The sequence below is a fragment of the Kluyvera genomosp. 2 genome (assembly GCF_036759865.1).
GTDB classification, from domain to species: Bacteria; Pseudomonadota; Gammaproteobacteria; order Enterobacterales; family Enterobacteriaceae; genus Kluyvera; species Kluyvera ascorbata_B.
In genome coordinates this window covers 118193-162465 of the sequence record NZ_JAPKIA010000015.1, presented here as the reverse complement: position 1 = coordinate 162465, position 44273 = coordinate 118193, and the positions used below count along the sequence as shown (strand labels likewise).

At 54.2% G+C, this 44273-nt stretch carries 40 protein-coding genes and 1 pseudogene (1 of these 41 cut by a window edge); 10 read left to right on the top strand and 31 right to left on the bottom strand.

Annotated elements, in window-relative coordinates; genetic code table 11:
* Positions 1 to 119: 119 nt before the first annotated feature.
* The 6 genes from V6942_RS17145 to V6942_RS17120 all read right to left on the bottom strand — a co-directional run bounded on the left by V6942_RS17145 (position 120) and on the right by V6942_RS17120 (position 4502).
* Entirely contained in the window at positions 120 to 737 is a 618-nt protein-coding gene (locus V6942_RS17145; protein ID WP_333501546.1) for a DUF3164 family protein, read from the bottom strand.
* 13 nt (positions 738 to 750) lie between these two features.
* Complete coding sequence (locus V6942_RS17140) at positions 751 to 1008, bottom strand: host nuclease inhibitor protein (protein ID WP_333501545.1); 258 nt, start codon at positions 1006 to 1008, stop codon at positions 751 to 753.
* 2 nt (positions 1009 to 1010) lie between these two features.
* Positions 1011 to 1250, bottom strand: coding sequence for a hypothetical protein (locus V6942_RS17135; protein WP_333501544.1), 240 nt, complete (start codon positions 1248 to 1250; stop codon positions 1011 to 1013).
* A 4-nt stretch (positions 1251 to 1254) separates the two neighbouring features.
* Positions 1255 to 2193: an AAA family ATPase gene (locus tag V6942_RS17130; RefSeq protein WP_333501543.1), complete on the bottom strand. Its 939-nt coding sequence runs from the start codon at positions 2191 to 2193 to the stop codon at positions 1255 to 1257.
* Positions 2194 to 2272: 79 nt separating this feature from the next.
* The gene (locus tag V6942_RS17125; RefSeq protein WP_333501542.1) at positions 2273 to 4255 is read right to left on the bottom strand and encodes a transposase domain-containing protein; all 1983 of its coding nucleotides are present in this window, start codon (positions 4253 to 4255) and stop codon (positions 2273 to 2275) included.
* 1 nt (position 4256) lies between these two features.
* Entirely contained in the window at positions 4257 to 4502 is a 246-nt protein-coding gene (locus tag V6942_RS17120; RefSeq protein ID WP_234507888.1) for a helix-turn-helix domain-containing protein, read from the bottom strand.
* A 162-nt stretch (positions 4503 to 4664) separates the two neighbouring features.
* On the opposite strand from V6942_RS17120, the gene V6942_RS17115 reads away from it, so the two are divergent.
* Complete coding sequence (locus V6942_RS17115; protein ID WP_333501541.1) at positions 4665 to 5273, top strand: hypothetical protein; 609 nt, start codon at positions 4665 to 4667, stop codon at positions 5271 to 5273.
* Between the two features lie 538 nt (positions 5274 to 5811).
* Here the strand turns inward: V6942_RS17115 and V6942_RS17110 are convergent.
* Positions 5812 to 6699 (bottom strand): LysR family transcriptional regulator, encoded by an 888-nt coding sequence (locus V6942_RS17110; RefSeq protein WP_182930274.1) that lies wholly within the window; start codon positions 6697 to 6699, stop codon positions 5812 to 5814.
* A 164-nt stretch (positions 6700 to 6863) separates the two neighbouring features.
* Between V6942_RS17110 and V6942_RS17105 the strand changes: the two genes are divergently transcribed.
* Positions 6864 to 7715 (top strand): Vmh family MBL fold metallo-hydrolase, encoded by an 852-nt coding sequence (locus V6942_RS17105; protein ID WP_333501540.1) that lies wholly within the window; start codon positions 6864 to 6866, stop codon positions 7713 to 7715.
* A gap of 101 nt (positions 7716 to 7816) precedes the next feature.
* On the opposite strand, the gene V6942_RS17100 is transcribed toward V6942_RS17105, so the two are convergent.
* Positions 7817 to 8992: an MFS transporter gene (locus tag V6942_RS17100; RefSeq protein ID WP_333501539.1), complete on the bottom strand. Its 1176-nt coding sequence runs from the start codon at positions 8990 to 8992 to the stop codon at positions 7817 to 7819.
* 81 nt (positions 8993 to 9073) lie between these two features.
* On the opposite strand from V6942_RS17100, the gene V6942_RS17095 reads away from it, so the two are divergent.
* Positions 9074 to 9574 carry an Lrp/AsnC family transcriptional regulator gene (locus V6942_RS17095; RefSeq protein ID WP_106924317.1) on the top strand — a complete coding sequence of 167 codons (501 nt, stop codon included), beginning with the start codon at positions 9074 to 9076 and terminating at the stop codon, positions 9572 to 9574.
* A gap of 463 nt (positions 9575 to 10037) precedes the next feature.
* Here the strand turns inward: V6942_RS17095 and V6942_RS17090 are convergent, their stop codons facing one another.
* Genes V6942_RS17090 through V6942_RS17070 form a run of 5 tightly spaced genes read right to left on the bottom strand, consistent with a single transcriptional unit; the run spans position 10038 to position 15566 of the window.
* Positions 10038 to 11015, bottom strand: coding sequence for an ABC transporter ATP-binding protein (locus tag V6942_RS17090; RefSeq protein WP_182930271.1), 978 nt, complete (start codon positions 11013 to 11015; stop codon positions 10038 to 10040).
* Complete coding sequence (locus tag V6942_RS17085; protein ID WP_106924315.1) at positions 11012 to 11992, bottom strand: ABC transporter ATP-binding protein; 981 nt, start codon at positions 11990 to 11992, stop codon at positions 11012 to 11014. The genes V6942_RS17090 and V6942_RS17085 overlap by 4 nt, the downstream gene beginning before the upstream one ends.
* Positions 11989 to 12936, bottom strand: a complete 948-nt coding sequence (gene opp4C / locus V6942_RS17080; RefSeq protein ID WP_333501538.1) for an oligopeptide ABC transporter permease — start codon at positions 12934 to 12936, stop codon at positions 11989 to 11991. Before opp4C ends, V6942_RS17085 begins: the two co-directional genes overlap by 4 nt.
* The gene (locus V6942_RS17075; protein WP_182930269.1) at positions 12936 to 13895 is read right to left on the bottom strand and encodes an ABC transporter permease; all 960 of its coding nucleotides are present in this window, start codon (positions 13893 to 13895) and stop codon (positions 12936 to 12938) included. The genes opp4C and V6942_RS17075 overlap by 1 nt, the downstream gene beginning before the upstream one ends.
* A 45-nt stretch (positions 13896 to 13940) precedes the next feature.
* Positions 13941 to 15566 carry an ABC transporter substrate-binding protein gene (locus tag V6942_RS17070; protein WP_227674218.1) on the bottom strand — a complete coding sequence of 542 codons (1626 nt, stop codon included), beginning with the start codon at positions 15564 to 15566 and terminating at the stop codon, positions 13941 to 13943.
* Positions 15567 to 16291: 725 nt separating this feature from the next.
* Between V6942_RS17070 and V6942_RS17065 the strand changes: the two genes are divergently transcribed.
* The 3 genes from V6942_RS17065 to V6942_RS17050 all read left to right on the top strand — a co-directional run bounded on the left by V6942_RS17065 (position 16292) and on the right by V6942_RS17050 (position 20648).
* Positions 16292 to 17557 carry a RelA/SpoT domain-containing protein gene (locus V6942_RS17065; protein WP_333501537.1) on the top strand — a complete coding sequence of 422 codons (1266 nt, stop codon included), beginning with the start codon at positions 16292 to 16294 and terminating at the stop codon, positions 17555 to 17557.
* Between the two features lie 1307 nt (positions 17558 to 18864).
* Positions 18865 to 19569: a response regulator gene (locus V6942_RS17055; protein WP_182967420.1), complete on the top strand. Its 705-nt coding sequence runs from the start codon at positions 18865 to 18867 to the stop codon at positions 19567 to 19569.
* Positions 19566 to 20648 carry an ATP-binding protein gene (locus V6942_RS17050; RefSeq protein ID WP_333501536.1) on the top strand — a complete coding sequence of 361 codons (1083 nt, stop codon included), beginning with the start codon at positions 19566 to 19568 and terminating at the stop codon, positions 20646 to 20648. The genes V6942_RS17055 and V6942_RS17050 overlap by 4 nt, the downstream gene beginning before the upstream one ends.
* Here V6942_RS17050 and V6942_RS17045 read toward each other — a convergent pair.
* Both V6942_RS17045 and V6942_RS17040 read right to left on the bottom strand, forming a co-directional pair.
* Positions 20610 to 21555, bottom strand: a pseudogene (locus tag V6942_RS17045) (ATP-grasp fold amidoligase family protein). The gene V6942_RS17050 and the pseudogene V6942_RS17045 sit on opposite strands and share 39 nt — an antisense overlap.
* Before the next feature lie 163 nt (positions 21556 to 21718).
* The gene (locus V6942_RS17040; RefSeq protein WP_227674183.1) at positions 21719 to 22681 is read right to left on the bottom strand and encodes a LysR family transcriptional regulator; all 963 of its coding nucleotides are present in this window, start codon (positions 22679 to 22681) and stop codon (positions 21719 to 21721) included.
* Between the two features lie 52 nt (positions 22682 to 22733).
* On the opposite strand from V6942_RS17040, the gene V6942_RS17035 reads away from it, so the two are divergent.
* On the top strand, positions 22734 to 23483 hold the full coding sequence (locus tag V6942_RS17035; RefSeq protein ID WP_333501535.1) for a pirin family protein: 750 nt from the start codon (positions 22734 to 22736) through the stop codon (positions 23481 to 23483).
* Between the two features lie 85 nt (positions 23484 to 23568).
* Here the strand turns inward: V6942_RS17035 and V6942_RS17030 are convergent, their stop codons facing one another.
* The 11 genes from V6942_RS17030 to V6942_RS16980 form a co-directional block, all read right to left on the bottom strand.
* Positions 23569 to 24528 (bottom strand): DUF523 and DUF1722 domain-containing protein, encoded by a 960-nt coding sequence (locus tag V6942_RS17030; protein WP_333501534.1) that lies wholly within the window; start codon positions 24526 to 24528, stop codon positions 23569 to 23571.
* Between the two features lie 13 nt (positions 24529 to 24541).
* Positions 24542 to 25072, bottom strand: a complete 531-nt coding sequence (locus V6942_RS17025; protein ID WP_106924299.1) for a DUF3833 domain-containing protein — start codon at positions 25070 to 25072, stop codon at positions 24542 to 24544.
* Positions 25069 to 25593, bottom strand: a complete 525-nt coding sequence (locus tag V6942_RS17020; RefSeq protein WP_333501533.1) for a hypothetical protein — start codon at positions 25591 to 25593, stop codon at positions 25069 to 25071. Before V6942_RS17020 ends, V6942_RS17025 begins: the two co-directional genes overlap by 4 nt.
* Positions 25590 to 26075: a DUF2878 domain-containing protein gene (locus V6942_RS17015; RefSeq protein WP_106924297.1), complete on the bottom strand. Its 486-nt coding sequence runs from the start codon at positions 26073 to 26075 to the stop codon at positions 25590 to 25592. The genes V6942_RS17020 and V6942_RS17015 overlap by 4 nt, the downstream gene beginning before the upstream one ends.
* Positions 26072 to 27292: an SAM-dependent methyltransferase gene (locus V6942_RS17010; protein WP_106924296.1), complete on the bottom strand. Its 1221-nt coding sequence runs from the start codon at positions 27290 to 27292 to the stop codon at positions 26072 to 26074. Before V6942_RS17010 ends, V6942_RS17015 begins: the two co-directional genes overlap by 4 nt.
* Positions 27289 to 28011: a DUF1365 domain-containing protein gene (locus V6942_RS17005; RefSeq protein ID WP_106924295.1), complete on the bottom strand. Its 723-nt coding sequence runs from the start codon at positions 28009 to 28011 to the stop codon at positions 27289 to 27291. The genes V6942_RS17010 and V6942_RS17005 overlap by 4 nt, the downstream gene beginning before the upstream one ends.
* On the bottom strand, positions 28011 to 29267 hold the full coding sequence (locus tag V6942_RS17000) for an NAD(P)/FAD-dependent oxidoreductase (RefSeq protein WP_333501532.1): 1257 nt from the start codon (positions 29265 to 29267) through the stop codon (positions 28011 to 28013). Before V6942_RS17000 ends, V6942_RS17005 begins: the two co-directional genes overlap by 1 nt.
* Positions 29264 to 29983: an SDR family NAD(P)-dependent oxidoreductase gene (locus V6942_RS16995; RefSeq protein ID WP_106924293.1), complete on the bottom strand. Its 720-nt coding sequence runs from the start codon at positions 29981 to 29983 to the stop codon at positions 29264 to 29266. Before V6942_RS16995 ends, V6942_RS17000 begins: the two co-directional genes overlap by 4 nt.
* Positions 29980 to 30414, bottom strand: a complete 435-nt coding sequence (locus V6942_RS16990) for a nuclear transport factor 2 family protein (RefSeq protein ID WP_106924292.1) — start codon at positions 30412 to 30414, stop codon at positions 29980 to 29982. Before V6942_RS16990 ends, V6942_RS16995 begins: the two co-directional genes overlap by 4 nt.
* A gap of 210 nt (positions 30415 to 30624) precedes the next feature.
* Positions 30625 to 31353: a MerR family transcriptional regulator gene (locus tag V6942_RS16985; protein WP_333501531.1), complete on the bottom strand. Its 729-nt coding sequence runs from the start codon at positions 31351 to 31353 to the stop codon at positions 30625 to 30627.
* A 102-nt stretch (positions 31354 to 31455) separates the two neighbouring features.
* Positions 31456 to 31887, bottom strand: coding sequence for an organic hydroperoxide resistance protein (locus V6942_RS16980; protein WP_106924290.1), 432 nt, complete (start codon positions 31885 to 31887; stop codon positions 31456 to 31458).
* A gap of 140 nt (positions 31888 to 32027) precedes the next feature.
* Here V6942_RS16980 and V6942_RS16975 point away from each other — a divergent pair, with 140 nt between their 5' ends.
* Positions 32028 to 32507 carry a MarR family winged helix-turn-helix transcriptional regulator gene (locus V6942_RS16975; RefSeq protein ID WP_106924289.1) on the top strand — a complete coding sequence of 160 codons (480 nt, stop codon included), beginning with the start codon at positions 32028 to 32030 and terminating at the stop codon, positions 32505 to 32507.
* A gap of 42 nt (positions 32508 to 32549) precedes the next feature.
* Here the strand turns inward: V6942_RS16975 and V6942_RS16970 are convergent, their stop codons facing one another.
* The 4 genes from V6942_RS16970 to V6942_RS16955 all read right to left on the bottom strand — a co-directional run bounded on the left by V6942_RS16970 (position 32550) and on the right by V6942_RS16955 (position 41677).
* Positions 32550 to 37082 carry an AIDA repeat-containing protein gene (locus V6942_RS16970; protein WP_333501530.1) on the bottom strand — a complete coding sequence of 1511 codons (4533 nt, stop codon included), beginning with the start codon at positions 37080 to 37082 and terminating at the stop codon, positions 32550 to 32552.
* Positions 37083 to 37102: 20 nt separating this feature from the next.
* On the bottom strand, positions 37103 to 38389 hold the full coding sequence (locus V6942_RS16965; protein ID WP_333501529.1) for an autotransporter strand-loop-strand O-heptosyltransferase: 1287 nt from the start codon (positions 38387 to 38389) through the stop codon (positions 37103 to 37105).
* Between the two features lie 278 nt (positions 38390 to 38667).
* Positions 38668 to 40452 carry a diguanylate cyclase gene (locus V6942_RS16960; protein WP_333501528.1) on the bottom strand — a complete coding sequence of 595 codons (1785 nt, stop codon included), beginning with the start codon at positions 40450 to 40452 and terminating at the stop codon, positions 38668 to 38670.
* 115 nt (positions 40453 to 40567) lie between these two features.
* Positions 40568 to 41677, bottom strand: a complete 1110-nt coding sequence (locus tag V6942_RS16955; protein ID WP_333501527.1) for an AI-2E family transporter — start codon at positions 41675 to 41677, stop codon at positions 40568 to 40570.
* 229 nt (positions 41678 to 41906) lie between these two features.
* On the opposite strand from V6942_RS16955, the gene V6942_RS16950 reads away from it, so the two are divergent.
* Together V6942_RS16950 and V6942_RS16945 are read left to right on the top strand one after the other, a co-directional pair.
* Positions 41907 to 42878: a DUF1852 domain-containing protein gene (locus tag V6942_RS16950; RefSeq protein WP_106924285.1), complete on the top strand. Its 972-nt coding sequence runs from the start codon at positions 41907 to 41909 to the stop codon at positions 42876 to 42878.
* Between the two features lie 27 nt (positions 42879 to 42905).
* A complete protein-coding gene (locus V6942_RS16945) occupies positions 42906 to 43937 on the top strand; it encodes a methionine synthase (protein ID WP_106924284.1) in 1032 nt (343 codons plus the stop codon).
* 48 nt (positions 43938 to 43985) lie between these two features.
* Here V6942_RS16945 and V6942_RS16940 read toward each other — a convergent pair whose 3' ends face one another.
* Positions 43986 to 44273 carry the 3' portion of a VOC family protein gene (locus V6942_RS16940; RefSeq protein ID WP_333501526.1) on the bottom strand. Its footprint extends 108 nt past the window's final position, so 288 of the gene's 396 nt are visible here — the last part of the coding sequence; its start codon lies off the right edge, out of view — the gene reads right to left on this strand; it ends in the stop codon at positions 43986 to 43988.

Sequence of the window (44273 nt, the reverse complement as noted above, 5' to 3'; positions counted from 1 at the left end):
CCGGATGAATATGATGATCTCATATCAGGAACTTGTTCGCACCTTCCTTAGCTGTATTCGGCGCGAACGAATCCCTGACGCAAGCGCCGTTTTCAATTTGAAGTTTTATTTACAAGTATTTAAAGCTTGGCTAAATCCAGCGAGATTTGCTGATAGCAGCCGTCCGCTTGACGCTCATAAATACGTAAATACTGACTGGTGCCGGTCACCTGGATAGCATCAGCAATGGCATCCATTGCCTCATTCCATTTGGTATCGTCAATATTCAGCTGACGCAGACTCAATACCTGGTTGATGTCGATTTTGCCCTGTTTGTTGACGCGAAACGCATGGTCAATCATTGCCATAATCTTCTCATTAACGCCGACAGACCACTCACCAATACAGTCATCAATAAGCTTTTTTGCAGCCTGAATACGTTCATCAAACACACGATGCTCACCAACTGCGCGAATAAGCTTATAACGGCCGTCAAAACTGACCAGAGTCACATTGCCTTTCGTGCCGCCGTACTCCACGCCATATTCCGACGCCGAAAGGTCTGTGAAGTCGGCGATTCTCTGCATCGACTCCAGTTTGAACGCTGCCAGCAACTGACGCTGCTGACGTGCTGCGCCGACGATCATCATCACGACTTCATCACGCAGTTTATCAACGGGCTTAACCTGAGACTCAGGGATTAAATGCCCCTGAGCATTAGTGCGGTAACCCGCAGGTACGCTATTTTGATTATTCATCTTTAATCCTCGGTTATTTTTCTAAATATTCAGTAGTGATTGTCTCAGTAAACTTTATTAATGCCGTGCAAGCATCATGCTGGTTATTTGCTTCCGGCACACCGGGAACCAGCAACTGTTCGCTTATTCTTGAATGACGAGCATGCACATCAATAAGCTCTCTTATACGCAATTCACTCCCTGAGATAATGGGTAAAGCACCATCCGGAACTTTATGGCCGAACTCAATCAGGCCGGATGCCCATGCATAGGCGGTAATTTTTTCCTTCATCGTCATCTCCAGATAATCCGGCAACCATTGAAACTGGCTACCCATACAGAGCGGGAGCCGCTGTTATTACGCTCGACAATACGTACGGCACGGTTGAGCAGCTCAGCAGGAGGACATGACACCTCCAGAACCGGGCGGGTGCGAGACTGGCGAAATACAGTCACCCAGCAACCTTTCTGATTGAGCATGGCCTCTGTGGCCTTCGCCTGCTGCACATGGGTCGAAATCAGTTCAGGAAACATGAAGTTACTCCTCTACGATTTCAGCATGCCCCAGCTCAAGCATTGCTGAATGAATATGGCCAGAGTTAACCGGCTCGCTTTTACCACTGGCGTAGATATGGGCCAGCGGCAGGATGTGGGAGAGAGAGCGCAGAGCACCAGGGCGTTTAGCAATGGCACGTAAAAGCTTACGTTCGTCGCGGCCGTCAACCTTCCATGCATCGCAGAACGCATCAACATCAGCGGCCAGCACGTTGTTGATAACAATTTTCTTGGCCACGCGAGAGAACAAACGAGCAAAATCGACGGTACGACTACCACCAGTCAGGCGGTCATAGACTTTATGGTTGCCGATAAACGCCAGCCCGATGCCGCATTCCTCCTGCAGAATTCGCAATTCTTCAATAGCGTCGTAGTTCAGCCAGTCCGCTTCATCAATGATGACTAAGGCATTTGTGTCGCGCAGACGGCGACGCAGTAGGCGAGATAACGCGCCGCGCTGATATGGCGCATCTGAAATACCCATTTCCAGCGCCAGCTCATACATGGTTTCCAGCTCGTTCGTGCGGGACTTGCTCGCGGTAAGACGCCAGACGTTGTTGCCAGTTTGAGTGAATTGCTTCAGCGCTTCCGTCTTACCCACGCCGGGATTGCCGTAAACGAGCGCGATGGTGTGGGTCAACTGGGCATACATCAGCGCGGCCGTGATTTTTTCCGATGTCGGCGTCACAACATAGTCAGGGATTTCCGGCAGCGCACTCTGGGCCGTCTTACGGGATTCAAGCCACGTGCTGATTGATGCCGCCACAGCATCATTGTCGCCCTTATATTTACCGTTAATAAACTGAGAAAGAGCAGATGAAGACACCCCAGTTTCACGCGACAGCGCAGCACCGGAAATCGTTTTGTCATCAATCAGACCTTTTACGGTATTACGAATTACATCATGGTTAATTTGCGTCATCGTTTTTAATCCTGTATTTTTCCATTGTTAATACGGTTTTAAACACTTCTCAAAAGCGGCGGCTCAAACGTCGCTTTTTTTATTTCTTCGCTTTACTGACTCTTTTCATCAGCGTCTGGAAAATCACATCGTTCTCGTTCTGATGCTCCTGGACTTCCTGAACTTTTTTCAGCGCATTGCCCTGAGCAAAGACACGTTCAACAACATGCCGCTGCGGTGGTTCCGGTGGTGCGACTTTTGGCAGCAGATCGTTAACCTCGATTGCCGTCATGCGGCGCTGAGCTTTGGCGGCGCGTTTGGTATGGGTCATCATCTGCTTACGCTGGCGGCTATGTTCGCGACCTGTCTCGGTATCGCCGAACGCGACAGCTGAGCGACATTCAGCCATGCAGAGGAAGCGGCCATCGAGGTCGTAACACGCCACTTCGCTGTGGAGGTTGCGAGGGTCAAAACGCACTGTAATTTTGCGCTGGCGGATATTGGCCAGAAGCGGATTCCAGTAGCTGTTTTTGCGGCCATACAGAGAGCCACCACACTGCAGGAAGAATTCACCCGTGGTTTTCACCGTTACGGCTTCCGCTGGCAGCATCAGCTGGCGGATCTGTTCTTCACTGAGGCGCGTGACAACCGCATTGCTGTAACTGCGCTCAAATGCCTGGTCGAAGGACAGCTCACCCTGGCACATCTCAGTTTCGCGGCCGACGCGAGCGTTATAGAGGGCGATCCCCTCATTTACAGCAGAAATAAATATCTCAACATCAACAACCCGGTCACCGTAATTATCCGGTTTATTCTGGGTGTTCGGGCCAGTGTATGCCCCGGCCAGAGAAGGATGTTTATCGATGTAATCACCCAGGCCACCGATACCAAAGGCACGTTCAATCGGTTTTGCCTGACCCCAGCCTTTACCGCCTATCACGCTCGTCCAGTGAACCTGAATACCGAGCATCGGCAGAATACCCATCGGATCATCTGGCTTAACCTTAAAGCGATAACGGTTAGGTACACCACCTGACAGCCATTTGTTGGCCGCTGCGCGGGTGTTATCGATAGTGACATGGTCAGGCTTGCCGAATTCTGAAATGGCATCCATCAGAGACAGGCGAATGCTGTCGCTGTTTTCAGAGACATCAGTACGCCAGCCAATAATTTTGCGGCTGTGGACGTCCTGCCATACCCACGTTTTAGGACGAATGACTTCGCCGTTATACCAGCGCACGAAGACGTTATGCTGGTAACCGTCACCATTGATCCATTCCATTGCATGCAGTTGCGCGACTGTGCGCTGCTGGCTCGGGAACATACGCGCCAGCGCGTTATCACCTTTGCGAGTGGCCACAATGACACGTGGATCTATCTCACGTTCTACACGGCGACGCAGAGTGCGCTCTGATGGAATTTCCCAGCCGTACTCACGGGCAGCGACCTGAAGAAGTTCATACGACTTTGTGAAGCATGGCTCTTCCGGGCGCAGATAATCGCCGAGGAAGAACTGCCAGGCATCTTCACTGATTGGCGCTTCACGGTTGGTTTTGCACTTCTCACGCAGACGGCGGTCAAGCAGAACGGGTGCCCAGACATCACGACTGCGGTTCTGTACGCGGTAATACAGGTTACGCAGAGAACCTTCGCTCATATGCAGTTTCATCGCTGCTGTTCTCAGGGCCAGACGCAAAGACAGACCTGAATCGACCAGCTCAGCCACAAGAGACACTGCGGTTGTGCGTTGCTCAGCACGCTGGCGCTGTTCGTTGGTCGCACCTTCCCAGTGTTTCCACAACTGCTGACGCTCAAAATTTTCGACGGTGTCGGCATTTTTACTGGTCCGCTCAGGCAGGGAAATGACACCAGATGATGTTTCTACCAGACCTTTTGCAGTCAGCAGCTCAGCACGTACCTCAGGAGGAAGCACGGAAATGTGGTATTCAAACGCTTTACCACCAGCGCGTTTACGCACTTTATCTTCTGCACCAGCCGAATAGCGCGTTAGTGCCTCGCGAATTCCTTTTACCGTTTTAGGTAAACCAGGTGCGCCGACCAATTCCTTTGCAACAACAAACATGTCACACCGCCTTATTCATGTAGCTATGAGCGGCGTAGCGGCTCGGCCAGATGGTTTCAGGGGGAACGCCAAGCGCATCAGCAACAATCTGCTGATACGGCCGGCACGGAGTACGTAATACGCTCTTTAAAGAGTCTTTTTTATAGCCCGCCTGAACCGATAAAGAGCGGAAAGATAAACCACGCTTGTGGATTTCCGCCTTAATCGTCTCAGGGTGCCAATCAGTCAGATCTTCATTTCGGTTCATGATTCATCTATCCTAAAAAGTTATCCGCGCGGATAACTGCGCGGGTATCCGTATGGATAAAGATTAGGACTCAAAAGAGTGGTTTGCAAGGTGTTTTTGAGCCCCAAATCAGATTTCCAATAAAAGACATTAATATCAATTAGATAAAAAGGATTCATTGAGATGAGTAATGATAATACGAAAGGTTCTTTTGAGAGCAGTCAAAAAGAACCCTTTTGTGAAAGGTTGAACCTACTACTGAAAGGTCGTTCTTTGTACAGAGCGGCGAAAGATTGGGATATCAATTTCAGTACACTCAAGAACTATTACGCCAGACCTGAATCATCACCAAGAATTGAGGTAGTACGTAAAATAGCAAGTATCGAAGGCGTGACTATTGGATGGCTTCTTGGGCAGAGCCCAGACGAGAATGACGCTATGCTGGAACGCTGGATTGATGACGCTGTCATCACTGTTGAACCCAGGAAGGATAAACATAAGGAATCCCGCAATACTTTGGTTCACGTGAGCTATGAAACAACCCTCGTTTCCATTTTAAGCATCCTCAATGAGCACGAGATAAAATCATTGTTTGAGTTGATTGCACGAAAAGGGGTCGATACTGTTTTAAAACTGAAGGATGAGAGAAACCTCCAGCTCATACAATGCTCCGATTATGAGAAGGAACGCCTGCTTACTTTCCTTGAGTCCACAGTCAAAAAAGGGTCATCTGCGGCTGGTGCAGATGTAGCCTCACCAGGCCCTTTGGGTGATAGCAAAAAGGCCGGTTAAAGTGTTCATCAGAACAACTTAACCGGCCTGTAGGATTGTGAGAGTTGACTCTAATCAAGCTGTGTTTTAACTCGATCAAAGCAGTACCAACTGATTACAAAAAGCGTCAAAGTGCCACAAGGCAAGTTACACAGTTAAAGATATTTAAACGCTGTATGAATCCATTAAACAATGCGTATTAACGTTACATTTTTATGTGTCAGAAGTATGCAAGCGCTCGGCGGTGATCTAATTTTGACAATGAACAATCCGTCTTAGCACGCGAGCGAGCATATTGCCGCCAAGCCTTAATCTGCCTGAGTTTGTCCCACCAGATCCCGCTTTCTTTCACCTGTTCCCGGATTCGTTCCGATGTTCACTACATAACTGTCACCTAACAGCCAAAGGTAAGATGCATAAACTGGCGACCCGAGTCTGTTCATTTGATGACGTTCCGCAGGCGCACCAATGGCTGGACAACGCGCGGGAACCCAGCAAAATTGTGGTGGTCCTGTAGCCAACGGCGCGTGTCGCCCCAATAGATGCGGTAACCGCGCGTCTATTGGGGTGGCAGCCCCAGGCTTTGCTTCACGGCGTCCAGAAACAGCCCAAGCGCAGCGTGCTGATGATCGCGGGACTGATAGAGCCCATAAATCCCCAGCGGCTGCGGTTCAAACTGCGCCAGCACCTGCACCAGCCTTCCACTTTGCAGCCCCGCTCGCGCTTCAATTTCAGGCACCATCGCCAGCCCTACGTCCGCAGCTGCCATATCACACAGCAGTGATGAGATACCGGCGCTGAAGTTGCCCCCCACCGCCACCGACATCACGCCGTTTTGCCGATCGCGAAAGGACCAGGACTGCCCGGAAAAACGGCTGTAGTGCAGGCAATTATGCTGGGCAAGATCGCCTGGCGTGGCGGGGATACCGTTGTTAGCCAGGTATGCCGGTGAGGCACACAAGACGGACCGGCAGGCCCCCAGATAGCGCGCAATCGCACCGGGTTCAGGCTGATTGGTTATCCGAATAGCCAGATCGATGCGCTCGCCCACCAGGCTGACGGGATGGTTATTGATATCCACCTCGATACGCAGCGCGGGATACTGACGCAGAAAAGGCGGAATCACCGGCCCCAGCAAATGCGTCGCCGTAAAGTGGGCGCAGGCGATGCGCAGCGTGCCCGACGGCGTGACGCGCGTCGCGTCACCTTCAATCCCCTGAGACAGCTGCACCAGCTGGCGCGTTTTCTCCAGCGTTTTCTCCCCTGCCGGGGTAATGGACAGCCGCCGGGTTGAGCGGTGAATCAGCCGCGCACCGGCCCACTTTTCCATCTCGTCAAGATAGCGGCTGACCATCGGGCGGGAGATGCCCAACGAACGCGCGGCCGCGCTCAGGCTACCAAGCTCGCAAATACGATTGTAGGTGATTGCTGCCATGATCCTGTCCATTGCATCTCCATTTGATCGTTTTATGAAACTCAGCATGTATTGTTTCAGGAATTCTTAGTGAAGTACAAATCCGTAGAATGAAGCACAGCATTTCGTGCCAGGCTTGACTGAATGATTCCGGTTCAGCCAGCCCGTAACCTTCGGATAAGACACTAAGGATCACCATGAATATCAAGCCTCTCTCACTCATTATCTCGCTGGCCGCCGCGCCGGCCTTTGCCGCCCCGCTGCACCTTGATGTCTATAACCCGCAGGAAAAAGGCATTTTCCCGGTGTCGTCCACGCTGGTTTCCGGTCCAAAAGAAGCGGTGCTGTTTGATGCTCAGTTCAGCGTCAAAGACGGTGAAAAACTGGTGAAAATGATCAAAGGCAGCGGCAAAACGCTCAAAGAGATCGTGATTACCTCCGGCGATCCGGATTTTTATTTTGGCCTTGAGCCGCTGGTGAAGGCGTTCCCGCAGGCCAAAGTGGTGGCATCACCGGCGGTGGTGGAACATATCAAAGCGACGAAGGACGCTAAGCTGGCGTTCTGGGGGCCGCAGATGAAAGACGGCAAGCCGGACAGCATTATCGTGCCGCAGGCCACCCACGCCACGCGCTTCACCGTAGACGGTGAGCCGCTGGAGCTGAAACACGCGGGCGAGTATGCCGCGTACGTCTGGATCCCGGCGAACAAAGCCATTCTGGGCGGTACCGGTATTGCCTCCGGCATTCATGTGTGGACGGCGGATACCCAGACGAAGGCGATTCGCCAGGGCTGGATGCAGGTGCTGAGCGAAATGCAGGCGCTAAAGCCGCAACAGGTGATTCCGGGGCATTATCTGGGCGAGCGCCCGGCAAACGATGGGGCCATTACCTTTACCCAACGCTACCTGCAAACCTTTGAGCAGGCGCTGAAAGACCACAAAGGATCGGCCGAGGTGATTGCGGCCATGAAGGCGGCGTATCCGAACCTTGCCGATGAGAGCTCGCTTGAGCTGAGCGCGAAGGTCAATACGCACGAAATGAAGTGGTAAGGTAAGCCACGACCTTCTCTCTCACCGCCGCGACGGATGCGCGGCGGTGATTTGTGGTGCGCATCCTCCTCAGTGTACTGAGCGACGATGCCTCCATGTGGTTAACATGATTCTGCCTTCAGCGAATAGGGTTTACGCGCGCACTGCCAGGCCAGCAGCGCCAGACCCAGCGCAATAAAGGACAGTATCGCCCCCGCCCAGTTCGGTGAGACGAGGCCAAATCCGGCGGCAATGGTCGCACCACCGGCCCACGCGCCCAACGCATTGCCCAGATTAAACATGCCGATATTGACAGAGGCCGCCATCGTTGGCGCCCCAGCGTGGCTGGCACGGTCCATGACCAGTTTCTGAATCGGAGAAACGGTAGCAAAACCAAATGCCGCCATCAGGAACACGCAAACACCGGCAACCAGCGGGTTCTCAACGCCAGCCCAGAAGACCAGCAGAACGCCCCCTTGTGCGGCCAGCGTGATAAAAAGCGTGCCAAACAGCGAGCGATCGGCAAAGCGCCCCCCCAGCCAGTTTCCCACGGCCAGGCCAAGCCCAAAGAGCACCATCAGCCCCGCGACGCCAGCGGCTGATAACCCAGCGACTTCGATCATCATCGGAGCAATATAGGTAATAGAGGTAAAGAAGGCCGCGGGCCCGAAAACGGTAATCCCCATGACCAGCAGAACCTGGGGATCAACAAACGCTCGCAGTTCAGCCTTCAGCGCAATACCCGGCCCTTTTTTTATGTCGGGCACAAACAGCGCGATGCTGGCTATCGTTAACAGACCAATTCCCGCAATTCCCCAGAATACCATTCGCCAGCTAAAGGCCTGAGCAAGCCAGGTGCCAGCGGGCACGCCAAGCAGATGCGCGAGGGTTAACCCGGAAAACATCAAGGCAATTGCGCTGGCCTGGCGCCCGGGCGCAACCAGCGAGGCCGCGATAATCGACCCAATGCCAAAAAAGGCGCCGTGGTTGAAGGAGGTAATGACGCGCCCGACGACGGCCACCGACAGCGTAGGTGCCATAGCGGTGATGATGTTACCAAGAGTGAAAATGACCGCCAGCGCTATCAGCATGGTCTTACGCGGTACGCGAGACCCCACCACTGTCATAAGCGGTGCCCCGATAAAAACGCCAAGTGCATAAGACGTTGCCATTAATCCAGCCGAAGGGATGCTGACGTCGAAGCCGCGGGCAATCTGAGGGAGAATGCCGGCAATCACGAATTCCGTCAGACCAATCCCGAAGGCCCCCACGGCGAGGGCAAAAAGTGCGATAGGCATTGCAACTCCATTACTGATCATTGATTAATAAAATTAGGTAAAGGAAAGTATATTCATAGTTTTATTCTGAGAGTTAACCAAATGAACGAACCGGATAAAGAAAAAAATGGTATCAGGCAGACACGGCATAAACCGGCCGATCTAGATAATATTGACCGAAAAATATTAGGTGCGCTGGCAGAAGATGCCGGGCGTAGCTACACCGAGCTCAGCGAAATCGTGAACCTTTCCGCCCCTGCGGTACACGATCGCGTGAAGAAGTTAAAACGTGATGGCGTGATAAAAGGCACGGTGGCGGTACTGGATGGCTGCAAGCTGGGCCGCACGCTATTAACGTTTCTGGTGATTGATACCAGCAGCTATGAAGCCACGCGCGCACTTTTGCAGTTCACCCATCGGCATGAAGTTGAGGAGTTGCACACTGTCGCAGGTGACGGATGCGTGCTGATGAAAATACGCGCAGCAGATACCGAATCGCTGGAGACTTTCCTGATTGAAGTTCAGAGCGTAGAAGGCGTGCGTTCCGTCCGCAGCTATATCGCCCTCTCCACGTTTCTGGAACGCGGCCCATCGCCTGACTAAAACTGAGGGCAGGAAGGAATGTCGCCTGCTTGAGGTGGTCAGCGACCGTTTGCTCACCGTCGAATCAGCTTTTTACAAGGCAGGAGCCCGGAGGACTGAGGATGTCTATTTCCGAAAGCAAGATAATTTAATGCTTTCCATCAAACCTGAGTGGGCGACAGAGAAGCGCAAAGAAGTGACAGAAATCCTTAATGCTTAGATTCACAAATGTCATTTAGTTTTCCGAGTCGCCTTTATCGGCAATCTTATTCGTATACCACTCCATCACCAACATCAAAGCATAAGACGCCTGGCGAGGTCTGGAGCAAGGACCGCAGTAGCCTTTGTTCAGTGATTCTTTTAGGTGATTCTTTACACCAGGATTGGAATCCTATACTTAACTGTCCACCTGTACAGATGGACGTCTACGTTACCAGCACTGAGCTGACGGCTACATACGGCGCCGGGTTTACGCTTACCTGTTTTATTGCATCGACGCCACCCAGTGGCACGCCACCTGATGGCCAGGGTGCACTTCACGCAGTGCCGGAATTTCAGTGCGGCAGCGTTCCGTTGCCTGCGGGCAGCGGGAAGAGAAACGGCAACCGGAGGGCGGGCGTGACGGATCGGGAATTTCCCCCTGCACCACCGCCACGGGTTCGCTTTCAGGATCGAGCGTTGGCACCGCCGCGAGCAGCGCCTGGGTATAGGGGTGCAGCGGCTGACTGAACAGCGCATCGCGACTGGCAGTTTCCACCAGTTTCCCCAGGTACATCACCGCTACGTCATCACACAAATGCTCCACGACACCGAGATCGTGGGAGATAAACAGGAAGGTGACGCCATAGTCATCGCGCAAGTCGGAGAACAGATTAATGATTTGCGCCTGAATGGAGACATCCAGCGCCGAGATCGGTTCGTCGGCGATAATAAAATCCGGGTTGAGGATCAGGGCGCGGGCAATGCCGATGCGCTGGCGCTGGCCACCGGAGAACTCATGGGGAAAACGATGGTAATGTTGCGGCGCCAGGCCACAGATTTTCATTACCTTCAGCACGTTATCGCGTAGTTCCGCTTTGCTGCACAGCTTGTGTTCCAGCATCGCTTCGCCAATCGCATCGCCAATGCGAATACGCGGGTTCAGCGAGCTGTACGGATCCTGAAACACCAGTTGGATTTTCGGGCGCAGCGCGCGCATTTGTTTCGGCGTCAGATCCTGCAACACTTGACCGCGATACTTCACACTACCCGCCGTTTTGTCATACAGCCCCAGCAGCGTGCGTCCGACGGTGGTTTTACCGCTGCCGGATTCTCCTACCAGGCCAAAAATAGTGCCGGGTCGAATATTAAAACTGATACCGTCCACGGCGCGCAGTTGACCGGTTTCCTGACCAAACAGCCCGTCGCGCAGCGGGAAATACTTTTTCAGACCATCCACTTCAATCACATATTGTTGGCTCATGCGACCGACTCCGCTAACTCACTGTGAATACATGCGGCTTGCCGCGTTTGACCGATCAACGACGGAATGCCTGCGCGGCACTGCGACGTGGCACGTTCACAGCGATCGTAGAACGCACAGTACGGCGGCAGTTCGGCCAGATCCGGCACCTGGCCGGGAATCGAATAGAGGCGTCGTCGGCGCTCGCCGGGAACAGGACGCGACGCGATCAGCCCTTTGGTGTAAGGGTGCAGCGGGTTACGCAGCACATCAGCAGTCGGGCCTTGCTCAACGATGCGCCCGGCGTACATCACGACAATGTGTTCCGCCATCTGCGCGATAACGCCCAAATCGTGGGTGATCAGCATCAGCGCCATCTGCTGCGCCCGTGCCTGGTCGCGCAGTAAGCGCAGGATTTGCGCCTGCACGGTCACATCCAGCGCCGTAGTGGGCTCGTCGGCAATCAGCAGTTTCGGCTGACAGCTTAGCGCCATGGCAATCATGATGCGCTGCAACATGCCGCCGGAAAGCTGATGCGGATAGCAGTTCATCAGGCTCTCCGCTCGCGCCAACCCGACATCGGCAATCCTTTGCGTCGCGTGCTCCCAGGCCGCTTTGGGGGTTTCGCCACGATGGCGAATCAGCGGTTCGCAAAGCTGCTCGCCGATGGTCAGCACCGGATTGAGCGCGGTCATCGGCTCCTGAAAGATCATCGCTAACTGGTTACCGCGCAGATCGGCCATTTTCGACGGCTTCAGGCGCAGCAGATCGGTGCCCTGAAAGCGGATTTCTCCGCCGTCGATCCGCGCAACCTGCGGCGGTAACAGCCCCATCAGCGACATGGCGGTAACGCTTTTGCCGCAGCCAGATTCCCCCACCACGCCGATGGTTTGCCCAGCCTGAATGGCAAAGGAGACATCCTGTACCGCGCGCACACGCCCCTGCTCGCTGGCGAAGGAGATGGATACGTTGTTAAAGGTCATTAGCGGTTCGCTCATTTCAGACTCCGTTTCATCTTTGGATCCAACGCATCGCGCAGGCCATCACCTAGCACGTTAATGGCGATGACGGTCAGAAAAATGGCGATACCCGGCGGCATCCATAGCCACGGACGACGCTGAAAGTCAATCAGGCTATTGGCCGCGTCCATCATGTTGCCCCATGAGGGCGTTGGCGGTACGACGCCAAGGCCGAGGTAGCTGAGCGCAGACTCCATCAGAATGGCGTTGGCCACCGCCATCGTCGCCATCACCACCAGAATGGGAATGGTGTTCGGCAACAGATGACCGAACAGGCGTCGGCGCGAAGAGAGGCCCAACACCTGCGTCGCCAGCATAAAATCGCGTTCGCGCAGCGAGAGAATTTGCCCGCGCACCAGCCGCGCCAACTTCGGCCACTCCAGCAGACTGAGCATGACCACCACCATGTAGATGCGTGAATCGGACGAGAAATCGAGCTCTGACAACATCGCTCCGGCGACAATCAGCAGCGGCAGGCTGGGAATCGTCATCACCAGATCCGCGAGGCGCATAATCAGTTTGTCCGTCCAGCCGCCGACATAACCGGATACCGCGCCCAACAGGTAGCCCAGCGCCACCGAAAGCAGCATGGTCAGAAGACCAATAATCAGCGAGATACGCCCGGCCAGCAGCAAGCGGGTATAAATATCGCGGCCAAGAAAATCGGTACCCAGCCAGTGCGCTGCGCCCGGCGGTTTGTTGATCATCAGTGCATCCGTGACATCATCTTTCCACGGCGACCACAGCGGCCCGAGTACGCACCAGAGGGTCATGACCCCCAGCAGAACCAGGCACAGCATCGTCAGATGATTGTGGCGCAGCGCTTTCCACGCCTGGCGCCAAGGAGACGGCGTGGCCTGCGCCAGCGCCGGGATTTCCGCCTTGCGCAGACGGCGATTCGTTGAGAAAAGGGAGCCTAACATCACGACCTCACGCGAATGCGCGGGTCGGCCCACGCGTACAGCACATCGGCAATCAGGTTGCCAATAATGGTTAATACCGCCAGAAACAGGGTAAACCCCATCAGCACCGGATAATCTCGGGCGGCCAGCGAATCAATATGAATATGCCCCGCGCCCGGCCAGTTAAACACCTTTTCAGTGATGAGCGCGCCGGAAAATAGCCCAGGCAGCTCAAAACCGAGCAAGGTGATGATCGGCAGCAGCGCATTACGCAGCGCGTGTTTGAAGATCACGGTTCGTTCGCGCAGCCCTTTAGCGCGCGCGGTGCGGATAAAATCCATCTTCACCACGTCCAGCATACTGGCGCGGATGTAGCGAGTCAGGCTACCCGCCTGCAACATCACCAGCGCCATGACCGGCAACACCAGGTGCGCCGCAACCTGCATAACCCACGCCCAGCCGCTATCATCGCTGCCGGTGTTGGTCATGCCGCCTACTGGCAACCAGTGCAGATCGACCGCGAACCACTTAATCAGCAACAGGCAGAGGAAGAAAGTCGGGAAAGACATGGCGGCGAACACCGCCACGCTCACCAGATGATCGAACAGCGAATTGGGTTTCAGCGCCGAAGCAATGCCCACCGCCAGACCAATGCCCCAGTAAAACACCAGCGCAACGCTTGCCAGCAGGAACGAGTTCCAGATGTACTGGTTAAGTAGCTGGCTCACCGGGATTTGGTATTGCAGCGAGAACCCCAAATCGCCGCGCAGCAGCTGGCCGAGCCAGTGCAGATAGCGGGTGAAGAGCGGTTGATCGAGTCCATAGATAGCTTTCAGTTCGGCGGCGCGGGCGACGGTGAGGGTAATGTTACCGTCAATAAAATCGCCCGGCGTTTTCGCGAACAGCATAAAAATAATCAGTGATGCGAGCAGCAGCATTGGCAGAGTTTGCAGCAGTCGCCTGAGGATAAAATTTCGCATAGCTTTCTCATGACAACTGCCGTGGCTTCCCGGCAGTTGTGGGTGTTACTTGACGACTTTCACATCCGGCAGACTACCGGTCAGGCCGTTGTAGATATCTGGCTTAAAGCCGGTGACGCGCGCGCTGCTGGCCGACAAAATCGCGCGGTTACCCAGCAGAATCGCCGGTGGATCGTCCGCCAGCACTTTATACAGCTGGTGATAAATCGGTTTGCGTTTTTCCACATCCAGCACCGCATTGCCTTCGTTGATCAGCTTATCAACCTGCGGATTGTTATAGCCGGACTCTTTCGCTTCCGTGCTGTAGTAGTCCCATACGCCATCATGCGGATCGTTGAGCGTGCTGGTGCTGAAAGAGGCCAGATCATAGTTGCCTGCTTTACGCTGAGCCATCAGGGCGTTGAAATCCACCACCTGCGGTTTCAGCAGCACGCCAATCTGCTGCCAGTTCTCTTTGGCGATAGGGATCAGCGCATCGTTCAGCACTTTCTTGCTCACCAGCAGCGTCAGCTCCAGACGTTTACCCTCCTTCACCCGGATGCCATCCGGCCCCGGTTTCCAGCCTGCCTCATCAAGCAGTTTCTTCGCCTGCGCCGGGTCGAATTTGTATGGATTCACGCCGTCGGTGTTATACGCCCATGAAATCGGGGCAATCGGTTCAATCGCCACTTTGCCGTAACCCTGATAAACCACATCAATCAGCTTCTGGCGGTCAAGGCCATAAATCAGCGCCTGGCGGACTTTCACGTCCTGCAACGCCGGGCGATGCACGTTGAATTCTACTTTGCTGTAGTCGCTGGAGCCGTACAGGTTGATATTGGCAAAGCCCAGCAGTTTCAGTTGTTCAATATCATCCGGGCGCGAAGTAAACGCGTCATAATCGGTTTCGCCGGTCTGGAACAACTGGAAGTTGGTGGATGGGTTGGTTACGCGGTAGATAAAGCGCGGCGTCGGCGGCGTACCCCGGTAGAAATGAGTGTTGGCGTGGAAACGAATCTCCTGGCCAGGAATGTATTTTTCATAGACATACGGCCCGTTACCCAGCGGTTTGCCGTGCAATGTGCGCAGATAATCGAGGTTGCCGCGCTGATACTCTTTCCCGTAATACGCTTTCGACAGTATCGGGCCGCCGATTTTCGCCAGGGTTGTCGCGCCAGGCTGCGTGGTGGTGACCTGCACGGTCAGCGGGTCGATCGCTTTCAGGCCGCTGACGCTGTCGGCTGTCCCGGCTTTATATTCCGCGCCGCCCACAATGTTGGCGAGGGTGATGTCGGTATCACCATCATATTTCGGGTCATACAGCACGGTCAGGGTAAACACCACGTCTTCGGCGGTCAGCGGCGAGCCGTCGCTGAAGGTCAGATTCGGGCGTAGCTTAATGGTATAGACCTTGTTGTCCGGGCTGACCTTCCAGCTTTCCGCCAGGCCGGGCACCAGATTGCCGTGGCTGTCCCAGTCGATCAGGCGTGAGAAAATCACGTTGGTGACGTTTTCATCCCAACCGTTCACGAAGAAATAGGGGTTAAAAATCCCCTGCGGTTCAGAGATACCCGCCACTACCGTGTCTTTACGCAGCTTTGCCGCCGCCGGGATCTGGCTGGCGTCTGTCGCTGGCGTAATCCCTTCTTTTAAGACTGCCTCGGCAAACGAGGCAGAAGAGAAAGCCACCATGCTGCTAAGAAGGGCAATTTTGAGGGCAAGGGTAAAGCGTGTGGGTTTTGTTTTTAGGCGGGTCAGTACGCTGGACAAAATCGCTACCTCATCAAATGATTGCGTGAAATTTACAAATCATGACGAACGATAAGAGCCGCACCTCGCCCTGTCTAACAATGAAAATGCATGGCTTATAACGAATCATCCTTAGCTAATTTATGGTAAATCAATGCGTAATTTCAGCTAAGGAAGATGAGGCATCACACGGGGGTCAGGGTCAACAAATCGACATGGCTCACTGGGCGTTGTGTCGAATACTGAGGGCCGGGCAATAAGTTTAGTTAAGGCACGCTAAGTGAGCTGAAGGTCCGCTGTGAGCGAGGAGCGGACATCTTAAGCCCTCTAATTAAAGAGTATTGAAAGATGACTAAATAACTTCTCAAAGTAGTAAATCACTGGATAGGCAAACAATCCCACTCTGGAGGCTTCTACCCTCCACGGCCAATACTTACCAAGTGCCCGTTTGAGGGTAAAAAGCGTTAACTTCTTGTGCTACTGGACTCTCGCAGAGTGTAGCAGCACTATGAAAAGTTATTTCACTTCTACTTTCACTACATAAACCACCTTAGTATTGATAGTTGATGTTTGCCAAAACTCTTAAGCAGAATTATCATTCAATAAATTTCTTTCAATCAAAAAATGCTTTAAAGTAGTTGAACATACTGATGAATAGGATGCTTTAAATGAGTTTATCAAAAACGAAAATTGATAAAGCGGGCATTGCCTTATCAAAAGGACAGGCTGACGATATAATTAAATTCATAGAGTTCGAGGATGCTTTTGACGAGTACAGAAAAAATCATCTCCAACCGCTGTCTGAAACCACAGTTGAGCTTCAAAATATTCTTAATGATTATAATGGTGACTATTATATAGCTCAGCGATTAAAGCGCAAACCGCAAATACTTAGAAAATTAAGAAGATTTAGTGTTCGTCTTTCACAACTGCAAGATATAGGAGGGTTTAGAATAATCGTCCACCGAAATTCTGACGTAGACAGTCTGATCCAATTTATAAAAGAACGAACGTCCGGTACGGAAGATTATAGCATTGAGAAAATCACAGACTATAGAGAAAAAGGACGAGATGATACTGGCTATCGGGCCGTTCATATAATAATAAAGAAAAATTCTTACTTCTTGGAGTTACAAATAAGAAGTAGAATCCAACATTATTGGGCCGAGGGAATTGAGCGAACATCTGTTATATATGGCTATCATTTAAAAGAAAAAGAAGGAGCACCAGAAGTAATTGCATATTTTAAAGAGTTGTCAAATGCTTTTTATGAGATAGAATCAGGCAGACAACCCGATAGCAACCATAAAATTATGATTGAGAAACTTCGACTAGCGTGTGAGAGCATCATTAAAGAATCAGAGAAGTTTAAAGTATTTGATAGTTTTGTAAACCTTGATGTTATAAAAGCACTTAAAGAGGTTGAGGGTAACTCAAAAGAATTAAACAATTGGATATTAGTCTTTGATTGGAATCAAGGAAATTTCACTAGTTGGGATAAAGTATCGCTAGATCCAGAAGAAGCTGTTAAAAAATATGTTGATTATGAAAATAGTTTTCCTGCAGAGGATGGATTCGAGGTTGTTTTGATTGGCTCAACAAATGTTGAAACTGTTAGCAAAACGCATAGCCACTACTTCGGGATAGAGTCTTACGAGCATGTTTTAGAAAATTTAGACTCATCGATAGTTGGTTTTTCAAGAAAAATAGACATTGATATAGGTGCTGTGCAAATATTAGCTACTCTTCATAGACGGCATTTCTGGGGCAAGAAAACGGTAACACTTGATACAATCAAAAATCATTTTTGTAAAGGAGTGCTTTCGGTTGATTCATCCATGCAAGATTTAATTGAAAAGGATTTAGTAATTTATAAAAATGGCGTTTATTCATTGAACATACAAAAGAAAAAAATAATTGAACAATACATTTAATGAATATCCTCCTGTGACAAAGTAGGGGGGCGTTTATAAAATACAGAGCATAACTGATTGTTTTCTATAGTCAATAAGAAACCGCCAAGCCCGGCGGTTTCTTACAATATTTTGCTCAATAAAAACTGACTGACAACATTAGTACTTTTCCAGAACTGCTAAACTTCCGCTTCTGGCACAAAGCCGTCAGCACAGTCGGCGATTGATCCCACCAAGTAAGAGCGAACATTTTGCCGCCCCCTCAACTGAACCAACGCCTCGCTCAGAGACGCCAGGATGCACATACCCACTCTTACCCTCCGACAAACGCTTTAAAGCATCCGTCACATCGCATATGCAAGCGTCCGCATAACTTCAGCGAAGCATGGTTATAGTCCGCAGCCCAGGCATATAATGTCTTGCACCTGTTTGATTAAATCAATAACCAAACCATGCGGTTTATTAGTAAATGTTTGATAGTGGTTCTTGCTACATCTTCCGGATTGGAATAGAGCGGGAAAGTTGCAAATGTCTTCTTTCCATGTAGGAATACACATCTCCGAATCTGCTTTATTGCTTCATCCTGCATTCACGTCATCAAAAATCAGAAACTCAAATCATCCTGATCACTAAATGCATAGGCGTTGCACAAAAAAAGAACAGCGCAAAGCACTCATAATAAAAAATAAAATCATTAAACCCCGGCATAATATTTAAACAAAGATTAAAAACAAAAACACTCTGCATAAATACCAACACCATCCCCAATGTAATGCCGATAAAATACTTTAGCACCCCGCCCTTCTTTGAGTCATAAAAGCGAAAACCGCTGCCATGGTCAAAACAGGAATGAATGGTGAGGAGAGTATGGTTGTCGATACCTTTTCACCAATAGAGTGAGTAAGATAAAGCCAACAATATAATATACCCCATGAAATAAAAACAAATAAAAATAATGCCATAAAATTCTCACGGCGCACGTCAATCACAACCATTCCCCCTGCATGACGATATATTTGCTTCACCATTAAACGTTCTCTTGCTTTGATAAATGGTGGTTACAATACTCATCTTCCCTGTCTTGGTTACTCATCATAGCTACACAATGTTGACTGTTCATTTCAGAAATGTGTAGCCAATATGGAGAAGCGGATAATTAACCTACACGAATAATAAAAATATCGCCCTGAACCATTTTAAAATAATCCGGTCAGAGTGTACTCATCTTAAAAATTGATAGAGATTATTGATTAAGCCATCTTTAAAATGACGGTAAACGTTTTTTCAAGGTAAAATGCACTCAATTCATCGGTACTGTGGAAGTCAACATGAACAAAAACAATCTGATTATCGTCGCTGAAGACGATGATGATATCGCCGCCATACTGATAGGCTATTTGCACAAGGCAGGCATGCAAACCTTAAGAGCTGAAGATGGCGAGAAGGCTGTCAATCTTACCCGTCTCCACAAACCCGACCTCCTGTTATTGGATATTCACCTGCCCATATATGATGGCTGGAATGTTTTAACCACGTTGAGAAAGGAAACCAATATTCCCGTCATTATGGTGACCGCGCTGGATCAAGACGTTGATAAACTGATGGGCCTGCGACTTGGGGCTGACGACTATGTGATAAAACCCTTTAATCCATCCGAAGTTGTTGCCAGAGTTGAAGCCGTACTTCGCAGGACCCAATCGAACGCCGAGGTTACGCCTTCAAGGCCTGTAAGAACGCCTTTCGTGACCATTTTTCCTGACGAATTTTACGTTGAAATCACCGTACAAGGTCAGGTTTCCGCCCCCGTATTGACGACAACTGAATTTAAGCTTCTAACCTATTTAGCCAGAAATCCGAGGAAAGTGTGTTCGCGCGAAGAACTACTCGATGCATGTTTGCCCGAAGGGGATTCGCTGGATCGCACCGTCGACAGCCATATGAGTAAACTGCGCAAGAAACTTGAGCATGCCGGACTTAAAGGCGTTCCTGAAAGCATCAGAGGGTTAGGCTATCGCCTGGGTGATAATAAATGAAGAAAGAATCAATTCTAAGTCGCCAGATACTGACACATATGCTGTTGCTGACATTCGTTATTATTGCCATCGTTATACTTGGTACCTCCTTATTCTATAGCTTTTTGATTGACTACCTACCGGGGGGGACAAGCGCAGCGAATGACGATAACATGACCTTACTTGATTGGATGTGGATTCTAATCGCTTCAATCATCAGTCTGGCCGTTTCACTTTTTTTTACCGTAAAACTGTCTGCCAGAATATTAAAACCCTTAAATGCCGTAGCATATAGCCTGAAACAAATCTCGCAAGGAAACCTTAGCGCAAGAGCCGCGAGTAGCCATTCCCAGCTCGGTGAGATGAATCAACTGGTCAACGATTTTAATGAGATGGCGGAAAAATTACAGACGCTGGATACCCAGCGCAATTTATGGAATGCCGCAATCGCCCATGAACTTCGGACCCCTGTAACGATTTTACGTGGAAGGCTTCAGGGATTAGTTGAGGGGGTATTCGAACCGGAACCCGCTCTGTTCAAAAACCTTCTAAAACAAACCGAAGGCCTGACCAATTTGATCGAGGATCTTCGTGTTGTCAGTTCTTCCGGAGGGGCTAAATACACGCTGATACTCAGTGACGTTGATCTTGAGGCGACAATCTCGAATGCACTGGATACCTTTTTGCCGGACTTTGCAGCGAAAAAATTCAAAATCATAACCGAACTACAGTCCCAGCACAGTCTCTGCGATCCTCTACGTATTATCCAGTGTCTGACCGTACTCTTTGACAACGCCTTAAAATATTCCGTTCCGCAAACGCTTTTAATCAAGAATGGGATCATCGGGAACGATCATTTTATAATCGTACAGGATGAAGGGCCAGGGATCCCTGAAGCGTTCCAGAGATCCTTATTCCAGCCTTTTCAACGAGGAGAATACGCCAAAAACAGTCATCCAGAGGGATGGGGTTTAGGACTCTCGGTAGTACAAGCAATTATGCGTGCCCATGGCGGAAACGTAACCTACAGCTTAACACCAGAAAACGGCTCAACGTTCAAGCTATCGTGGCCTGTTCAAGGGGTAAACAGGCTCAATTGAGCCTGTTGTTAGCCAGAGACAAATCCCACAGACTCCCGAGTTTAGCATCCCATATTGCTGGTGTGATTTTCAGTTTGCCTCTTTTAGGACTTAATGTTATTTCACTAAAATAGACATCTCTTCCTTTTAGCATAAGATCGACGCGGCAATACTCTATTTCGTTTGCTAACGCCTGAGCAGCAATAACTGATTTGTTCAATGAAGGTGGCTCCTTAATCGGGATCGGCGTGTTGGGATATTCCATCTGAAAAGGTTGCAAATTCCACGAACGGTCATAGACATTGATGAACCCGCAGCCATTATCATCAGTAAAATCAGCTTCAATAAAGCAGGCCACACCATGAAAACAGTGTATTCTTAACATTTCCGGGGTGACATTCCTGTCCTGATTAGTGAATAAATCAAGGTATCTCTCGCAGAGAATGACGGGGGTAATATTTTTATATTGCCACTCTCTGGTTGTGTAGTACATATTCTTTTTAAGCGCTAGCTTCAACCTATTCCTTGCTCTATCGAAGTCAAAGCTTGCCTTATCCTTACATATAATCACACTGCCGCTATCATGATTGCATTTTAAGACAAATTTAGCAGGGAGTTTATCAAAATTTATATCTTCTACGCGCGGGTAAACACCAATTAATGGGATGACATTAACTAAGTTCGTGCATCTTTCTACGTATTCCCTGACGGCAAACTTGTCCGCAAGCATGGTATAGAATGGGTTGTGTTCGAATACCATTCGATGACAAATCTTCTCATTAAGTGTTAATGGGTTATAGAGATCGGCGTCACCGCCTGATATTTTATTAAGTCTGGATGTATGAAAAGAAACGTCTGTAGATAAATACCCCCTGCACTTCCTGAAAAAATACTCAATATACTTAATGTGATAATTTATTTTATTCATCAATCCTCCAGCTCAGAATCGTTATTCTTACAGAGGATTATTGATTTATATTGCACAAATGATGGAGCGTATATGGAGAGGCGAATCTGTCGTCATCTCCATATTGATGGTCTCGTGTCTTAATTTATCCTAATCGCCGATCGCGGTAAGCCCATTCAAGGTTTCACCCCTCCGCCCGGCCCCCACTCTCTCCAGCTCCAGCCCCCGCCAACGCGTCGCGCAAATACTGCATCAACACGGTCACCCGCACGGGGGTAAACTGACGCGAAGGCCGCACGATTGACAGCGGCAGCGGCGGCGGCGCGTAGCGTTCAAGCACCGGGACGAGCGCGCCGCCGCGCAGCGCGTCTTCGACGATATACCACGGTAACATCGCAATCCCCATGCCCTGAATGGCGGCTTCGCGCAGCACATCGCCATTATTCGCGGCCAAAGGCACCCGGGCATCCAGCTCTTGTTCGCCGCTGGACAGCGCCCACTCGTTGCGGGTGGAGAGCAAGGAATAATGCAAACACTGGTGGTGCTTTAATTCCGCCGGTGACGCCGGCCTGCCGTGGGTTTTCAGGTACTCTGGCGAAGCGCAATACAGGCGCGGCATCATGGCGATGGGCAAACTGACCAACGACGAATCCTGTAATTCACCGATGCGTAAAGACAGATCGATACCTTCATTAAGCAGATCGCTGACGCGGTCTTCGAGCTGTAATGTCACCGTAATCTGCGGGTATGTTTTCAGAAATGCCGGCAGCAGCGGGGCGAGCTTCTGGGTGCCGAAACTTACCGGCGCACCGAGCCGAATAATGCCGCTGTAGGTTTCCTGTGCACAGTTAAGCCGCTCTTCTGCCTGCTCGAGCGCGCCTAAAATCCCTAAAACGTCCTGATAGAATTGTTGCCCGCTGGGCGTTAAATCAAGCTGGCGAGTGGTGCGATTGATAAGCTTCACGCTTAACGCCGCTTCCAGAGCGGAAACCCGGCGGCTGATGGCCGCGCTGCTGGTATCAAGCTGGATGGCAGCATTATTAAAGCTGCCGCTTTCAACCACGGCGACAAAGCTGCGAAGTGAGATGAGGTCGTATTCTTTCATTTTGCGTAATGGTGTCTTACCTGAGCCCTGATTTATCTGCATCCATCCCCTGCCTATGATACGTGCATCAGAACAACATTGAGGATCATCTGTTATGGCTAGTCATTATCGTAAAAAAGGCGCGGAACTGCTGCATTATCTGCCAGCCAGTGAATATCATCCAGCGAACACCTATTTTCATTTTTCATTCGCGAACTATTACGACCCTGAAAACATGCATTACGGCGTGCTGCGGGTGGTCAACGATGATGATGTTAAACCACACAGCGGCTTCGATCGCCATCCGCATAAGGATATGGAAATCGTCAGCTATCTGGTGAAAGGCAACCTGACCCACTGGGACAGCGCAACGCAGGTCGAAGACGTGCTAAGCCGTGGGCATGTGCAGACGGTCACCGCAGGCAACGGCGTGTGGCACTCGGAGCTGAACAACCATGATGACTGGTGTCGCTTCCTGCAAATCTGGATTCTGCCGCCCAAACAAGGTCTGGAAGTGCGTTATGAAAATCATAAATTCACCGATCAGGATCGCGAGAACAAGCTGCTGCATATCGTCGGCAGCCTGCAAAATGAAGACGATGCCCCGCTGCATCTGAATCAGGATGTGAATATGTTTGTCAGCGAACTGACCGAGAGCGATGCAGAAGTCACCTATGAGCTTAAAGCCGGTCGCCAGGCCTACATCAACAGCATTGAAGACAGCGTCAATGTCGGCGGTATTGTGACCCTGGATGAACGTGATTCACTGGAAGTCGTCGGGCCAATGACCCTGACCTTCAAGGCGAAAGACAAACACGCGAACTTTATTATTATTGAAATGGGCGAATGGGCTGACGAACAATAGGCCGTTCAACGCCATAGCCGAAACGCGCCACCTTTTTAAGGCGGCGCGTTTTTTTCTGCCCGCGGCCAGCGGTAGGGAATGGCCCTTAATTTACCGTCAGCCGTAGCGCCAGATCCTGCGGATAGGGGTCGAAGTAATTCTGCGTCAGCAGGTAGCCGTCCGGGTATTCCGCAAGATAGTGCTTCAGCAGGGTCATCGGGGCGAGAATCGGCAGCAGCCCCGCCCGATAGTTCAGAATAACCTCGCGCAGCTCTCCCCGCTGACGCATCGTTAGCTGATGGCGAAAATATCCCTGAATATGCATCAAGACATTGGTGTGGTTTTTACGCGAAGCAGGCTTCTTAAGGATCGCCATCAGCTTGTCACGATAGGTCACAAAGAAGGCCTCCAGATCCTCCCACTGGTGCAGCGTCGCGACAAACGGGCCAATTTCGCGATAGCCCGCCTGATGATGCGCCAGCAGCTGCAGTTTATAGCGGCTATGAAAATCCAGCAGAGCCCGGCGGGTCAGGCCGTTTTTACGCAGCGTATTGAGTTCATGCAGCGCAAACACCCGTTCGACGAAATTTTCGCGCAGCAGCGGATCGTGCAGTCGTCCGTCTTCTTCCACCGGCAGCCAGGGATATTTCGCCAGCAGCGCGGCGGTAAACAGACCAACGCCTTCTTTACGTCCCCGGTTTCCCTTTTCGTCATACAACCGCACCCGCTCCATACCGCAGCTGGGGGATTTGGCGCAGACGATAAATCCCGACAGTTCGCCCAGCCCGGACAGGTACTCGTCGCAAAAAGCGTGCATTTTTTCGCTGACATCATCATCAGACGCGTGGCTGAAGCGCATACGGATATCGCCTGCCGTCGTTTGTACCAGCCGCAGCGCCGGTCGCGGGACCGGCAGGCCGATGGCCATCTCCGGGCAAATGGGCCGGAAGGCCACCCAGTGCGCCAGCTTGTCCATCACAAAGTCCGTCCGTTTATGCCCGCCGTCGAAGCGGACGGCCGCGCCGGTTAAGCAGCCGCTGATGCCTATAACAGGTTGCGTGTTCATGGGCGCCTCCTCGCTACTGCGCTTTACGGGAGAAGAACAGCGTCACCGTCCCCACGGTGAGGCCAAATTTCTTCATCTCAGTTTTATTGAATAAATGTTTGCCGTCCTGGAGGTACATCCAGTCGTCAAAATGCAATAGCCAGGTTCTGCCGCTGGCTTTCACATTCATGCTGTAATGCCAGTTGAAGGCATTGCCTGCCGATTTACCCGTTGCCACGCCGTCAATATCACCCGCAGTGCCCTCATAGCGGTCAGCGCTAAGACGACGGATATGCCACACCCGCTGCTGCTTTTCGCCATCGTCATACACAAACCGTTCGTTGAGGGTCAGGGTCTCGCCAACCACATCGCCGTTGATTTCAACGTGGAAGCGGCGAAGCTGCTTACCGCTGCGATCCTGCACCATCCCCCAGGCCTCCGTTTCCCCCTGGAAGTAATGAAAAATATCCAGCACCGGCTGCTGCTGGCGGTAATCGGCAACGTCGCTGCTACAGCCGGTGAGTTGCATCATCAGCGGCAGGCATAGGGTCAATAAACGTTTCATTTTTTACCTCCGGTGAGCTGCTGACGCAGCTCGGGATATTGCGTGCGGGGTCCCAGCCAGATGGCGAGGAAATTTTCGCTAAAATCAGCCGACTGCGGTTTCCCGAGCGGTATAAAGCGCGGCGCGCTCGCGGATGCGCGATACCAGAACTGCCCCTGCTTTGCGGTCAATACAAAGGCCAACTGCGCCCCTGGCGTGACGTCCGGCCATAAATCCGCAAGCATGCGTAGCCAGGCCCCGCTCTGCGCTTCGCGTGTAAGAATCCCCTGCGCCTGCCACTGCTCACGCGTGGCGTCGACAAGCGCCTCCCGGTCGATATTGCGTTGATACGTGATAATCAGCGCCTGATTTTGCCATTGCCCGCGGTAGTGCCCGTCGGGCGTGAGCAACTGGGAGGTGTAGACCGTAAACGGTCCCCACGTCAGCGTCGCCTCCCCTGCTTTGCGCCAGCTTAACCAGTCAGCGGCAACGGCAGGCGTTGCAACGAGTAGCCACAGCAGTAACAGCACGACAGATTTCATTGCCGTTTCCCCATCAGGATGTGAAACGCCAGCATGAGCGCCAGCCACCCGGCCGCCATTGCGCCCATAACAACCGGCACAGGCTGTACAAAGGTCATCGCACCCAGCTGCGCGCCCGCCAGGTAGGCGACCGGGCCACCGCAGGTTGCTATCAGCGCCAGCACCCATCCCGGCAGGGTGGTGGAATAGGTCAAACGCGTCCAGACGGCAGCGAACATCAGCCACAGCGCCATCAGCCACAGCGGCAACGGCGCGGCACCCTGAAAGTGAATCAGCCCCGACAGCCCCCACAATACATCTAACCCGCCGCCCGCCACGGCCAGCAGCAGGGCATACAAACGGTAGGCCGACGGCAGCAGAATGCAGGCCAGGATGGCCAGCGCCAGCCATAATAGCTGGCCGCGCTCGCGAAACATCACCACCAGCAGCCAGTAAAGGTCGAAGCCAATGGCCAGCAAAAAGAGCGAAAAATGACGTTTCATACCCGCTCTGCCGTTAGCTGCACCACGCTGATGGTGCGGGCCTTAAATCCGGCCTCACAGTAGCCAAAGTAGTAAAGCCACATCCGGCGGAAGCGCTCGTCAAACCCCAGTTTTTCAATCTCCTGCCAGGCGTGGATAAACCGCTGCCGCCAGTGGGCCAGCGTCCGGGCGTAATCGGGTCCCATATCAAACAGGTTGCGTACCACGAAATCGGTGTGGCGCGTCATCAGTTCGCTCATTGCCGTAATGCTGGGTAAAAATCCGCCGGGGAAGATATAGCGCTGAATAAAGTCAACGCTTTTGCTGTAGTCGCGATAGCGCTGATCCTGAATAGTGATGGCCTGAATCACCATTTTGCCGCCGGGGCGTAAACGCGCCTGGCAGGTGCGAAAGAAGGCAGGCAGGTAGCGTTGCCCCACCGCTTCAATCATCTCTACCGACACCAGTTTGTCGTACTGACCGGTGAGATCACGGTAATCACACAGCAGAACCTCAACCTGCCCCTGTAGCCCCGCGCGGTGAATACGCGTGCGGGCCCACGCAAACTGTTCTTGCGACAGCGTGGTGGTGGTGACGCGGCAGCCGTAGTGACGCGCGGCGTACTCCGCCAGCGCCCCCCAACCGGTGCCAATCTCCAGCAAATGATCGCCCGGCGTTAGCGCCAGCTGTTCACACAGCCGCGCCATTTTAGCCTGCTGCGCGACGCTCAAATCCTGATCGTCGGCGCTAAACAGCGCGCTGGAATAGAGTAAATCCTCATCAAGGAAATGCGCGTAAAAGGTATTGCCTAGGTCGTAATGCGCGGCAATATTGTCCCGCGCCTGCTGGCGATGGTTGCGCCGGGTCCAGTGGCGCAGGCGTTCAACGGGCCGCCCCAGCAGACGAAAACCACGCTCCAGCCGCTCAAGCAGCTGGCTATTGGCGGCAAAGAGCTCGAGCAATACGGTGAGGTTATGGGTTTCCCACTCGCCGTCCATCCAGCTTTCAGCCACGGCCAGGCTACCGCCGGTCAACGCACGCCAGTAAACCTTCGGCGAGAGGATCTCCACCTCGGCGCGTAATGCCGCAGCCGCCTCGCCAAAATGAAAGGTCTGCGCCCCTTCCCGCACCGTCAGCGAGCCGCCGCTGAGGCCGCTCAACAGGCGAAACAGCAGCCATCGCGCAGCTCGCACGTTGCGCGGAATGTCGGGTTCAAGCGCAAAGACGGGTTCGGTCATGATCGTTTACTCCTGCTGGCGGGATGGGCGTGAAGCGGCACACGCTTTAGCCAAAGCTTCAGCGCCTGCCAGTAAATAGCGAGTACGGTTTTCAGCGTCATCAACGGGATGCGCCACTGCAGCGTGCGCAGATTGGGTGGCGTCAGCGGTTCGCGTTTGAGCATCAGCGTGGCATCAAAGATCTTCGCGGCCTGATGATTTTCAATATGCATATGCAGCGTGCTGCCCGGCGGGTTGAATCGCCAGTGGTACACCATATCCATCGGGTTAAACGGCGACACGTGGAAGGTTTTTGCCAACGGCTGCGGCGTTACGGCATTAACGGCATAGTAGTGACGCTCATTCCACGGGGTGTTGCGTACCTCCGCCAGCACCCAGCGCAGAGTCCCGGCACGGTCGTAGCAGTAGTAGAAGTTGACCGGGTTAAAATGAAAGCCGAAATAGCGCAGTTGGGTCAGCAGCATCACCCGGCCATCGGGGCGCTCGCCGGTCAGGCAGGCGAGCCTATCCAGCGCCGCCGCTTTGAGCGGCGTGCCCAGCGGGTAATCGACATCATAGAAAGCCGCAGCGGCGAAGCGATTGCGGCGCACGCCGGCATCGGCAATCCGCGTCAGCTCATCCAGGTCGAGCCAGGCCATAAACACCTGATAGCTAAACTGGTGCGCCGTCGGCTGAAGCCGGCGATGGCGTAACACGCCCTGATACAGGCAGCTGTTCATCAGGTGCCCTCCTGCGCGGCGATGCCGTGCACCACATCCAGCGCGCTGCGTACCCCATCTTCATGGAACCCGTTGTACCAGTAGGCGCCGCAGAACCAGCTGCGATGCTGGCCGTTTATCTCATCACGTCGGGCCTGCGCCTGCCAGCTCTGCGGGTTAAACAACGGGTGTTCATACACGAAGCGCTGCCAGACGTAGCGCGCGTCAATCGGGGCATCCGGGTTGAGCGTAACGCAGAACAGCGGACTGCCTTCAGGCAGCCCCTGCAAAATATTCATGTTATAGGTTACGCAGGCGCTGGCCTGCTCTTGCCCACTCAGGCGATAGTTCCAGCTTGCCCAAGCGCGTTCGCGTACCGGTAGCCAGCGACGGTCGCTGTGCAGCACCACCTCGTTGCGCTGCCAGCCAATAGCGCCCAGCACGTCATGCTCGGCGGGGGTGGCATCGCCCAGCATCGCCAACGCCTGCCCGGAATGACAGGCGAAGATCGCCTGGTCAAAATCCTGCGCCGCGTCGGCGGCGTAAACCGTCACGCGGTTTTCGTCGCGCATCACGCGCTGTACCGGCGTATTCAGGCGCAGCGTCAGACGCTCGCCAAGCTGAGCCAGCATCGCGCGGATATACTCCCGCGAGCCGCCGGGGACCACGTACCACTGCGGGCGGTGGGTGATATCCAGCAGGCCATGGTGCTCAAAGAAACGTAAGAACAGCGGCAGCGGAAAACGGCGCATTTCCTGTAAGGATGACGACCAGATCGCCGCGCCCATCGGCAGAATATAATGGCGAGCAAAAAAGGCGCTGAAGCCATGCCGATCGAGAAACGTTTGCAGCGTGGCCTGTGCATCAACGTTGTGCAATGCCTGCTTCGCCAGGCGATTAAAGCGGACTATTTCTTTTAGCAGCCCCCAGAATACCGGGTTCACCAGGTTACGACGCTGGGCAAACAGCGAAGTGAGCGTATGGCCGTTGTACTCCATGCCGCTGTGCGGGTTATGCACCGAGAAACTCATCGGCGTTTTTTGCCCCTGGATACCCAGCTCGCTCAGCAGCCCCATAAACCGTGGGTAGGTTCGGTCGTTGTAAACGATAAAGCCGGTATCAATGGCGTATTGCCCCTGCGGCGTGGTGACATCTACCGTGGCGGTATGCCCACCGACGGTCGCCGCCGACTCAAACAACGTCACCTGATGATGCCCGGCCAGACGCCAGGCGCAGGTCAGCCCGGCAATGCCGCTGCCGATAATCGCGATCTTCATGAGCGCACCATCCTGCGCAACAGGCTGCGCTGTAAACAAGAAGGCATGGCAGCCAGCACGCGCAGGGCTGCGCCAAACCCCGCCGGGAAGACAATGTGATTTTTGCCTTTAGTCAGGCCGCGGCGAATGGCTTTGACCGCCTGTTCAACGCTGACCTGCCCCGGCATCGGGAAATCATTTTTGCGGGTTAAGGGGGTGTCCACAAACCCCGGAGAGACCAGCGTGACGGCAATACCTTTTGGCGCCCAATCCAAACGCAGGCTGTTGGCAAACCACGTCAGGGCCGCTTTGGATGCGCCATACGCCTCCGCGCGCGGGAACGGCAGCCAGTGCGCCATCGAACTCACCAGCACCACGCGGCTGCCGGAAATCAGCTGCGGCTGTAGCACGTCAAGGCAGTTTACCGGCCCCTGAAAGTTGGTGGTCATGACCCGTTCAACCCGTTCGGCGTCGACCTGACCGTGGTCGAGATATTCGCAGGTCCCGGCACACAGGATCGCCATATCGGGGTAGCACTCCGCGAGCGCCTGGCGACAGGCGTCCCTGTCTGTCATGTCAAACGCACGTACGCTGATATTGGCGCTGTACTGACGCAGCATGTCCAGCCGCCCCGCGTCGCGGCCGCAGGCGATAACGTAATAACCGTCATCGGCCCAGGATTTGGCGAGCCCGGCACCAATACCGGAGCTGGCACCGGTGATGAGGACAGTCATCATGCTCGCACCCTCCTTTTCACGCCACGAACCGCCCAGCCTAACAGCGGCAGATGTTCATAAAGCATTTCACCGGCGTCATAGTAGTCACGCTGGCGAAGCACCTTTTCCCCGTGAATATCAACAATCGAGCACCCCGGCAGTATGAGCGTCTCACCGCCGGCGATACGCGGGTGCGACCAGTGCATGGTCCACGACACTGCAAAGCGCAGGCCGTGATGCAACGGGGCATCAATGGAAAAGCGACAGGATTCAACGTTAGCCAGCAGATGGGTGAAGTAGCGGTGGATGGCGAGCATCCCCTTATGCTCGCCAAACGGATCGACAAGCGTGGCATTCGCGTCGTACAGCGCGCTTAGCGCCGAAGGCGGCTGGGTGTCCAGACGGGCGTAGTAGTCAACAAACCGGTCAATGACGGATGGTATTGTGCTCATGAATTCTACCCCGAGTCGTCAGCACGTCGCGTTGTCGCATACTTAAAACTTACACAAATACTTTTATTTGTCCAAGTTTTGAATTAAATATTTTTAATAACCAAATGTAATCAATCAATTACAAAAACCACGCCGATGCATTAATTTGGCGTGAATATGAAAAAAAACCACCGCGAGGGTGGTTTTCAAAGGAAGCGTGCAGCAAGGGCGTTAGAGCGAGATAACCTCGAGAGAATTAACCTGCTGCTGCCAGAGGTCTATTTGTTTCTGGCGGGCAGCGGTGAGCTTGCCGCTGGTAACCAGCAGCCATTTGCGTTCCGGGAAGATTTCCGGTGCCAGCGTAGTCGGAGGCTGGGGAAGAACATCGATACGATGCCCCTGGCCGGTGCGGCGCAGCGCCTCAAGCCAGATCTCGCAGGAGTCGGTGAGGTGCCAGCCGGCAATCAGGTAGTTATCGCCCGGCGCGCGTTTATCCCCTTCCAGGCAAAACGAGGTGTAAGAGAGGATGATCCCATCAAGAATTTCACGCAGCGTCATCATCGTCGGTACGTTAGCCGAGACCTTGCTGCGCAGCGGGCGCAATACTTCAGTCACCAGTTCCGGGCGAGGATACTCGCGGCCAGCGTCGTAAATCTGCTGACGTAGCGACTCAATTTTGCCGTCTTTCAGGCGCTGCAGCATACTTTCCTGTAGGGTAAGCCAGTTATTGGTCCGCCGCGCGCCGGGGCGCGCCAGCAGCGGTTTGACCTGGCTGACGGGGACGCCCTTTTTGACCCAGTCGAGAATTTTCAGCGCCTGCTGGATGTCGTCGTCGCTGTACAGACGATGCCCGCCGTCGGTGCGTTCAGGCTTGAGAAGGCCGTAACGACGCTGCCAGGCGCGAAGCGTTGTCGCGTTAATCCCGCAAAGCCGCGCAAATTCACCAATGGAGTAAGACATACCGAACACCCGATCGCCAACGATACTCTCAATATACTACGAATCGTGCCGGGCGAAAAAACAGATACCCCTATTGTCATTCATAGGGATATCCGCGGTACATCAAATATCAAACGTCTCCACGACGCTGACATGGAGGCGAACAGCAATATTACCGCGCGTCGCATTGGAATAAGGACAAACCTCGTGGCCCTTCTTCACCAGCTCAATGGCCGCATTTTTGTCCAGGCCGCGGACTTCCACGTCCAAATCAATATCCAGGGCAAAGCCGCCCTGCGCATTTTGCCCAATCCCCACGGCACAGGACGTTCGGGTCGCGACGCCGGTCAGCTTCTGTTGCTGGGCAATGTGGATCAGTGCGTTATCGAAGCAGGCCGCATAGCCCATCGCAAACAGCTGCTCAGGGTTAGCGCCCTCTTTTCCACTCTCATTGGTGAAGCTTACCAAATCCAGCGCGAAGGAGCCGTCGTCCAGCGCCACATGACCATCACGACCGCCGACTGAAGTTGCACGGGTTTTATAAAAGATTTTCATAGCAGTAGCCCTTTTCCAATGAGTTATATCGAATGCGATTTAATCTGATGATAAGGATATCGTGAAACGGTTCCGTGTCAATCCATCTGGCAAAAAAAATCGCATGCGATATAATTTCAGGGAATTTTCAGGGGTCACTTATGAACGACAACAACGCGGTCCACCCGTTTGAGCACGGCGATTTTCCAAAACTGGAGGATTTTCTCTGTTTTGCTACCTACACGACCAATCTCGCCTTCGGTAAGGCTTATCAGCCTTATCTGGCCGAACTGGGGTTAACCTACTCGCAGTGGATTACGCTGCTGGCACTGGCGGAAGAAGACGGTCAGACGGTGAATCAGCTCGGTGAGAAGCTCTTTTTAGCGTCCAGCACCCTCACGCCGCTGCTAAAAAATCTCGAAAAAAAGGGCATCGTGATTCGTCAGCGCTCAAAAGAAGACGAACGCAAGGTGCATATTTTGCTGACCGAGGAAGGCCGGGCGCTGCATAAAGCCAGCCGCCGCTGCATGGATGTTTTTTATTCACTGGGGCTGACGCTGGAAGAAGTTCAGGTGCTGCAAAAAGCGATCGTTAAGGTGCGCGATAATTTGCTGCAGGCGGGGAACAGCGATAATCATTAAAGCATGACGTCGGGACCGTTCGCCCGACGTCTTGCTCCTTAATTAACGGAACGACACGCCCAGATTCACCAGACCGTAGTAGCCACCCGCTTCGCTACCGTGCAGTGATTCAGACCAACCGCCCTGCACGCCCAGCGTCACGTTCTGACGAATGCGCGCATTCACGCCACCGTTCAGCCCTACGCTGGTGCCAGACAGGTTACTGCGGAACGATGCGTCAGACGCTGACACGCCTGGCGCCGACGCCGTGAATCCGCTGTGCCCGCCAAACGACTGCGTCACCGATGGTGTCACCCACCATGCCAGTTTTGCCTTCGCGTCCTGCTGTGTGCCCACCTTCAGACCCGCCCGCACCGACTGCTGACGGCTGTCGCGCCAGCTAAGCGCGGCGACCTCGTCCTGACCGTCGTTCAGGTTGACCCCCTGCACCGTATACTGGAGCTGCGGTTCCAGCGCCAGAGCCGGGCTGACGGAGAACGACTGCCCTATTTCCGCAGAGGCCAGCCAGCCCGTACCGTGAGTAGAGAGACGAGTGTTGTCATTAGAGGACGCGCTCAGGCTATGACGGCTGGCCTGCAATACGCCTTCCACGTGCAGACCGTCATGGCTACGGCCCGAGAGGTACGCACCGCCCGTGTACACCGTATCCCGATCCGTACCCGCATGGGCGCTACCGATATCGCGCCATACGTCACTGCGCAGCAGACCGGTGGCACCGTAAACACCCGCGCGCCAGTCGGCGTTCGCGCCGTCAAGTTGCCACAGATCGCCGCCTAACTGGAGGAAACTGTAGGTGCCGCTGCTTTCCGGCACGCTTGCGCCCGTGAGGCTACCGCTGTCAGGGTGGCTCAGCTTACCGGCCGCCACGCGTCCCCAAATGCGACTGTCCGGCGCATAGCGGAAGCGGGTATCTGACGAGCCCGCCACCAGGCGGTCATAGTCCATTGACAGCACCGGCATCGCCGCGTAGCTCCACATCGCCGCGCGGTAGTTTACCGGCCCCGTTGACGCGGAGGCTTGCCCCGGCTGAACCTGCTGCGAAGTCAGGTACCAGCTCTGGTCGCCATTTCGATACAGACTGTAAGCGTAAGCGCCCGCCACCAGCGGCTGTTTAAGGCTGAATGCCCCCGCGCCAGTGGTGGCACCGTTGATGGCCTGAACGACGGCAATGCCGTTGCCGGTGGTCTGTGCGCCCAGCCCGCCGCGGTTAAGCACGCGCAAACCGGTGCTGCCGGTGGCACTGCCGCCGTCGATCACCACTTTATCTATCGGTGAACTGCTGTCGCCCGCCACGGTATTGAGCGTGATGGTGCCGCCGTTACCAATAAGGTTGGTTGCGGTAAGCGTGTGCGGCGTGAAGGTGCCCTGGGACGGCACAAACACAATGTTACCGGCGTTGGTCAGGTTGTCCACCAGCGAGTCGCCGGTGATGTTCCAGGTACTGCTGCTGTCAATCGTCACGTCCGTCGGGTCAATAATCCCCGTCAGGGTGGCGCTGTTAATCAGCGAGAGTGAGGTACCGGCCAGAGCAATAATATCCGTAGTGGCCAACAGCCCGTCCATCACCAGCGAACCGGCATTGAGGTTGACCTGCGACTGGCTCAGCGAGCCGCCCAGCGTCAGCGTACCGGTGCCGTTTTTGGTCAACTGACCGCTGCCGGTGAGGTTGGTGTTCAATGAGGCGCTGGTGCTGGTGTCGTAGGTGGTGATGCCTTCGTTCACAAAGCTGTTATTGGCCAGCGTCAGGATAGCGCCTTCGGCGATATTCAGCAGCCCCCCCGCCGCCACGGTGGTATCCGATGCCACCCCGCCACGGCTGACCGACAGCGAACCACCGCTGTTGATTGTCGCCTGCAACGCCGTGCCGCCGCTGAATACGGATAATGCCCCGTTCGCATTCACGATGGTACCCTGCGCGACGCCGTAGACGTTTTCGCTACCGCCGGCATTCACTACCGTGCCGTGAGAGATATCGCCTGATTTTACGGTCAGCGCGCCGCCGTTCTCCAGCAGCACATTATTCGCCTGACCGCCGCTGACAGAAAATGCACCGAGCGCATTGGTACCGGCGATCGCAGCACGGGTACTGGCCTGTAAAGCCGCGCCTGCGGCCTGGAACACGCCCGAAGCGTTGCCACCATCAGCAACAGCAATCACGCCGCCAGCGTTGACCGTCGGCCCGGTTGCTACGCCGCCGGAAAAGACGCTGAGCGTACCGCCCGAATTCACGCTCGCGCTATTGAGTGCCCCGCCGCTGCTGACCACCGCCCATCCGTTGTCACTCACGCTTGTCGCCGTGGCCACCGCGCCATTGTTAATATATTGCACCCCGCCGGAAACCACGGTGGAGGTCACGGTGCTGCCAGAAAGGACGTACATGGCGCCGCCGGAATTGACGGCAGTACGCAGTGCCGTACCGCCGCTGGCAACGTTCACTACACCGAGGTTAACCGTGGTGTCAGAGGCGGTTCCGCCGCTGTAAATGTACTGCCCACCGCCCGAGGTCACGACCGTTGAAGTGGCATTGCCATAGACGGTCTGAATGCCTCCGGACAACGTAGTCGATGACGCAGACCCGCCCACGGCAACATACTGTGAAGCCCCCGCGCTGACCGTGGTCGATGACGTGACGCCGCCATAATTGACGTATTCCGATCCGCCAGCCTTCACGACTGAAGATGTTGTGCGCCCCCCATTCTGGACATATAACGTACCGCTGTTAATCACCGACGAGATCGCCGAACCGTAGTTGTTCAGGGTTCCATAGCCGTTAACGGTGGTCCCGGAAGCGATGCCGCCGCCCATGATGTACTGCGTGCCGCCCGAAACGAGCGTGGCGCTGGTTGAGCCCCCCGAATACACCTGTTCATAGCCGCCGGCCTGAACCGTGGTGCTGACCGCAGACCCGCCGTTAAGGACGTCTTGTATACCGCCATAGCCAAGTACGCTACCCGTGGCATCCCCACCGGCTTCCACAAACAACCGGCCGCCATTTTCCAGCAGCACATTGCTTGCATGCCCGCCGCTGACGGAGAATCCCCCGAGGGCGTTCGTTCCGCTTACGGTTGCGCCCGTATAGGTTTGCAGCGCGCCACCGGAGGATTGCGCGACCGTCGACGCGGAACCATTGTCATAGACCACCAGCATACCGCCCGCTTCAATGGCGGTGCCCATCGCCGAACCGCCGTTGCTGACGTACTGCGCGCCGCCTTGTCTGATGACGGTATCGGAGGCGCTGTGGCCGGTTTCGACAAACATCGCGCCGCCATTTTCCAGCAGCACGTTGTGAGCATGGCCGCTGCTAACAGAAAACGCGCCCAGCACGTTAGTCCCGCTCACGGTGGCGCCGGTATTAATTTGCAGCGCACCGCCTGACAGCTGCGAAATACTGTCTGCAAAGCCGCCATTATAAACTCTGAGTGCGCCACCGGAATTGACGGTAGTGCTGACGGCGGATCCACCGCTGTTAACATAAGCGGAACCGCCCCAGTTAACGATCGTGTCGGATGCCTGATTCCCGGACATAACCTGTACGAAGCCGCCGTTTTCAAGCAGCAGATTTTCAGCCAGCCCGTTACTGACCGAAAAAGCACCGAGCGCATGGGTTCCACTGACGGTCGCCCCGGTATAGACCTGCAGCGCGCCGCCTGAAGACTGGCTCACGCTGCTTGCCGTGCCGCCATTAGTCACGGTCAGCGTGCCGCCAGCCCGGAGTGTGGTACTGACCGCCGAGTGGGTATTTTCCACATACAGGAAACCACCGTTTTCCAGCAGGACGTTGCTTGCCGTCCCCCCGCTGACGGTAAATCCGCCCAGGGTGTTTGTGCCGCTTACCGTTGCACCGGTATAAGTCTGCAGCGCGCCGCCGGCGGACTGCACAACCTGTGTTGCCGTCCCGCCATCATCGACCCGCAGCGCCCCGCCTGACCGCAATGTGGTGTTAACGGCTGATTGTGCGTTCGCCACATACAGAATCCCGCCATTTTCCAACAGCAAATGACTGGCTACCCCATTGCTGACGGTAAATCCACCGAGCGCATTGGTGCCGCTGAGGGTCGCATTGGCATAAGTCTGCAGGGCGCCGCCCGAAACCTGGCTGATACCGGACGCATTCCCGCCAGCGGCTACGTTAAGAAAACCGCCGGAGTTCAACGTGGTGCTGGTTGCCGTGCCGCCATTGTTGACGTTCAGATGGCCGCCAGAATTCACGACGGTGTTCACGGCCGCGCCGCCGTTATTGACGTTAATCACCGGCGGATAATAACCGTAAAATAACTCGCCGCCGACGTGGCTACTGCTCGCCAGGCCGCCGCTGTTAACATTAAGCGTTCCCCCGCTTGACACGGAGGCGCTGGTCGCCGTATCCCCGACGTTGAGCGTCAGAGGGGTGTAATAGGTCACCTCTGAACCACTGTACGTCTCCGCTGCGGCGGTGCCCGCTAAGCCCAATAGTATCAGCGCCCCGGCGACGTTTTTCACCGCCAGCGGCGGACGCCCGCCGCTTCCCGCCTTCTCTGATGTCACTATCCACGCCTGGCGTGCTGCACTCCAGACGATCCTGTACGCTCTGTTCATACCCTGCCTCTTCGTTTTTTTTATTGTTTTCCGGTGCAGGTGCTGCTCCGGATGTCACTTCTGCTGTGTGGCGCTATTGACTCACCGCGCAGCTGCGCGTGGAGCCGGTCAGCCACGCCGCTGACCTGTTTTCCGGTGATCAGACGGGTGCACTCGTACTGACGTTCCGTGCCTTTATGACGCGGGCACCAGAAAAAGTCTTTATGATCAAAGGTCTCATGCAGGCTGTCCCAGCAGCCGTTGCAGCCGTGGCTGCTGAACACGCGCCAGGGGGTGTAAAACTCGGCGTTCGGCAGGCTGAAGCCGCTAATCAGCACCACCGGTATTTTTGCCGCCCAGGCAAGCCACGACAGCCCGCTGGCCAGGCCGATAAAGAAGCTGGCGTGACGAAGCAGATCAACCCGCGCCTGCAGCGGCAGGGCCCCGGTGAAGTCTTCTGCGCCGTAGGGGATGTGGTTCCAGACGAAGCCGTGCCCGGTGGTGGGCTCACGGTCAATACACAGCACCCGATAGCCAAGCGATTTCAGGTGGGCCACCACCTCCGTCCAGCCGTGGCCGTTGTTCCAGAACTTGGCCTGGCAGGTCGACTGCACGGCGATGCAAACGTAGGGCTGCTCAATGGTGCGCGGCGCGCTGAGATTAAGACGAGGCGGTGCTTCCGTGGGGTCAACCCCAAGGATGTACCCCGCGATGCGGTGAAAGCCGACCTGACGAAAATCGATGGGCTGATGCGTATCATTACCGCCAAAAAACAGCCCCACGCGGTAGGTCGCATAAGGCGCCCTCTGCCGGACGGCATCCGGCGGCGAAAAGTGAATATCCGGATACTGGGCTTCCAGCAGCGCAATGATGTTAGGCGCCATAGAACACTCAAGTCGGCAGCCATGCAGCAGGCGGAAGCGCTCCGCGTAGTGGAACCAGCCCAGCAGGTCGCCCAGCGTGCCGGTGGGAAAGGAGATCAGCACGTCGCGACCTTCGAGATTAAGCGCTTCATCCAGCAGCAACGCGTTATCTTCCGCGCGCCAGACCTGAAGGCGAAAACGAACAAAGTATTTCTTTGCCGAAGTGACCCAGCCCGCGCCGGTTTCGCAGCGAAACAGAATGTTGCCGGAATCGTCATCGAGCAGCACAACCCGCCATCGCCCTTCGGGCAACAGTAAGCGCGCGCCGTCGTTGAAGTCGTAAAAAATGCCGCACGGCCCGGCAATAGCTGGCCTTTCAGGCGGAAGAACAAACGGATAAGAGGCCGCTTCAGCGGGCGCGGAAAATGAGGCCGTAACATCAGTGACAGGTATTGATTCGGGCATAGCATTTTCCCATTGTGAATGTCTCAAAGAGTGAAGAGCGCAGGGCAATCGTCGACGTGGCGTCGCTTCTCTTTTCATGAGCTCATTCGGACGGCGAAAAAGATAAGGCGGGCCTTATTCCATTTCAGCTATCCGGGTTATCGGAAGGGAAAAGGAATTCATTAGAGGGCAAGAAAGAAATATCAGCCGCGCCTGATACGGGCCGTTTTATCGTGGGTGAACGCAGGATAGCTTCGGCAGGGTGAGGACCAATAACGATATCAGCAGGATGCCCGCCCTCACCCTGCTTCCAGCATGCCAAAACTCACAATCCGCGCCCGGCCCAGCTCTTTTGCGCGATACAGCGCAACGTCGGCGGCACGCAGCAAATTGTCGCTCTGCACATGTTCGGGATAGCTGGCAACGCCAATCGAGACATCCACATGGCCGATATCGGTACCAGCGAAGCGCAGCGCCATTTCGCGTACGCCGTTATAAATATCGGTCGCCACCCGGCTTGCGTCTTCTTCATCCATGTTGCTGAGCAGTACCAGAAACTCTTCGCCTCCATAGCGGAAGGCTGTCCCACTGTCGCGCACCACGCGCTGAATAATCGCCGCAACGCTTTTAATCACGGCATCGCCCGCTTCGTGGCCAAAGCGGTCGTTGATGAGCTTAAAGTGGTCGATATCAATCATCAGGCAGCTTAGCGGCTCCTGGCTGCGCATCGCGTGGCCCAACAGCGTCCCCAGCGTGTCGTCGAGATGGTGGCGGTTACGCAGCCCGGTGAGCGGGTCATAGAGCGCTTTTTCCAGCAGCGCGTCGCGCAACCGCTGGTTGGCGAACGCCAGGCCGAGCGCCTCCGCCATCAGCTCCAGATAGGCGCGCCACGGGACGGTTTCCTCGCTGACATTCTGGAAAGACAGCAGGCCAATCGCCTCACCCTGCGCAATCAGCGGCACGCATAGCGTATGGTTAAGACAGGATCCCGGCAGATGGTAACAACCAATATCCGGTTCACCGTGCACCGGCGGATGGCTCTGCCCGCGCCGCACGGCCCAGCATTCATCCGGATGGAAAGGCGTTGGCGCCCCCTGCGGAGAAAGCCATTCCGCCACGCAGCGTATTTGCCAGGGCTCCCGGTCAAGGATGAACAGCCGCCCGGGCACGCCCGGCGCGATGTTTGGCGCGAACAGCTCCGCCACCTTAACCACATCGTCAAAATTCTCGCAGCCCTGGAGCCGTTGGGTCATACGCGCCAGCAGTTCGCGTATCGCCCAGCTGGCGTCGCGCTCCTTCTCAAGCCGCTGGCGTATCAGCCCGTTCTCGCGAAAAATGCGGATGGCCTGCGCCATATCGCCAATTTCATCAATCTGATTAAAGTTGGGCGGTTCGACGGCGTAATCCTGCGACGCCAGCCGGTGGATGACATCGCTCAGACGCTCGACGGGCCGGAGCACCCGGCGCTTCAGAATAAAGCCCAGCACAAACAGGAACAGCAGCGCCGTCAGCCCGACCATCACCTCAGACAGCGTACGCAGCGTGCGGGAAGCCTGGGTCGCATCATCAATAGCGTTGCGCGCGCGATTGTCGAGCAGCTGGCGAAAATGGTCGATACGCTCCTGCGCGCGATCCAGCTCCTGTTCATAAATCTTGCTGTACAGCAGCGCCATCGCATGTGAGGTGTCGCCCTGCGCCATGCTGTTGAGCGCCGTCTGCTGCTCGTCCTGGAGCGCATCCACAATCAGCACGCCTTCGTGCAGCAGGGCCAGCTCCTCCTCCGTCGCACCAGCATCCTTGAGTTTAGACAGCCGCTGTTCAACGTTTTTCAGCCGCGTTTCCCTCTGGCGATATTCCTTCAGCAGGTCCGGGTCTTTGCTGACCACATACAGCCGCGCAAGGTCGGACTGCGCCCAGGCATCGTTGTCCACTTCGTCGGTCAGTTGGTCAAACACCTGGCGCTGCGCCACCGCCTGGCGTTCGTGATTATCCGCGTTAGAGGCCATCAGCATGACAATGCCGGAGGCGATTGTCAGGCACATCGTCACGCCGTAAGCCCAGTTTGTTATTGTGGCAATTCTCACCGGAGGGTTCCTTCTGCGACGAATAATGAATTAGCATCATTGAAATTATAGGAAACGCCCATTTTCACGTGGCAATAAAAAAGCGGCCATAGCCGCTTTTGTTATCGTCATCCCATTATGCTTCCGGGGGATTTTTGCCTTCCGCAATAAACTCTTCGTCCAGACCTTCAACGTTGCCCGCGTGGTCGCGCCCGGAAAACAGGTTCCAGCAGGCGAGGAACAGCGCGGCAATCAGCGGCCCAATCACAAAACCGTTAATACCGTAGATTTCCATACCGCCGATGGTGGTGATAAGAATCAGGTAATCCGGCATTTTGGTATCTTTGCCCACCAGCAGCGGGCGAAGAATATTGTCCACCAGCCCGACAATAATCACGAAGAAGCCAACGATAAACAGCCCCTGCCAAAGCTGTCCCGTGGAGAACAGGAAGATAGCCGCGGGCACCCAGATAATGGCCGACCCAACGGCAGGCACCAGCGAGAGAAACGCCATCAGCGCGCCCCACAGAACGCTGCCGTCGATATCAACAATGGCAAAGGCGATACCGCCGAGCGTCCCCTGCACTACCGCGACTACCGCCGTGCCCTTGACCGTGGCCCGCGTCACGCCAACAAATTTGGCAAACAGGTGCTGCTTCGCGAAATCGGTCAGCGGCAGTGAATCCAGAATGCGGGTAACCAGATACGGGCCATCTTTGAGCAGGAAGAACAGCAGATAGAGCATGATGCCGAAGCTGATGGCGAAACCGAACGTCCCCTTACCAATCAGAAACGCGCTGCCGGCAAGATACTGCCCGCCCTGCAGGGCCAATTCGGACAATTTTTTCTGGATCTGCGCCACATTATCCAGGTTGTGTTCGATCAGGAAGCCCCTCGCCCAGCGCGGCAGATGCGAGAAAATACTGGCGATCGTCTCCGGGAACCGCGCGTTGTTTTGCTGAAGCTTGGTGTACACCACGTTCAGCTCCAGCGCCAGCGACGACAGAATGGCCATCAGCGGGATAAAGACAATCAGGCAGATGATCACAATGGTCACCAGCGACGCCAGGCCATTGCGATCGCCCATCATGCTGCGCAGCTTATTTTTCACCGGGTTAAACACCACGGTAAGGATAGCCGCCCACAAAATGGCGGAGAAATAAGGTGAAAGGATATCGAAAAATGCCCAGGTAACGAGGGCCAGAATGAAAATGAAAAAGCCTTTGGTCAAGCCGTTAAATCGCATTGGTGCGTCCTGTTGCGGGAAATCTTTGTCGACTATAGGTGCGTTTGCCCCGATTTACCAGGTTAGCGCATCACCGACGCAACATGAAAATAGCTCATGTTCAATGAAATTAACTCGCTTTCTCTCCCCGTACGGCTCTGGCATAAATTACACCATGTTAACTTATTGACAACATGAAAACGGTTCACAGGCTCAGTTTTCACGTCAGAACTCAGGATGCAACGTCGCTATGAATACAGATTTCACCTTTGCCATTACGCGCAGCCGTTTTGATGAAAACTATAATCCGTCAGAAAACACGCGCATTACCACCAACTTTGCCAATCTGGCGCGGGGTGAGAACCGTCAGCAGAATTTACGCAATACGCTAATCATGATCGACAATCGCTTTAATACGTTAGCGCATTGGGATAATCCGCAAGGCGATCGTTATGCCGTCGAGCTGGATATCATTTCCGTAGAAATGAAGATTGCGGGCAGCGCTTTCCCGGCAATCGAGATCCTGCAAACCAATATTATTGATAAAAAGACCAACGAACGCATTGCGGGCCTCGCCGGCAACAACTTCTCGTCTTATGTGCGCGACTATGACTTTAGCGTCTTATTGTTAGGCCACAATAAAGACCGCGAGCAGTTTAGCCTGCCAGCACATTTTGGCGATCTGCACGGCAATATCTTCAAGCATTTCGTGCAGTCTGCAGAATACCGCGCGCAGTTTAAAAAGCCGCCGGTAATCTGCCTGAGCGTATCGAACAAAAACGCCTATCAGCGTACCGGCAACCAGCACCCGGTGCTCGGCATCGAATACCAGCAGCACGGAACGTCATTAACCGAAACGTACTTCAGCAAGATGGGCCTGCAGGTGCGCTACTTTATGCCCAAAAACAGCGCCGCCCCGCTGGCCTTCTTCTTTACCGGCGATTTGCTGGGCGATTACAGCGATCTTGAGCTGATTGGCACCATCGCCACCATGGAAACCTTCCAGAAGATTTATCGCCCGGAGATTTATAACGCCAACTCGGCGGCAGGCCTGCACTATCAGCCGAACCTGAGCCACGAGGATCATTCGTTAACCAAAATTGTTTACGACCGGGAAGAGCGCAGCCGTCTGGCGATTGAACAGGGCAAGTTTACCGAAGAGCATTTCATTAAACCGTACAAGAAAATTCTTGAGCAATGGTCTGCTAACTACGCACGTTAATTTAATCAAAATAAAGGTTATCTACTTATGAAAACATTGCTCCCGACTTCAACGGCTGGCAGCTTACCGAAACCGTCCTGGCTTGCGCAGCCGGAAACGCTGTGGTCGCCGTGGAAATTACAGAACGAAGAGCTGATTCTCGGCAAACAGGATGCGCTGCGTTTATCGCTGGACGACCAGCTGCGCGCGGGCATTGATATTGTCAGCGACGGCGAGCAAACCCGTCAGCACTTTGTTACCACGTTTATTGAGCACCTCAGCGGCGTGGATTTTGAAAAACGCGAAGTGGTGAAAATTCGTAATCGCTATGACGCCAGCGTGCCCACGGTGGTTGGCGCCGTCGAGCGTAAAAAACCGGTGTTCGTGGATGACGCGCGCTATTTACGTCAGCTCACCAAGCAGCCGATAAAATGGGCGCTGCCGGGGCCGATGACCATGATCGATACCCTTTACGACGCCCACTACAAAAGCCGCGAAAAGCTGGCGTGGGAATTTGCCAAAATCCTCAACCAGGAAGCCCGCGAGCTGGAAGCCGCCGGCGTCGATATTATCCAGTTTGACGAGCCGGCGTTTAACGTTTTCTTCGATGAGGTCAACGACTGGGGCATCGCAGCCTTAGAGCGGGCGATTGAAGGGCTGAAATGCGAAACGGCCGTGCACATCTGCTACGGCTACGGCATTAAAGCCAACACCGACTGGAAAAAGACGCTGGGCAGCGAGTGGCGTCAATACGAAGAAGCGTTTCCGAAGCTGCAGGCATCGAATATCGATATCATCTCGCTGGAGTGCCATAACTCCCGCGTACCGATGGATCTGCTGGCGCTGATTCGCGGCAAGAAGGTGATGGTCGGCGCAATTGATGTCGCCAACCACGCCGTCGAGACGCCGGAGGAAGTCGCCGATACCCTACGCAAAGCCCTGCAGTTTGTTGATGCCGATAAACTCTACCCATCAACCAACTGCGGCATGGCACCGCTGCCGCGCCACGTGGCCCAGGGCAAGCTGAATGCGCTCAGCGCGGGGGCGGAGATCATTCGCCGGGAACTGACGGCGAAATAACGTCACAAGACACAGGCGATCGCCAGGATCGCCTGTCAGTTACGCAGGCTACACGTTCTGATACAGATCCCAGCGGTTGCCATACAGATCTTCAAACACCACCACCGTACCATACTCCTCCTCCCGCGGCGCTTCGCAAAAATGCACGCCTTTGGCCTTCATCGCATGGTAATCGCGCCAGAAATCATCGGTCTGCAGAAACAGAAATACTCTCCCGCCGCATTGGTTACCGATAAAACCCTGCTGCCGTTCGTTAGACGCGCGCGCCAGCAAAAGGTTACAGTCGCTTTCCGCGTTGGGTGATACCACCACCCAGCGTTTTCCCGGCTGCGGCGT

Bases quoted from the DNA above. Each gene is read 5' to 3' on its own strand.
- V6942_RS17145 (WP_333501546.1), bottom strand. From the start codon at position 737: ATGAATAATCAAAATAGCGTACCTGCGGGTTACCGCACTAATGCTCAG.
- V6942_RS17140 (WP_333501545.1), bottom strand. From the start codon at position 1,008: ATGAAGGAAAAAATTACCGCCTATGCATGGGCATCCGGCCTGATTGAG.
- V6942_RS17135 (WP_333501544.1), bottom strand. From the start codon at position 1,250: ATGTTTCCTGAACTGATTTCGACCCATGTGCAGCAGGCGAAGGCCACA.
- V6942_RS17130 (WP_333501543.1), bottom strand. From the start codon at position 2,193: ATGACGCAAATTAACCATGATGTAATTCGTAATACCGTAAAAGGTCTG.
- V6942_RS17125 (WP_333501542.1), bottom strand. From the start codon at position 4,255: ATGTTTGTTGTTGCAAAGGAATTGGTCGGCGCACCTGGTTTACCTAAA.
- V6942_RS17120 (WP_234507888.1), bottom strand. From the start codon at position 4,502: ATGAACCGAAATGAAGATCTGACTGATTGGCACCCTGAGACGATTAAG.
- V6942_RS17115 (WP_333501541.1), top strand. From the start codon at position 4,665: ATGAGTAATGATAATACGAAAGGTTCTTTTGAGAGCAGTCAAAAAGAA.
- V6942_RS17110 (WP_182930274.1), bottom strand. From the start codon at position 6,699: ATGGACAGGATCATGGCAGCAATCACCTACAATCGTATTTGCGAGCTT.
- V6942_RS17105 (WP_333501540.1), top strand. From the start codon at position 6,864: ATGAATATCAAGCCTCTCTCACTCATTATCTCGCTGGCCGCCGCGCCG.
- V6942_RS17100 (WP_333501539.1), bottom strand. From the start codon at position 8,992: ATGCCTATCGCACTTTTTGCCCTCGCCGTGGGGGCCTTCGGGATTGGT.
- V6942_RS17095 (WP_106924317.1), top strand. From the start codon at position 9,074: ATGAACGAACCGGATAAAGAAAAAAATGGTATCAGGCAGACACGGCAT.
- V6942_RS17090 (WP_182930271.1), bottom strand. From the start codon at position 11,015: ATGAGCCAACAATATGTGATTGAAGTGGATGGTCTGAAAAAGTATTTC.
- V6942_RS17085 (WP_106924315.1), bottom strand. From the start codon at position 11,992: ATGAGCGAACCGCTAATGACCTTTAACAACGTATCCATCTCCTTCGCC.
- opp4C (WP_333501538.1), bottom strand. From the start codon at position 12,936: ATGTTAGGCTCCCTTTTCTCAACGAATCGCCGTCTGCGCAAGGCGGAA.
- V6942_RS17075 (WP_182930269.1), bottom strand. From the start codon at position 13,895: ATGCGAAATTTTATCCTCAGGCGACTGCTGCAAACTCTGCCAATGCTG.
- V6942_RS17070 (WP_227674218.1), bottom strand. From the start codon at position 15,566: ATGGTGGCTTTCTCTTCTGCCTCGTTTGCCGAGGCAGTCTTAAAAGAA.
- V6942_RS17065 (WP_333501537.1), top strand. From the start codon at position 16,292: ATGAGTTTATCAAAAACGAAAATTGATAAAGCGGGCATTGCCTTATCA.
- V6942_RS17055 (WP_182967420.1), top strand. From the start codon at position 18,865: ATGAACAAAAACAATCTGATTATCGTCGCTGAAGACGATGATGATATC.
- V6942_RS17050 (WP_333501536.1), top strand. From the start codon at position 19,566: ATGAAGAAAGAATCAATTCTAAGTCGCCAGATACTGACACATATGCTG.
- V6942_RS17040 (WP_227674183.1), bottom strand. From the start codon at position 22,681: ATGCAGATAAATCAGGGCTCAGGTAAGACACCATTACGCAAAATGAAA.
- V6942_RS17035 (WP_333501535.1), top strand. From the start codon at position 22,734: ATGGCTAGTCATTATCGTAAAAAAGGCGCGGAACTGCTGCATTATCTG.
- V6942_RS17030 (WP_333501534.1), bottom strand. From the start codon at position 24,528: ATGAACACGCAACCTGTTATAGGCATCAGCGGCTGCTTAACCGGCGCG.
- V6942_RS17025 (WP_106924299.1), bottom strand. From the start codon at position 25,072: ATGAAACGTTTATTGACCCTATGCCTGCCGCTGATGATGCAACTCACC.
- V6942_RS17020 (WP_333501533.1), bottom strand. From the start codon at position 25,593: ATGAAATCTGTCGTGCTGTTACTGCTGTGGCTACTCGTTGCAACGCCT.
- V6942_RS17015 (WP_106924297.1), bottom strand. From the start codon at position 26,075: ATGAAACGTCATTTTTCGCTCTTTTTGCTGGCCATTGGCTTCGACCTT.
- V6942_RS17010 (WP_106924296.1), bottom strand. From the start codon at position 27,292: ATGACCGAACCCGTCTTTGCGCTTGAACCCGACATTCCGCGCAACGTG.
- V6942_RS17005 (WP_106924295.1), bottom strand. From the start codon at position 28,011: ATGAACAGCTGCCTGTATCAGGGCGTGTTACGCCATCGCCGGCTTCAG.
- V6942_RS17000 (WP_333501532.1), bottom strand. From the start codon at position 29,267: ATGAAGATCGCGATTATCGGCAGCGGCATTGCCGGGCTGACCTGCGCC.
- V6942_RS16995 (WP_106924293.1), bottom strand. From the start codon at position 29,983: ATGATGACTGTCCTCATCACCGGTGCCAGCTCCGGTATTGGTGCCGGG.
- V6942_RS16990 (WP_106924292.1), bottom strand. From the start codon at position 30,414: ATGAGCACAATACCATCCGTCATTGACCGGTTTGTTGACTACTACGCC.
- V6942_RS16985 (WP_333501531.1), bottom strand. From the start codon at position 31,353: ATGTCTTACTCCATTGGTGAATTTGCGCGGCTTTGCGGGATTAACGCG.
- V6942_RS16980 (WP_106924290.1), bottom strand. From the start codon at position 31,887: ATGAAAATCTTTTATAAAACCCGTGCAACTTCAGTCGGCGGTCGTGAT.
- V6942_RS16975 (WP_106924289.1), top strand. From the start codon at position 32,028: ATGAACGACAACAACGCGGTCCACCCGTTTGAGCACGGCGATTTTCCA.
- V6942_RS16970 (WP_333501530.1), bottom strand. From the start codon at position 37,082: ATGAACAGAGCGTACAGGATCGTCTGGAGTGCAGCACGCCAGGCGTGG.
- V6942_RS16965 (WP_333501529.1), bottom strand. From the start codon at position 38,389: ATGCCCGAATCAATACCTGTCACTGATGTTACGGCCTCATTTTCCGCG.
- V6942_RS16955 (WP_333501527.1), bottom strand. From the start codon at position 41,677: ATGCGATTTAACGGCTTGACCAAAGGCTTTTTCATTTTCATTCTGGCC.
- V6942_RS16950 (WP_106924285.1), top strand. From the start codon at position 41,907: ATGAATACAGATTTCACCTTTGCCATTACGCGCAGCCGTTTTGATGAA.
- V6942_RS16945 (WP_106924284.1), top strand. From the start codon at position 42,906: ATGAAAACATTGCTCCCGACTTCAACGGCTGGCAGCTTACCGAAACCG.